This window comes from Virgibacillus oceani, assembly GCF_041521345.1.
In the GTDB taxonomy this organism is placed as follows: domain Bacteria; phylum Bacillota; class Bacilli; order Bacillales; family Amphibacillaceae; genus Virgibacillus_N; species Virgibacillus_N oceani_A.
In genome coordinates this window covers 1-43063 of sequence record NZ_JBGOHB010000038.1, presented here as the reverse complement: position 1 = coordinate 43063, position 43063 = coordinate 1, and the positions used below count along the sequence as shown (strand labels likewise).

40 protein-coding genes and 3 pseudogenes are annotated in these 43063 nt (G+C 41.8%); 10 read left to right on the top strand and 33 right to left on the bottom strand.

The genetic code is table 11. The features are described 5' to 3' along the window. Positions 1-115: 115 nt before the first annotated feature. From ACDX78_RS20450 to ACDX78_RS20435, 4 genes are all read left to right on the top strand, one after another. On the top strand, positions 116-340 hold the full coding sequence (locus ACDX78_RS20450; protein ID WP_486030311.1) for an N-acetylmuramoyl-L-alanine amidase family protein: 225 nt from the start codon (positions 116-118) through the stop codon (positions 338-340). Between the two features lie 320 nt (positions 341-660). Next, positions 661-831 (top strand): hypothetical protein, encoded by a 171-nt coding sequence (locus tag ACDX78_RS20445; protein ID WP_486030310.1) that lies wholly within the window; start codon positions 661-663, stop codon positions 829-831. A gap of 433 nt (positions 832-1264) precedes the next feature. Beyond that, on the top strand, positions 1265-1423 hold the full coding sequence (locus ACDX78_RS20440) for a hypothetical protein (protein WP_486030309.1): 159 nt from the start codon (positions 1265-1267) through the stop codon (positions 1421-1423). Then, positions 1410-2444: a dipeptidase gene (locus ACDX78_RS20435; protein ID WP_486030307.1), complete on the top strand. Its 1035-nt coding sequence runs from the start codon at positions 1410-1412 to the stop codon at positions 2442-2444. Before ACDX78_RS20440 ends, ACDX78_RS20435 begins: the two co-directional genes overlap by 14 nt. A 32-nt stretch (positions 2445-2476) precedes the next feature. On the opposite strand, the gene ACDX78_RS20430 is transcribed toward ACDX78_RS20435, so the two are convergent. The 4 genes from ACDX78_RS20430 to ACDX78_RS20415 all read right to left on the bottom strand — a co-directional run bounded on the left by ACDX78_RS20430 (position 2477) and on the right by ACDX78_RS20415 (position 9362). Then, positions 2477-2896: an RpnC/YadD family protein gene (locus tag ACDX78_RS20430; protein WP_486030305.1), complete on the bottom strand. Its 420-nt coding sequence runs from the start codon at positions 2894-2896 to the stop codon at positions 2477-2479. A 319-nt stretch (positions 2897-3215) separates the two neighbouring features. Then, a complete protein-coding gene (locus ACDX78_RS20425; protein WP_486030303.1) occupies positions 3216-3350 on the bottom strand; it encodes a hypothetical protein in 135 nt (44 codons plus the stop codon). 165 nt (positions 3351-3515) lie between these two features. After that, positions 3516-7430: a S8 family serine peptidase gene (locus tag ACDX78_RS20420; protein ID WP_486030302.1), complete on the bottom strand. Its 3915-nt coding sequence runs from the start codon at positions 7428-7430 to the stop codon at positions 3516-3518. Between the two features lie 846 nt (positions 7431-8276). Then, entirely contained in the window at positions 8277-9362 is a 1086-nt protein-coding gene (locus tag ACDX78_RS20415; RefSeq protein ID WP_486030300.1) for a glycosyltransferase family 4 protein, read from the bottom strand. Positions 9363-9663: 301 nt separating this feature from the next. Here ACDX78_RS20415 and ACDX78_RS20410 point away from each other — a divergent pair, with 301 nt between their 5' ends. The 3 genes from ACDX78_RS20410 to ACDX78_RS20400 all read left to right on the top strand — a co-directional run bounded on the left by ACDX78_RS20410 (position 9664) and on the right by ACDX78_RS20400 (position 11444). Further along, a complete protein-coding gene (locus ACDX78_RS20410) occupies positions 9664-10065 on the top strand; it encodes a hypothetical protein (RefSeq protein WP_486030298.1) in 402 nt (133 codons plus the stop codon). 132 nt (positions 10066-10197) lie between these two features. Beyond that, on the top strand, positions 10198-10941 hold the full coding sequence (locus tag ACDX78_RS20405; RefSeq protein ID WP_486030296.1) for a threonine/serine exporter family protein: 744 nt from the start codon (positions 10198-10200) through the stop codon (positions 10939-10941). Positions 10942-11003: 62 nt separating this feature from the next. Then, the gene (locus ACDX78_RS20400; RefSeq protein ID WP_486030294.1) at positions 11004-11444 is read left to right on the top strand and encodes a threonine/serine exporter family protein; all 441 of its coding nucleotides are present in this window, start codon (positions 11004-11006) and stop codon (positions 11442-11444) included. A 279-nt stretch (positions 11445-11723) separates the two neighbouring features. On the opposite strand, the pseudogene ACDX78_RS20395 reads toward ACDX78_RS20400, so the two are convergent. Continuing rightward, positions 11724-11894: pseudogene (locus ACDX78_RS20395) on the bottom strand (transposase); the annotation flags it as partial. A 53-nt stretch (positions 11895-11947) separates the two neighbouring features. On the opposite strand from ACDX78_RS20395, the gene ACDX78_RS20390 reads away from it, so the two are divergent. Further along, positions 11948-12331 (top strand): group-specific protein, encoded by a 384-nt coding sequence (locus tag ACDX78_RS20390; RefSeq protein WP_486030292.1) that lies wholly within the window; start codon positions 11948-11950, stop codon positions 12329-12331. Positions 12332-12529: 198 nt separating this feature from the next. On the opposite strand, the pseudogene tnpA reads toward ACDX78_RS20390, so the two are convergent. From tnpA to ACDX78_RS20360, 6 genes and pseudogenes are all read right to left on the bottom strand, one after another. After that, positions 12530-12778: pseudogene (gene tnpA, locus ACDX78_RS20385) on the bottom strand (IS200/IS605 family transposase); the annotation flags it as partial. A gap of 72 nt (positions 12779-12850) precedes the next feature. Further along, positions 12851-13276, bottom strand: a complete 426-nt coding sequence (locus ACDX78_RS20380; RefSeq protein WP_486030290.1) for a mechanosensitive ion channel family protein — start codon at positions 13274-13276, stop codon at positions 12851-12853. 600 nt (positions 13277-13876) lie between these two features. Beyond that, positions 13877-16933, bottom strand: coding sequence for an efflux RND transporter permease subunit (locus ACDX78_RS20375; RefSeq protein WP_486030288.1), 3057 nt, complete (start codon positions 16931-16933; stop codon positions 13877-13879). A 3-nt stretch (positions 16934-16936) separates the two neighbouring features. Further along, a complete protein-coding gene (locus ACDX78_RS20370; RefSeq protein WP_486030286.1) occupies positions 16937-17794 on the bottom strand; it encodes an efflux RND transporter periplasmic adaptor subunit in 858 nt (285 codons plus the stop codon). A 97-nt stretch (positions 17795-17891) separates the two neighbouring features. Continuing rightward, on the bottom strand, positions 17892-18746 hold the full coding sequence (locus ACDX78_RS20365) for a TetR/AcrR family transcriptional regulator (protein ID WP_486030284.1): 855 nt from the start codon (positions 18744-18746) through the stop codon (positions 17892-17894). Positions 18747-19031: 285 nt separating this feature from the next. Next, complete coding sequence (locus ACDX78_RS20360) at positions 19032-19541, bottom strand: competence protein ComK (RefSeq protein WP_486030282.1); 510 nt, start codon at positions 19539-19541, stop codon at positions 19032-19034. Positions 19542-19688: 147 nt separating this feature from the next. Here ACDX78_RS20360 and ACDX78_RS20355 point away from each other — a divergent pair, with 147 nt between their 5' ends. Further along, positions 19689-19919, top strand: a complete 231-nt coding sequence (locus tag ACDX78_RS20355) for a YjfB family protein (RefSeq protein WP_486030281.1) — start codon at positions 19689-19691, stop codon at positions 19917-19919. A gap of 68 nt (positions 19920-19987) precedes the next feature. Here ACDX78_RS20355 and ACDX78_RS20350 read toward each other — a convergent pair whose 3' ends face one another. Then, entirely contained in the window at positions 19988-20278 is a 291-nt protein-coding gene (locus ACDX78_RS20350; protein ID WP_486030279.1) for a hypothetical protein, read from the bottom strand. Positions 20279-20489: 211 nt separating this feature from the next. Further along, positions 20490-20909, bottom strand: coding sequence for a 3-hydroxyacyl-ACP dehydratase FabZ (gene fabZ, locus ACDX78_RS20345; protein ID WP_486030277.1), 420 nt, complete (start codon positions 20907-20909; stop codon positions 20490-20492). Positions 20910-21149: 240 nt separating this feature from the next. On the opposite strand from fabZ, the gene ACDX78_RS20340 reads away from it, so the two are divergent. Then, on the top strand, positions 21150-21293 hold the full coding sequence (locus ACDX78_RS20340) for a lmo0937 family membrane protein (RefSeq protein WP_486030275.1): 144 nt from the start codon (positions 21150-21152) through the stop codon (positions 21291-21293). 193 nt (positions 21294-21486) lie between these two features. Here the strand turns inward: ACDX78_RS20340 and ACDX78_RS20335 are convergent, their stop codons facing one another. The 20 genes and pseudogenes from ACDX78_RS20335 to ACDX78_RS20240 form a co-directional block, all read right to left on the bottom strand. Next, positions 21487-21840 carry a DNA-directed RNA polymerase subunit beta gene (locus tag ACDX78_RS20335; RefSeq protein ID WP_486030273.1) on the bottom strand — a complete coding sequence of 118 codons (354 nt, stop codon included), beginning with the start codon at positions 21838-21840 and terminating at the stop codon, positions 21487-21489. 170 nt (positions 21841-22010) lie between these two features. Continuing rightward, a complete protein-coding gene (locus ACDX78_RS20330; RefSeq protein ID WP_486030272.1) occupies positions 22011-22841 on the bottom strand; it encodes a flagellar hook-basal body protein in 831 nt (276 codons plus the stop codon). 15 nt (positions 22842-22856) lie between these two features. Then, positions 22857-23660 (bottom strand): flagellar hook-basal body protein, encoded by an 804-nt coding sequence (locus ACDX78_RS20325; RefSeq protein ID WP_486030271.1) that lies wholly within the window; start codon positions 23658-23660, stop codon positions 22857-22859. Positions 23661-23933: 273 nt separating this feature from the next. Then, the gene (gene mreB, locus ACDX78_RS20320; protein ID WP_486030269.1) at positions 23934-24935 is read right to left on the bottom strand and encodes a rod shape-determining protein MreB; all 1002 of its coding nucleotides are present in this window, start codon (positions 24933-24935) and stop codon (positions 23934-23936) included. Positions 24936-25179: 244 nt separating this feature from the next. Beyond that, a pseudogene (locus tag ACDX78_RS20315) lies at positions 25180-25398 on the bottom strand (RRXRR domain-containing protein); the annotation flags it as partial. Between the two features lie 1007 nt (positions 25399-26405). Beyond that, the gene (spoIIID, locus tag ACDX78_RS20310; RefSeq protein WP_486030268.1) at positions 26406-26687 is read right to left on the bottom strand and encodes a sporulation transcriptional regulator SpoIIID; all 282 of its coding nucleotides are present in this window, start codon (positions 26685-26687) and stop codon (positions 26406-26408) included. Between the two features lie 517 nt (positions 26688-27204). Continuing rightward, positions 27205-27363, bottom strand: coding sequence for a hypothetical protein (locus ACDX78_RS20305; protein WP_486030266.1), 159 nt, complete (start codon positions 27361-27363; stop codon positions 27205-27207). A 149-nt stretch (positions 27364-27512) separates the two neighbouring features. After that, positions 27513-28523 (bottom strand): AimR family lysis-lysogeny pheromone receptor, encoded by a 1011-nt coding sequence (locus ACDX78_RS20300; protein ID WP_486030264.1) that lies wholly within the window; start codon positions 28521-28523, stop codon positions 27513-27515. A 499-nt stretch (positions 28524-29022) separates the two neighbouring features. Next, positions 29023-29931 carry a stage II sporulation protein SpoIIQ gene (gene spoIIQ, locus ACDX78_RS20295; RefSeq protein ID WP_486030262.1) on the bottom strand — a complete coding sequence of 303 codons (909 nt, stop codon included), beginning with the start codon at positions 29929-29931 and terminating at the stop codon, positions 29023-29025. Positions 29932-30466: 535 nt separating this feature from the next. Continuing rightward, the gene (locus tag ACDX78_RS20290) at positions 30467-30892 is read right to left on the bottom strand and encodes an ester cyclase (protein ID WP_486030260.1); all 426 of its coding nucleotides are present in this window, start codon (positions 30890-30892) and stop codon (positions 30467-30469) included. Between the two features lie 457 nt (positions 30893-31349). Beyond that, positions 31350-32540, bottom strand: a complete 1191-nt coding sequence (gene spoIID, locus ACDX78_RS20285) for a stage II sporulation protein D (RefSeq protein WP_486030258.1) — start codon at positions 32538-32540, stop codon at positions 31350-31352. A 237-nt stretch (positions 32541-32777) separates the two neighbouring features. Next, entirely contained in the window at positions 32778-33794 is a 1017-nt protein-coding gene (locus tag ACDX78_RS20280) for an ABC transporter ATP-binding protein (protein WP_486030256.1), read from the bottom strand. Positions 33795-33811: 17 nt separating this feature from the next. Beyond that, complete coding sequence (locus tag ACDX78_RS20275) at positions 33812-34750, bottom strand: C40 family peptidase (RefSeq protein WP_486030254.1); 939 nt, start codon at positions 34748-34750, stop codon at positions 33812-33814. A gap of 75 nt (positions 34751-34825) precedes the next feature. Beyond that, positions 34826-35941 carry a dipeptide epimerase gene (locus tag ACDX78_RS20270; RefSeq protein ID WP_486030252.1) on the bottom strand — a complete coding sequence of 372 codons (1116 nt, stop codon included), beginning with the start codon at positions 35939-35941 and terminating at the stop codon, positions 34826-34828. Between the two features lie 328 nt (positions 35942-36269). Beyond that, positions 36270-37187 (bottom strand): S66 peptidase family protein, encoded by a 918-nt coding sequence (locus ACDX78_RS20265; protein WP_486030250.1) that lies wholly within the window; start codon positions 37185-37187, stop codon positions 36270-36272. A gap of 74 nt (positions 37188-37261) precedes the next feature. Continuing rightward, a complete protein-coding gene (locus tag ACDX78_RS20260; protein ID WP_486030248.1) occupies positions 37262-38941 on the bottom strand; it encodes a peptide ABC transporter substrate-binding protein in 1680 nt (559 codons plus the stop codon). An 18-nt stretch (positions 38942-38959) separates the two neighbouring features. Then, positions 38960-39964, bottom strand: a complete 1005-nt coding sequence (locus tag ACDX78_RS20255; protein ID WP_486030246.1) for an ABC transporter ATP-binding protein — start codon at positions 39962-39964, stop codon at positions 38960-38962. 10 nt (positions 39965-39974) lie between these two features. After that, a complete protein-coding gene (locus tag ACDX78_RS20250) occupies positions 39975-40931 on the bottom strand; it encodes an ABC transporter permease (protein WP_486030244.1) in 957 nt (318 codons plus the stop codon). A 1-nt stretch (position 40932) separates the two neighbouring features. After that, entirely contained in the window at positions 40933-41865 is a 933-nt protein-coding gene (locus tag ACDX78_RS20245; protein WP_486030243.1) for an ABC transporter permease, read from the bottom strand. Positions 41866-41922: 57 nt separating this feature from the next. Continuing rightward, complete coding sequence (locus ACDX78_RS20240; RefSeq protein WP_486030241.1) at positions 41923-42747, bottom strand: M55 family metallopeptidase; 825 nt, start codon at positions 42745-42747, stop codon at positions 41923-41925. Positions 42748-43063 lie beyond the last annotated feature (316 nt).

The window sequence follows — 43063 nt, the reverse complement described above, 5'->3', positions numbered from 1 at the left end:
ACCGTATAAAGTGGTGGGATTTCTTTTTCAAAATAAAAAATAGACTTCTGAACCAAAGAAAATACTTTTTTTATGGATTGGGATTGTAAATTAAAATAAAAACCTTAGTTTTTGGGTGCTAACCATACACAGACATGTTTCAGAAACGACAGGTTTTCGAAATCGTGGTGTGAAGAAAGAAAATTATTTTGTGTTAAAGGATACTACTATGCCGGCAGTTTTACTTGAAATCGGCTATATAACCAATCCAGAAGAAGAACAAACAATGCTAACAGACGATTTTCAACAATCTTTAGCAGAAGCTATTAAGAATGGAATTAAGGAATATTCAATAGATTAACAGAGAGTAATATAAAGTGAGACTTCAAACAGTGAGGATTTTGCGCCCAATAGGCTCGGTGTATGAAACTTTACAGGGTGTTAGCATTCGTTTTCACCCGATTAAATATTAATGGATCAGTAAATGTAATTAACTATTTCTCATAAAGGATTTGCTCGTTTCAGCTTTAACGGGTCGGTACCAATTCTATTATGCTAAATCCGACAGATTAACTACCTACAGTAAAAAAATGCTTAATTAGCTTAATCAAAAAAGTTTTATATTTAATTCTCCATCACCACGGACGAACTTGTTAGAACAATCGCAGAAGCATATTTTAAATGGTTCTGGTTTATTTCCAATACATATGGGGAGATGAAGGACTAAAGAAATATTTGTCATTTCTTTACGATGAGTTTGATAATTATGAACCGAATGATGATGTCATTTTATGGATTAAAAATATGCTGTTTTATATACAAAACAAGGTTACCCGTTCAAATAATTACTAAAAAGGAGAAGATGCCATTATGAGCATTAGCATGGCTACCAAAGACTCTCCATATCTATTAACAAGAGAACAAGCCTCAGACTTCTTAGGTATGGACCCAAAGTCTTTCGATAAATATATCCGACCACATGAAGAGCTTGAACGTTTCATGATTGGCAAGCACGAACGATACACAATAAAGTCTTTAGTACATTTTATCGAAAAGCACTCTGTTTAAAGTGTCGACAGTTGATAAGATGCTAGTTTAGAAATACAATATAATTGTATTCAACTAGCATCTATCAGCTATTTTCATGAGAGGAATGATAGTATGCTAGTATAGTAAAAAGAGGAAAGTCATATCGGGTACAGGTTTCTTTATACAAACACGGTCAACATAAAAGGATTTCGCAAACCTTTCCAACAAAAAAGAAGCAAATCTTTGGGCTCTAGAAATGGAATTAGCGAAAGGTGAAGGAAAGAACTTGCTCACAGAACAACAACATTTGCCAGTGATATTCAAAGGAAGATACGCTCCATCACAGAGCTTTAAAACACAACATTTAAAAAGTCACTTTATATTTTTGGGGGGAATGTTAAATGGCAAAAGATAATTTCAAAGAAAAAATTGACGAAATCCACGCTGAAGCAATCATCATTGACGCACATTTTGATCTGCTTTTTGATGTAGCAGCACAGCGTGCATTAGGACGGACAAAGGTGATTGAAACTGATCATCTTCCTGATTTTGAAGAAGGCGGCTGGAATATCATCGTATCCTCTATTTATCTGGAAGATGCTGACCTGCCTGAACTTGCATTGCGAAAAGCGCTGAATCAAGTAAGCTGCTTGTATGCCGAAATCGAGGAATCGCCGGATAAGCTGATGCTCTGTAAAAATACTTCTGATATTTTACAGGCAAAAGAACGTGGAAAAATCGGCATTATGCTCTCCTTTGAAGGAGTAGAGCCGCTTGGTACGGATATTTCCCTTTTACGTGTATTTTATGAACTGGGCGTTCGTTTTATCGGGTTAACCTGGAGCAGAAGAAATGCAGCTGGAGATGGATGTGCATTTAAATTTTCCGATCGGCAAATGACAGGCGGTCTAGCAGGTTTTGGATTGGATGTGATCAAGGAAGCTGAAAATCTGGGGATGATTATAGATGTGACGCATATTAATGATGAGGGCTTTGAAGATATCATGACAATATCCAATCAGCCAGTTATCGCATCCCACTCAAATGCTCGGGCAGTTTCCAATACACCAAGAAATCTAACTGATGCACAACTGAAGGCACTCGGGGATTCGAGTGGTGTGGCAGGGATTAATGCTGTCAGTATAATTGCTTCTGCTGAAGGGGAAAACCCTGATATTAATACACTTGTGCATCACATCGAGCATATGAAAAATTCGGTGGGAATTGACCACGTCGGACTTGGTCTGGATTTATGCAATTTGTTCACCAAATACAAACCTGACGGCGTGGTTCGACAGGCTTTTGATGTTGTCAACAAGCACGGTTCCTTGGGAGAATTGACTTCTGCTTTGTTGGAAAGCGGGTTCTCCAAAGAAGATATTGTAAAAATGTATGGCGGGAATTTTATAAGAGTGTATGAGCGGGTACTTGGCTAGTGAAAAGGGGCAGCTTCCACTGCCCTCCTGACTTATTCTTCAGCCATTTTTTCCAGTTTTTCCAAACTTAGCCCTGTTATTTTTGCTATTTCAGCTTTTGGCATATCATTTAACAGTATTCTTTTTATTACTTTTTCGATTCCTTTTTCCAAACCCTTTTCAAAATACGAGTTCGGCAGACGATACAATAATTCCGTTTCATCTTCTTCTAACTGCTTGATCTTTGCCTGCATTTCCTTTTCCTCTTCTTCGTCTAATTTTAGATAAGTCTCAAAAAAACCATGCAACAACGTCATTTTTGCCGGATTGCGTTTCATACGGCTTATTATTTTCAAAAATTCAAATTTCACTTGAACTCGTTCCTCAGCAGCGTAGCCCATTTTACTCAAAAGTGCAGCTGCAGCAGGGTTATCATTTTTTATAAATTTCTTCCAATCTTTATGCAACTGCAAATAACGAAATCTAATGGCATGCAGCCCAGGTACATTTATGTCAAATTGGGTTGGTACATCTCTCTTATATCTCTCTTATCATAATAAATGAATATCGCAATCGGGAGAATAGGTTTCCGGTGTTTTTCATAGAGGCGGCTATAATGAATGAACATTCTTTCATGAAATTCTTTTTCGTAGGATGCTTGGGGCACGATGTGGATGTGTATAACCTGATCTTTTCCTTTTCGTTTAATCTCGGCAAGTATGTCTATTCGGCGTTTTTCACCAATCGTGATGTCTGTGAATACAGAAATTTAACCGTGGAGAAGTTAATTTCTTAATAGATGGTCGGGAAAAATGCTTCGATAAATTCCTTAAAAAACGTTTGGATAAGCAGTTTAAATAATCTGTCGTGGTCAATATATTCGCCTCGTTTTTCTAATGACAAATAAGCTTTTTCTGTTACTATCAATAGCTCACAACCTTTCTAAATTTTGATTTAATTGAGCATTTAATCCCCTTAGTCAATAATTTATACTATTGAGTTTAAATCAAATGAACAGATAGATACAACACCTGGTTAATATTTGAAAACAGCCAGCGCTCTTACAGCACTGGCTGTTTTCCATTCATAATCCTACTCCCACTCCGCCATCAAATAATCTGCATGTTCCTTTAATGTGTTTGCTGCCTTTTCTGTGATCATGTTATTGTTTTCAAATACATCCAATAACAAGTGAAGGCTCGGCATGTGATTTAATGCTTTATCCATTTGATCACTGTCAGCATATTGTCCGACTGCTGTCAAATGCATGTTCAACGAGCGTGCGGTTGCTTCATTTGCAATTGCACCAGATGCTGCGAATTCTTCAACTAGCGTTTGCATATTAGCAATGCTTGTTTCCCGCTCAATCGTTACATTTTCCACTGTCTCAAAGCCAGCAAGGTCTACCACTTTAAATTCGAATTCATTCATGCCAAGATCCAAATTAAGTGATATATCTTCGACGGTCTCATCAAATTCGCCTTCTCCGTATGGCATCGAGAGATTATGGGAGAAAATGTGATTGCCATTCACAAAAAGATTAATATCGTCAAAGTTATCCTGAATCCAAGCTGATACTGTAATGGATGCTTCTTCTGTTTTTTCCGGTGCCATCACTTCCAGGGTTGCTGGCGTTGTATCTACAAAATATCTGCGTGCAAATGACGATTCATTTCCGGCAAGATCCACTGCCTTGACTTGCCGAACGTAATAGCCATCTTCTTCATGTGTCAATGTAAGCGAGAACTCATAGCGATCCTCGTCTTCATTATATTCAAGCTCTGCTTCTTCTCCGTCCACTGTAACCTCGCTTACGCCTGAATCATCTGTGACATAACCGGAAAACACTACATCTCTATCCGTTTCCACACCAAGAAATTCAGGTGTTGTGAGACGCAGATCCGGCGGCGTCGTATCAGCAGGACCTTCTACTTCTATTTCTTCTTCCGCACTATTTCCGGCGTAATCAACAGCAACGACAGTGATGGTTGCAGCTGCATCAAACTCAGACGTAAACTGGTGCTCAGTTTCGTCTGCTGCATACGGTTCTTCCAGTACTGGTTCACCATCTACAAATAACTCCCAATATGAAAGACCACTTCCATCGACATTATCGCTTGCATCGACTGTTACCACTTGAGTATCAGCATCATATTCCGCTTCAAGCTCCGGTGGCGTCAAATCCAGTTTTACCGGTAAAGTCAATGATTGCCACTCCGCATCTTCAAAATCAATTACTGCTTCTGCCTGCAAATAATATTGTCCTTCCGGTGCAATCTCTCCGTTAATTGTTCCATCCCATGCACGATCACTGGATAAAGAATATTCAGGAGCTGCTCCACCGCCAAAATAATTTTTTCTTATATTAGATTCCAATGTGATAGTACGAACGATTTCTCCGTCCTCATCCAATACATTAAAATTCGCGTCTTTGGCATTTCTCAGGAATGATAACATGAGCAAAGCATCATCCTTCTCCCCGTTATCATTTGGTGAGAAGGCAATATTTTCCGGGTCAATTGCTCCTGTTGCCAAGTCTTCACCAAGGAAGCCGTAGCTGTCTTCTCCAAGATCGGTTACGACACCAGTCATGCCATAATACGTGTCTGCATCCCACATTGGCTCATCAAAAATTGGTGCAGCGTCCCACTCCCCTTTGAAACCAACATATGGTACGGTAAGCTCCGGATGATTGTCTGCCGGGTCTGTTAGTGTGACGAAGCCTTCCAGCCAGTATCCATTTGTGTAAATATCTGAAAGTGATTCATCCACACTGCTTACATCAATCGTTACTTCAAATGACGTGTCTCCATTTGCCGGCACTTCAATCGTACTCACAGAAGCTCCATCCACCGTGGCCAAGTCGCCAAGATCATTGGCACCAAACATATTAGGTGCAGTAACGATGACACCGCCGCCATCGACAGGCGTATCTGTCTGCACATTTGCTTCTACGTCGTAAGTGACTGCTTCATCCGTGAAGTTTTCTGCTGTTAATTCAAATGTCACTTCATTTTCGGTTACTTCTTTTAATGCTACTTTTGCTTCATTTGTTTCAGACTCGGTTACCACAACCGGTGTGGATAATGCTGCATGCAGCTTCATTAGTCCAGAGCCTTGACGCCTTGGTGATACATAAGCCCCGTCAAAATCCACTTTTCCTGATGTATTCATCATAATATTTTTTGTCATATTTACTCGATCTGCATTTTCATAGCCAAATTCCTCATCAATACGTTCGAGTACAAGCGCGCCGCCGCCTGCTACATGTGGTGCAGCCATGGATGTACCGCTCATTAATCCATATTCATTATCATTTAATGTGGAGAGAATTTGGCCGCCAGGTGCAGTGATTTCTGGTTTGAAATCTAGATTCGGTGTTAACCCCCACGATGTAAATGCACTCATGTTTCCTGCATCCGGATTATCAATCATTGTAGTGTCGCCTGCAAATGTAATGGATACAGCTTGTCCATCCTGGATGGCGGATACAAGGTTGTCCCCGTCACTTTTCAGCATAAACAGTTGTGGAATCGTAACTTCCGGATCTGTTGCCATATTCACAATCCCATCTTCATTATTGTAAATAATGACACCTGCTGCACCTGCCTCCTGGGCATTAAGTGCTTTTGTAATAAAGTCCAATTCTCCGCGCTGGATCAGGACATATTTTCCTTCTGCGTCCTCAAAATCTTCCGGGAATCCCAGTCCTGCTTCGGTCACTTCAAATTGCGACCCGTCATCAGGCGGACTTGTATTTCCGGCAGATAGAAACGCTGCTTTTCCAGCATCTCCTTCATATGCATACTCAATCGCATCAACTTCCATGAAAGTATTTTCAAAGGAAGCTACTTGCAGGGAGTCATACGCTACACCCGGTGAACCACTGACACCATAGTCCGGATTTGATGCGTATGGATAAAAGAAACCATCTGCGAATAATGCGGAGTTGCCTCCTGAGATGGACATCAGAATTCCGTTATTAACTGCACGGGTTACCGCTTGCTGTTCCGGTGAATCATGGTCTACAAAGCCTGCTGTTGATCCTAAACTCATGTTCAGCACATCTGCCCCGAGTTTAATAGAATCATCAATGGCTTTAATATAAATATCTCCATAGGTTGATTGCATGTCTGGATCATTTCCAAACACTTTCAATGCCAAAAGCTGTGCTTCCGGTGCAACACCTAAAATGCCGTCGTTTTCTTCATCTCCATTGGCAGCAACAGTTCCTCCCACATGCATGCCATGGTAATTTGCATTTGCATGAATTTCACGAATCTCATCATTTTCATCCATGTAGTTGTAGCCATATGGCACTTTTTCCGTATAGTAGTTTCCTGGTAAATCTTCATTTGCAATCACTTCATTAACATATTCTTCTGTTAGTGCATCTGCATCGTAATCAGAGAGAACCATGTCCTGGTGACTTGGGTCAATCCCGGAATCAATGATCCCCACGACCATGCCTTCTCCTTTATAACCATAATCACGCCATGCTTTTTGCGCTTCTACCAGATCTTTACTGTATTTCATCTCCGGCTCGGCTTCTGGGCGCTCATATTCATTGACGATATGTACCGACTTTACATTCGGTATATCTTTTATATGATCAATATCCCCCTGCTTTACTTCGGCACTAAATCCGTTTACAACCGTCGTGAACTCCTGCAAGTAGTGAGCCTCTACTTGTTTACTCTCCATTTCACTTTTAATGGTGTTTTGCTGGGCCTTTGCTGCTCTTTCCAGCTGCTGTTTTTCACTGTCTGCAAGGCTATTAAATGTCACGCCTTTTTTTGTTGCAATTTCAATCGGTGCTTCGTCTTCTACTTCCACGATCACCCGCAATGTTTCATTTGGATCCTCTGTTTCTTTCATTACCTCTGAATTGAGGTTTGGTTTCTCTTTCACTTGCTGAGGCAGGACTTGACTGTTTGCGCTTACAAATGAAAAGTTACCTAGTACAAGCAATACTGCTAAAAATATATAGCCAACTCTCTTAAACATAAACTTCCCCCTTTTAATAGACTGCTAGATTTAGGCTAAACGATTCGATTCAAATTGACCCCCTTTCCCTGAATAAGTTGGGTCTTAATATTCAGATATTACAATCATACAAAAATTTCAGGGATTAAAACAGTGTCAAAGGTCATGGGAAATATGATATAAATATTCTTGTTTTTACAACAAATTGCGACATTTTTCGCAGAATAAATATAAGCAATAAGTCCTGATAATGTGGAATGGTTTGTGCGGGTTTATGGTACATTTGTCAAAAGCTGCAAAGTGAATCGGCTGCATCCGGGGGTTTCGGAGATTAATTCGGGGTGAAACCTGATTTATTCAACGTTCTTCGTTAAAATTCGATCCATATTAGATTGTCGGTTCGCTGGAATTGGGAATCGACATGCTGCTGTCTTTAGTGTAGAAAAAGAGGATGGAACAGAACGCTGAGTAGATGTGAAAATACGAACAATCCACTACAGTAGCTCCGGAAACATGCGCAGACTCCCGTGGGAGGTCGGCTAACTTCGGTCACGTCCTATGACCAACGCCGACACTCGCACATCCTGTGCTTGCGTCGGCATCGGTAAGACCCCGCAGTGCTTTAATAAGGAAGGCCGACTAAAACCGCCCTTTGCGGGCAACGTCGGCATACCCCTTGTCGGGGCATGGAGGGTCACCAGCCGCCCGCGGCAAAGAAGACACACTGAAAAACGACCAAAGGGAGTTTGAAGTGATGTCGCACTTGTGCCCGTGGTGAAAGCGAAGTATATTTCCGGAGCGGGTCATTATTTTAAGGTTGTTCGGATTTTCGCTTGCTAAAACGGTTCTGCCCCAGCCTCTTTCTTTCTAACTTTCCGTATCACGTTTACGTTTTCTGCCAAAAACCCTTCCCAGCATATCAAGTACTGGCCGTTTGCCACCTATAACGAGGCCAACGATTTCAGCAAAAATATGTAATAATACAAGCACCAAAAATGTAATAATTAATGATGTGGTGATGCTAGCATTGGAAAACAATATAGCCATGACCCCGAATAATGCACTGAATCCATAAATAATCAGCACTGTTTTCCGGTGACTGTACCCGAGCCTGATTAGCTGATAATGAATATGCTTATTGTCTGCAGCCATTATATTTTCTTTATTATAAGCTCGTCTGACAATAGCAAAGAAAGTGTCAAAGATTGGCACAGCCAGCACAATTACCGGGATAATGAAACTGAATAAGGCGATATTTTTAAATAGACCGAGCATGGAAACGACAGCGATCATATACCCGAGAAAATTGGAGCCGGTGTCGCCCATGTAAATTTTTGCCGGGTGAAAATTATGGTATAAAAAGCCAAGGTTCGCACCAATCAGAACAATGCTCAAATAGGCAACCATTACCTGGACATCAATCATGGCCATAATAAAAATACTGACTAACGCAATTGTTGTAACGCCAGTCGCCAATCCATCCAGGCCGTCGATCAGGTTAATCGCATTGGTAATTCCGACCACCCAAAGAATAGTAATGAGCACACTCAAAAACCCAAGCTCAATTGTACCAATAAATGGCAGTGTGAGCCTGTCAATGATTAGTCCGTCAGATATCAAAAAAGACGCAGCAATCAGTTGACCTGTCAGCTTGACTCCCGGTCTGAGACCATATCTGTCATCAAGTGCACCCGTTATGATAATGACGGTCGATCCCAGTATAATTTCCGGGAGGTTAGGGTGACTGGGAGACAAATAAAGTAAACCGATTAAAAAACCGGCAAAAATAGCCAGTCCTCCTAATCGGGGTGTTACCTTTGTATGTATTTTCCGGTAGTTTGGAAAGTCAACGGCACCAAGTTTAATGGCGAGTTTTTTTACCAGATAGGTGATTATAAAAGCGGATATAAGTGCAATCGCAAAAGCAATCGCCAGATCGGCATAATTAAACATATTTTTCTCCTGCAAGCATGTTGTATTTTCATCGCTGTTATTTATTTTACTTAATTGCCTTAAATTATAGCGAAATTTGGTGGGTTTTAGCAAGTGTTTATGATGGAACGAGGGACTACTGTGCCACAGTCCCATATGTTTATGGTGGAACGAGGAACTACTGTGCCACAGTCCCATATGTTTATGGTGGAACGAGGAACTACTGTACTGCAGTCCCAAATTTTCGGCGATTGAGACGGCGCTGGAAATGTGATAAAATTTATATGATTTTTAAAAATGTCTGAAGAAGGAGATCGTTCTCATGCCTTATATTTTTGTTGCGGCAGCAGTTTTGGCAGTTATCCCCATTATAATTCTTTTTAAAGTAAACGTGGAAAAATTAAAAGAAAATCCCGAGTCTCAAGGAAAAGTGCAAACAAATTTCATGATCGGTATTGCGGTAAGTGAAGTCATCCCTCTTATCCTTATCATATTTGGATTTGTTAATATGGAACAAGCAGCAAGCATAGAGGAACTCTTTATACCTGGATTGATCGTATTGTTTACGATAGCTTTTTCCATTTTCTTTATCTTTTTGCAAAAAAATGTTGGCGTCGATCCGGCGACAAAGAAAGTTATTAATTCTTTTTCCATGGTGAGCATTCCGCTATCCACCGCTATTCCCACTGTTTCGCTGATTGCATTATTTTTAATGGCACCATAGTACTTAAAGAAAGGCTGAAAATTCACTTAGTCTTTCTTTTTTAGCTCTAAATATAAATAGAAAATCTTTCTTTTCACTGGTATGGACATTATACTTGAACATAGGAATAAATCATTGGAAAGGTGGATTGCGATGTCAAAACAAGCATCCACTGCAAAAGTATGTATGCTTGCCGGCAAAATAATGCTTGAGTGTGGTGCGGAAACATACCGGGTGGAAGATACGATGAACCGGATTGCGGCCGCCTACGGGTTAAAAAATGCCCAAAGCTATGCTACACCTACCGGAATTAATTTTTCCCATGAACATCAGGATATGACTTATTTTCGCCGGGTTACATCACGTGCTACGGATTTACATAAAATTGCTGAAGTAAATGATATCTCAAGACAAATAACCGCTGGTGAATTAAGTGTACCCGAGGCTAATTTACTTTTAAATAATGTTTCCCAGGCAAAATTAGCTTTTCCTGCCTGGCTGCAAATTATAGCGGCTTGTTTTGTAAGCGGCAGTTTTGCTATTATGTTCGGCGGCAGTTGGTACGATTTCCTCCCTGCTTTTCTTGCAGGAGGACTGGGTTTTGCAAGTATGCTGTTTTTTGACAAGCTCGTGGAAATTCGTTTTATCGCCGAGTTTTTGGCATCTGTTGTTATTGGACTCACCTGTGTACTTTCTGTCCATTATGGTTTTGGACTAACACTTGATCGGATTATTATTGGCGCAGTGATGCCGCTTGTACCCGGATTACCTATTACCCACGCCGTCCGCGATTTAATGGCAGGACATTTGGTTGCTGGTGTGTCCAAAGGGGTTGAAGCAGTATTAACGGCCTTTGCAATAGGCGCAGGAGTCGCAGTAGTGTTTGGATTTATGTAGGGTTGGGACACGGGAACGAGGTACCTGCCCCTCAGTCCCTCCCATGAAAAGGGATGTTTTAAATGGTTGTTTTCACGCATATCATTACAAGCTTTATTGCTGCTGCCGGTTTTGGTGTTTTATTTAATGCCCCGAGGCAGGCGCTTATTCAATGTGGTCTTGTTGGCATGTTTGGCTGGGTTTTGTATTTTTTTCTTACAAATGAAGGCTTGGATGTGGTGCCATCCACCATTTTTGCTGCGATGCTTGTTGCAGTGCTGAGCCAAATTTGTGCGAAACTATTTAAAACGCCTGTCATCATATTTAATGTTTCCGGCATTATCCCACTTGTACCAGGCGGTATCGCTTATGATGCAATGCGCCATTTTGTAGAAAATGATTATACTACCGCTGTTCATCTTTCCACGCAGGTCGTGCTTTTAGCCGGTGGTATTGCCATTGGACTGATGTTTTCCGAAGTAGCCAATCAAATGATTAAAAAAACAGGCAAATGGCTGGGATAGGCGTCGTTGAGGTGCCCAGCACTGCCTCAGCTGAATATTTTTATTTTAATTCGACAAATTCCGAGAAATTGCGGGGAGTGACAACGCTTTACGGTGGGGCGAGCATTTAGCGCAGCCCCAGGCATCCCTCCCGCCATAAATACTCCGCTTGCCTGACAACTATTTCTATCTTTTCTCTTCAGTCACATACCACCCGTTCAACGGGTGGCTTGATTCGGCCCTATAAGGGCATGTTACTTGCAACGCCTTAAGGCGAGGTTTCACAAGCAGGTCGCAATTTTAATTGTTTATTTTATCCTCTATCATGTCTGCTTCAGTTTGATTTTTTATATACTTTTTTATTACCTCTTCATTTCTTCCAACAGTATCCACAAAGTACCCCCTTGCCCAAAAGTGTCTATTTCCTCTTTTCTTATATTCGGGGTGCCGATCAAATATCATTAACGCACTGGATGTTTATGATTTTGAAGAAATTTTAATTATATAGAGGGAGATATATAAATATGAAAAAGTTTTATGTTGCATCAAGTTTTAAAAATATAGAAACAGTTCGTTACGTTAGTAAGGAGTTAATAAGCAACGGTTATATTCTTACATATGATTGGACAAAAAATGCAAGAGTTTCAACGTTTGAAGAGTTAAAAGAAATTGGAAGGCAAGAAAGAAATGCTGTAATGGAAGCAGATTTTATTATCGTTTTATTACCAGCAGGAAAAGGAAGTCATATTGAATTTGGTATTGCACTTGCACAAGGAAAAAGAATTTATCTTTATTCACAAAATGAAGAAGTAAATAACCTCGAAACAACGAGTACATTTTACCATCTGATTCAAGTTGAGAAATGTATTGGAACGATTGATGAGTTGATTTTAGCAGTGACAAAATAAGTGAGTGTTATTAAGCTAAAGGATGCGATTATTCAAGAGAGCAGTCGCTTTTCCACTAATGCAACAGTTTAGTTTAATAGCTATGAATTTTTTTGCCTTTTTCGGCACTTAGTGAGATTTCAAAAAAGCTTGAGAAAGACAGATCGGATTTAGATGCGAAAATAGAAGTAGCACATAACTCTTTGGAGGAAACATCCTTTTTCCTTTTAAATATCCCATGAAAGTGGAGACACTTATCTTTGGAGGGATTTTCACACATAAATGAACATGATCAACTGACACACTTCCTTCTACAATTTCGATCCCTTTGTATTCACAAAGTTTCCTGATTATTTCTCGAACATCTTCTCTGAGTTTTCCATACATTGTTTTTCGTCTATATTTAGGGATGAACACAATATGATACATGCAATTCCACTTTGTATGTGATAAACTTGATTTATCCATTATGGATGTCCTCCTCTGCCTGACACTGGCTTGCGAAACCAATGTCATTATAGCAGAGGAGGACTTTTGTTATCATACGTAAAGGCACATCCGTTTCTGTTCTCCCACGCATAGCGTGGGGCTTAATCTGGAGTTAAAAGTAATTTGCCTTTTCCCCATCTTGCTCCAATTGGTAATTGGCTCATTGGATAGTGTTGCATTCGGCACCGTTACAAGTGCTTGAGCAAACGTTCTTACCTTCGTGCTCCGAAATGAGATATCTTCCACCGTCCCTTCCACACTTGGCGTCAGGACCCAATCCCCAATCGTAAAAGGCTTTTTCGTAATGATAATGATACCTCCAAACATATTTGCCAGCGCATCTTTCGCTGCCAGAGCAAAAGCAAGTCCACCTATACCGAGACCTGCGACAAAACCATTCACGTCATAGCCGAATTCCTGTGCAATAATGCTAAAACTGATGGCAATAATTACAATTCTTAGTGTCCGTGAAAACAAGGAATGAGTATTTCATCTATTTCATATGATATCCTGGAAAAAGGACGGATGAAGAAGAAAACAAATTGTACAATCCCCAGCCGATCATAAAAATAACACCGGATTTGAGCACGTGAATCAATAGATTGTTTGACTGCTCCAAAAAAGTAAAATAACCGACCGCAATGAATACACCGGCAATGAAGATGATTCCTTGTATTGGCAACGAAAAGGAAGCGTGCAGCTGATTAAAGAAACCATTTAGCTTCTTCCCGCCTATTTCTAACTAGCACATAAATATATATTTCGTAATATATTTTCGCAAAAAGAAAAAGAGTACCATTATAGTCAGCAATATAGCTAAATCCAGTAAATAGTCATAGGCAATAAACGCTTCCCAGGACATTTTGAAACCACTCCCCATGCATAGCCTGACATTATATGTATTCTTTGAATGCGTTTAATATGACTTGGGGAGCACTCCGTGTTTGGTCAGATTAATGGTTTATCAGTGAGTTATTTACTTTATCAGCGAGTTTTGATGTTTTATCAGCGACAGCGAACCATCTATCAGCGATTTCTTCACAAAAAGAGGGACAGCGCGTGCCGTCCCTCTGGATGTTAAGCTTTCTTATGCTTTCTTCTTGTTACCTTTGCAGTGAAGTCATCAAACAAGCTATAAACTACCGGGACCAACAGCAATGTGAATATGCTTGCTATGCCCAGTCCGAAAATAATCGTTACGGCCATAGGCTGCTGCATTTCGGCACCTTCTCCGAGCGCAAGGCCGAGCGGTACCATGGCCAGGATCGTTGTTAATGTTGTCATCAGAATCGGACGAAGCCGGCTTGCTCCCGCTTCAATGATTGCTTCGTATCGATCCATGCCTTTCCGCCTTAATATGTTGATGTAATCCACTAGCACGATGGAGTTATTTACTACAATTCCGGCAAGCATAATTACCCCAATGAAACCGGGAATGCTTAATGGAATGCCTACAACAAATAGTCCAAGGAGCACGCCGATTACAGTAGCCGGCAATGAAAACATGATGATAAACGGAAACAGGAAGTTCTCAAATTGTATAGCCATGACAGCATATACTAAAAATATAGAGAAAATCAGTGCGATAGCCAAATCTGCAAACGATTCATTCATGTCCTCAGCCTGACCGCCTATAGTAAGACTGTACCCTTCCGGCAAGCTCATATTTTCCAGTACCGTATCCACGTCCCTGACAATGCTGCCGAGATCTCTATCCACAATACCGCTTGTTATATTCATTTGCGGCTGCTGGTCCTGTCTCGATAGTGCTACTGGTCCTAGGGTTTCTTCAAAATCTGCCACCTCAGCCAACGGAATCGAAGCTCCGGTTGGTGTCTGGATTTTCATGTCCTGTAAATCATTTATGGTGCTTCTTTCATCTGCAGGAAACATTAAAGATACATCCATTTCCTGACCCTCTTCCCTATATTGGGTCGCCACTTGCTGCGTAAATTGCATCTGCACCTGATTCAATACCTGTTCCTGGCTTACCCCATACATCGAAGCTACTTCATGGTCAACATGGATATTCATTTGCGGTACGCCATTTGTTGCTGATGATTCCGGATTAAAAATCCCATCCACTTCCGAAATTTCATCGATGACTTCCTCAGTAAGCTCATTCAACACATCATGTTCCGGTCCGCTTAGCTGAATTTGAATCGGATCGCCAAGTCCCATACCGCCATCAAGTGCATTTGAGGTGATTTCAGCTCCAACGATGTGCTGAAAATCTTCATCCATTTCCTGCACAATGTCGGTGGTCGAGCGTTCCCGTTCACCGGCGGGTATCAATTGCATCGTATACGTTGCCTGATTACCGCCTCCACCAAATCCTGCCGAACCAATTGTTACATAATTTGTTTCAATATAGGATTCATAGTCTGTCAGTATGTCATTAACCTGTTCGACGATTCCCTCCGTGTAATCCAGTGTGCTGCCGAGCTCTGTTTCGACCTGAATTTCTATTTGACCCTGATCCGCTGCTGGAATAAACTCGGTTCCAATCATCGGGATTAGCGCAAGACTGGCCACGATAGCCAGAAACGTACCAGCAATGGTTGTTTTCCGGAATTTAAGCACACGTTTCAATAATCCCTGGTACTTCCTTGTTAACCAGCCAAGGAAACGGTCAAACCAATAACGCCTCCCTGACGCTCCTGATATTTTTCTCAGCAGTTTTGATGAAAGCATTGGCACAAGCGTAATGGCAACAACCAGAGATGCAATAAGCGAGAAGGCAACAGCTAAAGCCAACGGTGTAAATAAATCAGCTGAAATTCCTCCCACGAATACCATCGGCACGAATACGACGAGCGTTGTTGTCGTAGAAGCGACAATGGCTGGTGTAAGTTCAGTTGCCCCTTTGATCGCAGCATCTTTTAAATTATAGCCGCGCTGCCTGTACGTAAATATATGTTCCAAAATAACGATCGAGCTGTCGACCACCATGCCGATACCCAGTGCAAGACCTCCCAGGGTTAATACATTCAGCGTTTCCCCAGTAAAATAAAGCATTGCAAACGCGGATATGATGGCAATCGGAATCGATAACCCAATAACAAAAGTGGCGCGGACACTCTTTAAGAACAGCAAGAGCACAAAGAAAGAAATCGCTCCACCAATCAAAATATTTTGTATGACTGAATCAATAGACAGCTGAATAAACTCAGAGGTGTCAATAAGGACCTCCAAATTAACGTCTGCCGGCAGGTTCGCCCCGAGGTCTCCCATACTGTCCTGGATGATCGATGCCACTTCCACCGTATTGGCATCCGTCTGTTTTAAAATAGACAGTACGACAGCAGGCTCGCCGTTGACTAAGGACACATTGGATGGTTCCTTATAGCTGTCCTGCACTTCGGCAACATCATCTATATGTACCGTTCCTCCGGCTTCTGTTTGAACAATCGTTTGTTCAATATCATCCAGCGATTGAAATTCGCCTGTCACCCGGAGTTCGAGATCCTGATTTCCTCTATCCACTGTGCCGACAGAGCCGGATTGATTGCTGCTGTTCAGTGCCTGCATTATATTTTGTGTTGTAACCCCGTACTGCTCCAGACTGGATTGATCGAGGACTATTTGAACTTCCCTTTCTCGTCCGCCTTCAATCGAAACGGAACCGACCCCTTCCTGGCGTTCAAAATAAGGTACAATTTGGTCATCGGCAACTTCCGTTAAAGTCTCAGCACTGTCTCCGGTCAGGCCAACCCAGATTACTGGAAGCTGTTCCGGGTTAAAACGCATAATATTCGGGTCACCGGCCTGTTCCGGCAGCATCCCCGATACTTGGTCCACACTTTCCCTGACATTCAGTAAAGCCTGATCAAGGTCAGTCCCTGTATCAAACATCATGATGACCAATGAAGAACCCGACTGTGATTGGGATTGAACCGTATCAATCCCTTCTACTGTGCTGACTGCCGATTCAATCGGTCTGCTAATTAAATTTTCAACATCCTGCGGCGCTGCATCTTGATAAGATGTGGCAACGACTGCTATCGGCAGGTCAATATCCGGAAATAGATCAATAGTCAAGTTACGAAATGAGATAATGCCTAGGGCGATAATGGCGAGTACTATCATGATAACGCCAACAGGACGTTTTACGGATGTTTTTACTAAATTCAACGTTTATTCCCCTTTCGCAACATTTACCTGGGCGCCATCTGTGAGTGTCAGCTGGCCATTCGTTACAACTTGATCTCCCGCTTCAATGTCACCTTCAAGTGCTGTTTTTTCAGACTGTGTTCCCTGAACGGTTACCGCTGTGCGGATCGCTTCATTATCAATAACAAGATAAACGTAGGTTTCATCCGCATCTTCCATCACGGCTTCCGTTGGTACGAGAATCGTATTTTCAATAACCGTTTCGCTGGTGGATAATATCGCAATCATACCGGGTAAAAAGTCAGCCGCTTCATTTTCTAACGTGGCCTCCATTGGATATAGCCCGGTGTCATCCGGCATATTGCCCACGTGGGTGACTTCCCCTTCTTTTTCCTCTCCGTCGATTGTTACCATTACTGTATCTTCTTTTTCAAAAAGATCACGGACCTGCGCTGTTACTCCAGCAGTAATTTTCAATGTTTCCAGGTCAGCAATAATAGCCAATGGCTCTTCATTTGAGATTATATCTCCTTCTGAAGCGTCCAGATTGGTGATTTGCCCTTCCCGGTCAGCCCTTATATTTTGCAGACCTGCTGGCGTGTCAATGGTCGCAATGAGGTCATCCTCTTCCACCGTGTCCCCATTTTCCACTTCCAGCGTATCCATTTCTCCGGGGGTTTCTATCATAACCGGGATTGTACGGTTTGGTTCGGTTCTTCCATACACGCTATTTTCTGTGGTTAAGTCCCCCTCTGCTGCCTCTGCAACTTCCACGGAAATCTCTCTTTCTTCTGTTTCAGTAGTTTCTTCATCGTCCTCATTACAGGCAGCCAATAAGCCTATGAGCAAAATTGCTGCCACACTTAGTAGTATTTTTTTCATTTCCAGTTGTTCTCCTCTCATCTATGTAGATCATTTACAAATTACAGCATGAACCCATTGTACTTACGAATCATTAAGGATTATGTTTCACTTTTTTTCAAGTTGAAAGCAGTTTGACATTCCAGGCATCTGCAAGCTGTCTGCATTCCTCTTTTACTTCTTCTACCTGAGAAAAATGTGCCAGGAGCCCCTGAATAATAACAGGATTATGCTCTTTATTCCTCGTTTCTGCTTTCAGTGCGGCAACCACTTCCTGTAATTGCTTTCGATTGGATTCGCTCATGTTCAGTTGATCTAATTTATTGCACAATACGGTGAGCGGCGCTTCTTTCTCCGGCGCATTCCCACATGTATTCATTTTTGTTAAAGGTTTTTCTTCCTTTTCCTTCATTCCATGTACAACATCATCCAAGCGTGCCATGATAAATTCTCCTGCCCGCGTTTTATCCACTTCCATACTATTAACTACAATCCATTTAGCATATCCATTGAGCAGTCCGTCAAACAGAATAATCGTATCCATCAGCAGATCCTTTTGCGTATCACCATAAATGGAAAGAATCATCTCTTTCATCCAGTTAAAATTATATTCTTTCGCCTCATGAATAAGCTTATTAATATCTTCTCCAATAGTAATATTTTCTCTAACATGCATACTGAAAAAATCTTTATAACTGTTAACAAAGTCCATGAACACGGTGATTTGTTTTTCTAATACTTTTCGAGGAGGCAGTTTTTCACTTTTCACCTTATCCAGCTTTTCGGTAAGCTGCTTGTAAAAATACTGAAAAGCCTTCACGATAAACGCTTCCTTGGATTGGAAATAAATATAAAAACTTCCTTTGGAAACACCGGCTTCTGTGGCAATTTCCTGGATGGAAGTATGATAATATCCTTTATCTGCAAATAATTTTAATCCAGCCTGAATCAGCTGCATTTGTTTATCATTCATCGTATCACCCATTTTTTCCGCTATTTTATAAACCCGTGCTACTCCTGAAAAATTTTTTTATTTCAGAATCAGCATTTTTCCGTGTATTTGAGAAAATATGCTGCGTTTTTGTCCGTTCATCTGGGAAAGGCATTTTTCTCTCCAGTAATAGCCATTTATTTTACCTGGTATGTATAATTATAGTGACTTACCGGTCAGTCACCTCTCTTTACTATTCATTCACTTTTCCATCTTACACTTTTCCGGATAACGACACAACAATTTTGTCACCCATTTTTTCCTTTATTAAAGTCTGTCGTCGGGCGCTCTCCATTTGTAGTTTGCTCTGCCAAAAATGACTCCCCAGTTTAAATGAACGATCACCTGGCTCGTACGTTTATATTGGATGTCAAATATACTTTCCGATATGTTGACATAAATACCCGTGCCATCATGAAAAGCAATATATGTTTTGTCATCCCGCTGTTCATAAAAGTTTATATGATGGTAAGCTATGTAGACACAATCCCTGTTCTTCATGGATGCAGTAGGAAGCATCAAGAGCCAGCCTTCCGGTACAATGGATATCGGCAATTTGCTTGAGGAATTTAAAATATCTTTAACCGCTTGTTTTCCCCCATCCAAATTCGTGCCATAGATCAGACAGCTATTTTTAATGATGTGTTCTGGTTTGTGTATGGAATATCGTTCTTTATTTCCCTCCAGTATAAGCGAACGGTAATATGCCGATTCTTTGTGCATAATTGCCTTTGTTCGCTGTGTAATTGTATATACTGAGGAAGCTCCTTCTCCCATTCATTTTACCTCCTGTTTTTTGAAACGCTTTTTCTGTTCAAAGTTCTTTTTACTGGCATGTACAAAAGCGTTTTACTAAAAATATTCTACTATAAAGTTATTGAATTGGGAATTATTTTTCAACTGATATTATGATTTTATGGACGCGTGTGTTATACTGCGGTGGCAGAAGTTTTTTCAGTGGAGGTTTATATGGATATCGCGGCATTATCAGTAGTCATGGCCAATCAGCAAGTACGGTCGCAGGCAGGGATGGCTGTCATGGACAACGCAAAGAAAGTCATGGAACAAGACGGAGCTCAGCTTATCGAAATGCTGAACCAGTCACCTCCTGTGCAGCACCCGTCCAAAGGCATGCAGATTGATGTAAAAGCGTAGCACTTGAATTTTTTAATAAAAAAGCAGAACATTCCTATGTAAAGGTAGTGTTCTGCTTTTTCATTTTTTTATTGATTGCCCATTCCACCGTTGCCGTCCTGGTTATCAAACTCTTCCTCAAGGTCATTGTCTGCAGGATCATCAGACATTTCCCCGCCATCTTGTTCATCGCCGCGGTCGCCGTTCATGTCGCCATTATCCTCATCCGGATTTAACGGGGCACCATCATCATCTTCAATTAATGGTGCTTCATCATCGGCAGGATCCATTTCATCGTCTGTCCCATCTGTACCACACGCTGCAATGATGGTCAGTGCTAGAAAAGGTATCCCCAGTTTAAGCAAAAGTTTCTTATTCATTGCGTTTTCCTCCTTTAAAATGTTCGCTATCGCCATTAGCTTATCCATTTATAAAGAAGTGATACTTTTATTTTCGTATTTTATTGGAAAATCTGTTATTCGCGATTAGGCCGAAAATCACGCTGTTAGAAATTTAGCTGCCACTGGTTTATGAAGCATTTAAATAAAGGGACTGTTCTTCCGTCAGCAACAAAAGAACCGTCCCTGTGTTTCATTTTATTGCAAAGGTGATTTCTGCTTCACAGGCGAGTTTGCCGTCTACGGTCGCGATGCCTTTGCCTTTGCCGATCGGTCCTTTGACCCTTATAATTTCTACTTCCAGTTTAAGCTGATCGCCGGGTTTTACTTGCTGTTTGAATCTGCATTTATCAAGCCCTGCCAAAAAACCGATTTTCCCTTTATTGTCTTCCATTCCCAAGACGGCTATTGCACCTGCTTGTGCCAATGCCTCGACAATTAAAACCCCCGGCATGACTGGGTATTCAGGGAAATGCCCCTGAAAAAATGGCTCATTGGCTGTTACATTTTTTATGCCTGTGATCCGTTTTCCCTCTTCCATTTCCGTTACCTTGTCCACTAAAAGAAATGGGTAACGATGCGGAATCGTTTCTTTAATTTGTTCAATATCCATAATAACCTCTCCTCTTTCCCTACATTATTATTACAAAGTTTATTTATTACCAAGCCTTTTTCGAACGAAGATGTTTTTAATTTTGCTGAAAATTTTCTGTTCTAAATTAAATATACAATAGCTTTTTTCATTATACCAAAGATGGGTTTTATTTACCGTAGAGAAAGGAATATATATAGCAGAACGTGCAAACGTTTTGATATAGATAGGTTTAAAAAAGTTGTCTAGGGAGGGCTAAATATGCTTTGGACCATATTAATCGTACTTTTGGTATTATGGTTATTAGGGTTCAGCTTTGAAATTGCAGGAAGTCTGGTGCACATTTTACTTGTCATTGCGCTTGTTGTGTTAATTATCCGTTTAGTTAGCGGCAGAAGAGCATGACTTGTAAGGTGAGAGGAAATGATGCCAGGGTTCATGCTCGATGATGCATGGAAAATTTAGCCTGCAGCAGCATTATAGCTGTAATGAGTCAGGTGTAAATCCGTCATGGCAGCGTGGGTAAAAGCTGAGCAGCGAAAACTCGTTGCTCAGCTTTTTTACGAGTGCACAAATTCAGGTACTACCAGTTTAAGGCTTAGTCTGTATCAACGACAATATCCATGATATGCTGCCATGTTTCTACTTTGAGGACATCTGTTGGCGTGCCGTCTCCGATCACACCAAAGCCAATCATTAAACCAGCTGCAAGTGCGCCGACTGCCAAAATGAGGATAACAATAATGCGCAGCCATAGCGGAAAAATGCGACGTCTCGGCTTTCTTTCGTTACGTTTTTCTTTTCGCTGTTTCCGCGTTTGACTTTTGGTGGCTTCCTCTTCTGCTGCAAGGCTTTTCTGCCGTCTATTCTTTTTTTCTTTTTTTCTGGCTTCCTTGTGAGCCTGCCGCGATGGCTTTGCCTCCGCTGATTTTCCTGTATGTTTCGTTGACATGTTTGTTTCCCCTTAATTGCTTGATTAGAAAACTTGGCTTCCTCTAAATGATACTATATAAGCTTACTTTGCTTTAAAGTGCAAGCCTGGTAGTGTGCCCTCGTTTAACATTTCCGCTCGGAATATCACTTCAGCAGCATCCTTACGCACGCTGTATAATACCGGTGACACTAACGAAGCTGATTTATTAGCCCCTTCATCTCATCTCCCATGGAGATCGTTCTGGAGTTAAACTGATACGCCCGCTGCGTCATCAGCAAATCTGACATCTGTTTAGCCATATCTACATTGCTATTTTCCAATGCACCGCTTTTTACCAATTCCTGGTTTCCAATAGGCGCCTGCAAAATTTCATCTGCTGCAAAACCGAGTTCCGCCAGGTTGGGCAAGCGAAAGTGATTATCCCCTGCAGCCTCCAAAAGCCGTGGTCGGACAACTTCTGTTATGGCAATATTGCCCGCATTTTCTGTTATATCTCCGCGCTGTACGGTAATTTGACCATCCGGCTGAATTGTAATGGTATCAAAACCTGCCGCAATGAGAACAGGCCCGTCTTCTCCGATTACCGGATTCCCTTCACCGTCTGTCAGCAGTACATCCTGATTATCGTTTACCGGATTCAAATAAAAAGACCCGTCCCTTGTGTAGCGGGTTTCCGTTTCCCCGTTTTCTGTAACTTCAATTTGGAAAAAATGATTTGGCTGAAGCAAGGCTCCATCCAGCTCACGGCCTGTTTCTGTCACGGATCCCAAAGCCGTGTTAATGTTCGTTGAACCCAGCCTGGCACCGGAACCGATTCTGACGCCACCCGGGGTTAATCGCCCTTCTGCATTTTGTGGACTGGTTACATTGTTAATCTGCTGCGTTAAAAGGGAGGAAAAATCCGTTTCCCGGCTTTTGTATCCGTTCGTTTGGCTATTTGCCATGTTATTTCCGATTAAATCCAATTTATTTTGCAGCTGGTCCATCGTAACGGCTGCCTGAATCATTGATCTGGACATAACTATCTATCCTTTCTATCCTAATCGGCCGATTTCGCTTACGGCTTTCCCTAAACTTTCATCATATGCCCGCAGTACACGCTGGTTTGTTTCAAACATGCGGTAAGATTCCATCATTTGTGTCATCGATTGCATGGAATCCACATTGGACTGCTCCAAGAAACCTTGCTGGATTGTATATGTAGCACCCGCTGGTACTGCAGCCGCTTCTCCACTGAACAGGTCATCACCTTCTTTGATGAGTTGATTGGCATTTTCAGTGTAGGCAATACCTAATGGAACATTTCCGCCTTCGAGCTGCAAGTCTCCATCTCGGGTCACTTGAAATTCCATGCCATTTGTCTGGATTGGATCCCCTGCTTCATCTAGTACATAATACCCTTGATTGGTTACTAAAAAACCAGCTCCATCTACGGTGAAATTCCCATTTCGTGTATAGCGGGGCTCTCCTGCTTCATTTTGCACCGTAAAAAATAAACTCCCCGCTTCATCCGGCATCTCGCCGTTTATAAGTGCCAGGTCTGTTGATATTCCGGTTTCCCTCATATCTCCCTGCATAAAATTCGGAATGGTTTCCTGTACGTAAACACCGGTATTTAATGCACCAACAGGATTATGCATTGGCATATTCAACCCACGGCTCGTTGGCACATTTCTTGTCCCTATTTCATGCAAAAGCATTTCCGGAAAAGCCCGCAATGTCGCTTGGTCTGCTTTATATCCGGGTGTGTTGGCATTTGCGATATTATTGGACAATGCTTCCTGCTGCCGCTGCGTAGCTATCATGCCGCTCGCTGCTGTATAAAATCCCCGTAGCAAGGCAATCCCCCCTTTTTAAATTGGCTCTGTTCTTAGATAATTTGTTGCTATTCCTGCCGAGCCCGAATTCACTTCGCTTTCACAACTTCGGGTATAAGTACGACATCTCTGAAAATTCCTGTTGGTCGTTTTCAGACAACCTTATATTTTCATAGATTATGTATTTTCCGGATCCTATAGACCAACAGGGTGGAAATCGGCGAAGCAGCCGATTTCATTATCTGGTATTTCCTGAAATCCCGTGCATTCATTCAGAAAACTTTCCGCCTGCGCTTAAACCACTTTTTTACGCTCAATTTTATCAATATTTTCCAGCATGATTCCTGTCCCTGTTGCAACACAGTTCATCGGTTCTTCTGCAATAAATACGGGAACCTTCAGCTCTTCGGCGAGTAGCTGATCCATGCCATGTATTAATGCTCCGCCGCCTGTTAAGATGACACCGCGGTCAATAATATCTGCGGACAGCTCTGGCGGAGTACGTTCCAATACTGTTTTGGCGGCCTGTACGATTAAACTAACGGATTCTTGCAATGCCTCTTCAATTTCCTCGGAATAGACGGTAATTGTCCGAGGCAAACCGTTCACCATGTCGCGGCCGCGAATTTCCATCTCTTCTTTACGCGAGCCTTTAAACACCGTGGCAACATTAATTTTTATGTCTTCCGCCGTGCGTTCACCAATAAGCAGCTTATATTTCTTCTTTATGTATTGAAGAATTTCCACATCAAAATTGTCCCCAGCCATCTTTATCGATTCAGACGTTACTATATCGCCCATGGATAGCACGGCTACGTCTGTTGTTCCTCCACCAATATCGACAACCATGTTCCCGCTCGGCTGGAAAATCTCCATGCCAGAACCGATCGCCGCAACTTTTGGCTCCTCTTCCAAATACACTCGCTTGCCGCCGGATTTCTCGGCAGCTTCCTTAATTGCCTTTTGCTCCACTTTTGTAATATTTGTCGGGCAGCAAATAAGCATTTTTGGTTTTGACAAAAATCCTTTTACATTAATTTTATTTATAAAATGCTTTAACATTGCTTCTGTTACATCAAAGTCTGCAATTACGCCATCTTTGAGCGGACGAATTGCTGCAATATTTCCTGGTGTACGTCCAACCATACGGCGTGCTGCTTCTCCAACTTCCAGTACTTTACCCGTATTTCGATCCATGGCAACAACCGCTGGTTCATTTAAAACGATTCCTTTTCCTTTTACATGAATCAACACATTGGCAGTTCCAAGGTCGATTCCAATATCCCTAGAAAACATGGCGCGGATCCTGGTTATCTAAAAAGTGTAACATATCATAACAAATCACCTTAAAATAACCAGGTTTCACCTCCTCCATAAAAGTTTTATTCAACAAATCTTATTAAATCTCCATAATAATTTAGCTGTCTTACATTGATGTTCATCTTTAAAAATAACTGCTTTGCGGATGTTTTCATCTAAGCGATTGCTTCTTTGGTATTGCTATCCGTACGGTTTATATCCTGATTCTATAGCCCGAATATCAATTGCTGCTTCTTCTAAATGGATCGAATGAATGGTGAATGGTAATCCACTTATTTAGTTTCTTGGCTACACGTAAGATAGATTCTTTCTTTTGCAAAATACTTGGTCGTACCTGCTCAGCTCTTTTGGACGATAAACGATTATTAAAACGTTTTGGCCGATATCGTTTATGGGCTCTTTTATAACGTCTGGATCCTCGTCTTACATCCATTTTCCCTTTAACATCCTTGTCTTAATTCAATGGTACCTTAAAAACCGGTTTGTTTTTTGTTTTGCATTCCTGAACAAATGCGACACCCGCATATTTTGCTCCATCATTAATGTTAAAATACATCTGGGACTGATCTATATCCTCTTCCAAAATTTTTTCTTAAGTTGAATTACCATTGGATACTTATTCAGCAGCTTAGCACGTTTTTTCTGATCAAAAGCCAAGCCTTAGTAACTTTTGTCGCGGATAGTTTTCTCCCCTTTAAATTCTCTACAAAACAAAATGCAGTCATTTCTGACCAACCGCCATTAGGGAATTTTACACCTTGCCCATCTCAATGGACTGGATATGTACTTTTGGGGTTAGGGTTGCCCAACCTAGGTGAACTTTCTTCCTCAGCACTTACAGAGCATGCGGACTGGCAGAACATCCACAGGTGTATCTTAACCGCTCCCCACTAACGTAGTTCATCATGTTTCAGGAAACTACACTCACTTTGGCTTGAAAGCACTGAGCAGTACATCTTAAAACGAATTGGTTGCGATTTAAGACGCTTTTTGGTGTGAATTATTATGAAATAAGGCCAACTGTTCAGAGCTCCTGGTTAAATTACTATCTCACATTTTGACACAATGCTACTGATAATATATTTTACCACAAAATCCTACAATTAACTGCACTTTCTCCAAATTTTATCGAAAAAATATGGAGAAGGAAACGCTGCATAAAAATCGCTTTATTTTGTAATCAGCCTTAGTAAAGCCAAAAGCTCAAGCCGGGTCGACTTGAGCTTTTGAAACAAATTTCTGACATGTATGGCTTCCACCACGAACATCTTTACGCCGGCGTATACGCGGACCTCAGAAAGCAAAGAACGCTTTCAAAAGAATTCCTTTTACGTTAATCCCAGTTTCCTAACGTCTGCAACTATATGTTTTTTATCCCCTTTAGGCCTCACCTCCTCAAAATTCGGTTAAGCCTGTTATTGCATACGTGTTTCCCAGATGTGAAAATCATCCTACCGGTTTTGCTTCGTTCTCCTTTGAAGGCTCTATCCGGTATTTCTTTCTCGTTGCTTCACCCCCTCGTAAATGACGGATGGATTTGTGGTATTCCAGAACCTCCTTCACCCGATTAGCCAGCTCCGGATTTACTTCCGGCAGCCGTTCGGTTAAATCTTTGTGGACAGTGCTTTTAGAAACACCAAATTCTTTCGCTATCACTCGGACGGTTTTTTTTGTCTCAACGACATATTTTCCTATCCTGATAGTTCTTTCTTTGATGTAATCGTGCACACCGTTCGCCTCCCTAAGTTGGATATTTCCGAGGTGCGGTTGAGACAAGGTGTATTTTTATAGTCACTGCTTCCATGCTGCTAAAGTGGATTTGTTTATATATGAAGTTATTATGTATTTGTAAAAATAGGTTTCCTTCATTTTTATGGGAATCTTCTGTTTTCTATTTTTACATATATACATTCCATTAAAGGATGATTGAATATGTCACACAAGCTCTCACCTCAGACAATTTGAATGCTTGGTTTGTAACATTTTATTAATGATCACCCTTGTTTATGATTAAATTTGCATCTTTAACCAAAAAGGACAAGGAGTATTTTAAAATGGGGGACTGGACAATCCAGTAACTTTGAAAATGAGCATACAAATACTTGGGTAAAAAAAGGCAAAATAAAAAGGCATCAAATGAACAATGCCGTGAAGTTTTTATAAAAATGGTTCAATTTTTCCTTCAGGTACTTGAATAATTCTCACTTTCAACTCTTACCGGGATTGCTTCTCTATCTGATTTGGATTATTCCAGTACGCCAAGCCAAGGATCACCCAGGATTTTGCTCATTTCCGGGTCGAATCCTTCGAGCACGCCTAGCCATGGGTCAGCACCGACTACACCAGGGGCAAAAGAAACTCCAATTACGATAGCTGCGATTAGCAATAACTTCTTTCTTTTCATTATTATTCCTCCTAAGTTTTTATATTTCACTTATTAGGAAAAATTGAACCATAGTCAGCAAACTTTTATTCTTTCTTCGTCCGATGTTGAAGTGTTGCTGTACATTCCGTGATACATTCACGAGATATACCTGGTGAAGATCTGCAGTTTTATTTTGTATTCCTTAAAATATTTAGCGGCAACCTGCTGAAGAAGTAGTCACTTCTTTTTTCTATGAAGTAGCTGTATGACTGGAGGAGAAGATCTTTGTCCCGCTTTGCCTTTCCCAAGTAGTAAATCGTGAATGGACTGTTAAGTGGCAATTCATTCAGGATTTCTATTGCTTTATCATTATTTCCTTTGGCAATTTCGAGATGGGCCTGTTCACTTTTATCGTTCGTCGTAATACCATCTGTCTGATTAAAATGAGCGGATAGAAATGGAATGTTATGCTGTTCAATGAACTTGACAACATTTAATAAATTATGGTTCTTGGCAATCTTCAGTGCCTGCTGTAAATGATGCATTCCTTGAAAATACGTGTCAAATGTGTAAGAAAGCCCTAATTTCACATGGGTACTTACCTTTGATATCACACTGTAAGATTGATTTAAAACGCGAAAACCATATTTTCTGGCCATGATGATTTCATTTCTCATTAAGTAATAGGTCATCAGAATCTGGTTTAACCTGATTTTAAAATAGGATAATAATAATTTATCCTGTACGGCGCCGAACATCTCATGCTGAATATCCAAAAAGTTGCCTATTTTATTGAATTGATTTAAGTCATAATAAATACTGACTCTTGTAAATTCAACGATACAGCGCAATTCCGGTTCTTTGGTCTGAATTTGTTTGATCTGCTGAAGCGATTCATGAGGTGTAAATGATCCGAATCTGCGGTCTATATTTATTTGATAAACTTCGGCCCATAATCTGTTCGAAGCATGATCGGATGCTTTATTTTTAGTAATAAGCTGCTTCAGTTCTTTGTAATATCCGTGAATGTACAGGAATTCCATGCCTTTCTTCTGTATATCCAAGGAGGTAGATTGCATGCAATATTGTCTGACCATTTCCGTTAATGTTACATTTTCGTGTTCCTGAGCTAACACTTCCATCAGTTCTTCTAATGTTAAATCCTCCTTGTTCGACAGGAAAATTGTCGGCAAGTGCATAAGGTGGACTCCTTTCTTAAGAATACATGTACACAAGCAGTCATAAGACATTTACGAGGTTTATAATCTAGTTTGTTGTAGCAAATTTTGCTGCTAATCTAACCGCGACTTCTTTACTCTGCCCCAAAACAACAAAATGCTTCCGGTGGGAAGCGCATTAAACACCATCCCAAATCTCTTCGGTGGGACGAGAATATCTCGCAGTCCCAATCTTTGAGAAAACGGTAACGATCTATGTGAGGAAAATTTCGTCATAATTCAGCAATAACTTTTACTTATTTACAATATTAACATATTTTTTTCAAAATTCCAGAAGAATCTTTCGACAAATTTTGCGCTTGATTTTCCGTTGAATAACTCGGAAAATCTCCTCGGCATGGTGTTTTTGAGGAATGAAAAAAGTAAATAGTGGCATTGTCCTTGTCGCATTTGACATGGATAAATGATAAAATCTGCATAAAAATAGCCCTCACCGTAGGATGAGGGCTTGTATTCCAGCTTATTCATTATCTGTTTCTGCAGATGGGTCTGTTACTTCATCTTCTTCCGGATCATTAACAGGATCCGTTACTTCATTTTCAGTTTCACCATCTTCATCTTCGCTGGGAGAAGTTTCCGTTCCGTTTTGTTCTTCTAGCGCATCATCTTCAGATACACTGGACTCTTCACTTTCGTCTGTTGATTCCGTATCTTCAGATGCTTCTTCTGTCAAACTCGCTAAGCTGCTGACAGGCTGTCCAAAATGTTCTTCCGGATTTACTTCCTGCCCGTCTTTTCTAAGTTCGAAATACACATGTGTTCCATTGTCCTGGCCAAATCGATTGTTCCCGGCTGAAGCAATCTTTTCACCTTGGTTAACGGAGTCACCTGCTGACACTTGCACATCTTCCAATGCCGCATAATACGTCATTACCTCATCATCATGTGACATGACGACTACATTCCCTAACAGCGGGTCTTCCTTCACTTCGGTAACTGTTCCACTCAGTGCGGAAATGACATCAAATGCTTCTCCTTCAGGGCCAGCAATTCCAACACCTGTACTTTGATAGTAGCGGTTGTTATAAAGAACCAGTGCGCTTTCCTGATCCTCCTGTTCTGCGTTGTAATCATAAAATTTAGTTACGATTTCTGCTTGCTCTTGATCTGGTACAGGCATTTGTATAATCTCCTGCTGGTCAACTACAGGCTGAGCTTCCTCATCATTTGGCGTCGGCGTATAATCATCCGTTTCCACTTGCTGCTCATCCTCTGAAACCTCAGGGATTTGATTATCCAGGTTTTGATACCAGATTACTGTTGTTAATAGAACAGCTGCAATAGTTAAATAAAGTGCCGGGAAAAACCATTTCTTTCGGAAAATGCGTCTCCACTTATTTTTTGAAGCGCCATTGTTTTCCTCTTTCATATGTTATCACCTCAACAACCATTCTGATCAGAAAAAGGAAAAACTATACATCATTGCATGAAAAATTCTTGTTTTTATGTATTTTTTGGGGGCAACAGGGTAAATTAAGCGGTTATGTTGGTGGTGTTTGGCAAGGTGAGAACTTTTGTGGGGATATTTTGCAGAATGCTATTATTCGCATTTTTTAGATGTTATTACAATAAAATAGAAAGGAGCTGAAATATGATACTTAAACCCCGTAAGAAATCTACTGAATTACGCACCTTACAATCTCTCAATACTCGAATGAACCTGACAAGCAGTATTATTTATTCCTGAAAAAAGGCTTTACAGGAGAAATGAAATTTGATCTATGGACTCAACAGCTTCACTTCAATGTGACTGCATCATATGAAATAATCGATTGCTGCAAATAAATAACACTACTTTCCAAATTGTTCGTTAATTTTCGCCGCAGACAACACCAATCTTTATGAAGTGAAGCATTTTGAAGAAGACTACATTTATGATGCTGGCAAAAATAAATTTTACTAGATCAAAACATTCCCAGTTGCTTTAGTAAGTACACTCCGTCTGACGTTGCCCAATAGTCTATTATCTTACCATCTTTTACAAGAAAAATATCCGTCCCGTTAAAATTCATCTTTTTTCCAACTTCCGCTTTGGCACCGGGCATACCCCCTTTATAGGTCCCAGAGAACCGCCAATGGGCTGAAACGTACGGGGCATCAACGATTGGCCCTACTTCAACCATCATCTTAACATCATTAAAAAAGGAACAACCATCCGTTATAATTCCTTTTAAGGCTTCTACTCCCTTTAATTCGTCCGAAGTTTTTCCATCAGTTCTTGCTTGATGAACCTTGCAATCAGGATCCGTTATATTATCGAGTACAGCAACATCTTCATTCCAAGCCTTCACCCATAATTCATAAATTTCCCTTCCATCATGAATATCCATATCCCTATCCCTCCTCTAAGTTTTTCTCTATTTAGTTTAACATTTTTCCACACGATAATCCGAATACCCAATTAATTCTTTATCATGCCAAAGCAAGAAATACTTAATGCATTACATTAAATGGAAAAAGATGTGAATCCCTGTTCAATCAATTGCTGCTCAAACACGGAATAAATATCCCCGTATAAGGAGCTATGGTTTTTATCAATGAAGTATTCACACTATTCCAGGCTCCTCCAGACAAATCCATGATTTATTTAAGTCACATAACGGAAACGCTTTTTCGGACAACTCATGGAGATGGAGTTGCGCGATGAAGTACTCGAAAATCTCTATCGAAAACCTCATCGGGAATGTTTTGCGCGATGAGGTACCCGAGACGCTTTTTAGTTAACAGGATAATCTGACCGAACCGCGTTACCCCGCCCCACCACCCACAACAACAAAAAACCCTCGCTTATCTGCTCACGAGGGCTGGTGCGGCATCTGTTACCGTACTTATTTCCACATTCTTATAATAATATGTGACAATATCCTGGTAGCTGTTCCCTTCTTCTGCCATACCATTTGCTCCGTACTGGCTCATGCCAATGCCATGGCCATAGCCCTTTGTCGTAAAAATTAAATGATTGTCCCGCTGTTTAATAGTGAAATCACTTGATTGCAGATCCAGCTTTTCTCGTACTTCCCTGCCGGAAATCTCATTTCCGTTTAAAGCAAGATGATCCACCCGCTCACTTTCAGTTCGGGAAACCTCAATATGAAATGCTTCATTATATGGAAGCTCAATCGCTAAGGCTTCTTCTAACTGTTCGATGGAAAATGTCTTCTGGTCCTTGAATTTTGGTGAATCCTCATCCCAATGACTTTCCACACTTCGCAAATACGGCAGTTCATCCTCCCAGTAATCCTCTGAGTTTTCCGTGTAGCCATTACTTGTGGAGAAGAAAGCCGGTGTAATTGGTGCATCATTATGAGTCAATATTTCCCCCTGTGTAGCATTTACCGCTTCTGTAATTTTATTTATTTTCCATTCATAGTCACTGCCCCACTCTTTCTGGAGCTCATAGTCATCCTTATACACCTGGTGCATGACCGTATCTGTCACATCATATTCATCTGAATCATCTGTATACAGTTTATGATTTACGATATATGTTCTTGCGGCAAGTGCCTGGGCTTTTAATGCTTCCTTTTCAAATTCTGCAGGCATTTCCGAGGCTACGACACGAACGACATATTCTTCCAAACCTACATTTTCCACTTCATCGTAGGCATCACGCATCACCGCTACAGAAACAGGGGTGGATGCTAATTCTGCGGCCGGTTCTGCTTTTGTTTCCATTGATGCCGCTTCATGCTGATCTTCATTACCAAAAGGGATCACGATTAACGTTGGGATCACAAGAATAATCATAATTAATGTAGATACAAAAAATACCGACGGAATTTTCCAGGTCATTCTTCTTTTGTTTAAAATATTACGGGGTTTAAATTTCTGGATCGGCTTCACTTTTGGGATATCTGCATTTTTTTCAGCAGAAGTTTGTACTTTTGCTGCTGCTTGCTGCTTTGCTTTAATTTTTTTCAAAACAGCGGCTTGCTTTTTCTTTGCTGGATTGTTTAAATAGGTTCGTTTACGCATCATGTCCCCCTTTTTAAAAAAGTTGGAACGCAAAATAATCTAGCATTCCTACTAATAAATATATACAGGGAATGAAAGTAATAGAACAGGAAATTTTCTTGAAACACAAAACACGGGGACGGCTGCAACAAAATCTTTACGGTGGGACGAGGAACTACTGTACCGCAGTCCCAAATTTTTACGGTGGGACGAGGAACTACTGTACCGCAGTCCCAAAAGAACCGTTCCCGTGTTGCATGTTTATACAAGCACTTCGGGGTTTTGCTGTGTTTTCGCTTTTTCTTTGTCTTCAAGCGTGCGATCGTATAGGTGGCAGGCTACGTAATGATCCCGTTCCACTTCCTGCCATATCGGTTTTTTAATGGAGCAGACTTCCATGGCGAATGGGCAGCGTGTTCGAAATACGCATCCGCTTGGCGGGTTAATCGGGCTTGGTAATTCTCCTTCCAAGATGATCCGTTCCCTGCTTTCTTCAATGTCAGGGTCAGGGATGGGAATGGCAGACAACAGTGCCTGTGTATATGGATGCAGCGGGTTATCGTATAGCTGGCCGCTCGTCGTCAGTTCCACCATATTGCCTAAATACATAACACCAATCCGGTCGGAAATTTGTTTTACCATCGACAAATCATGGGCAATAAACAAGAAAGTCAGGCCTTTATCCTCTTGCAGTTCTTTCAGCAAATTAACCACCTGCGCCTGCACAGAAACGTCCAGTGCGGAAATGGGCTCATCGGCGATGATGAAGTCCGGATTGAGTGCCAGGGAACGGGCAATACCAATACGCTGGCGCTGCCCGCCGCTGAATTCGTGCGGATAGCGGTTGGCATGATCCCTGTTCAGCCCTACCTCTTCCAGTAATTGATAGACTCTGTCCAGCTGTTCTTTTTTACTGTGATATAAACCATGGACTTCCATTGGTTCGGAAATTACTTCTTTTACCGTGGAACGCGGGTTTAACGAAGCATATGGGTCCTGAAAAATCATTTGCATTCTCCGGTAATAATCAAATCTTTCCTTTTCATTCAGTGCGTGAATATCCTTTCCATCATAGCGTACTTCTCCATCTGTTTTTTCATAAAGCCCGAGAATGGTACGGCCGATCGTTGATTTTCCGCAGCCTGATTCGCCAACCAGTCCGAATGTCTCTCCCTTGTTTACATGAAAAGTGACATCATTTACTGCCTGGAGGATCTGACCTTTTCCCATAACAAAATGTTTTTTCAAGTTTTTCACTTGTAATATTTTATCCTGCATGAATTTTCTCCCCTTTATTACTCCCAGTACCGCCTGGCAGCGCAAAGTTCTTTTTCATATTTCGTACCTTCCAAGCTGACGACTTCGATGCCTTTGCCGGTTTGCGGGGAATGGAGCATTTTTCCATCACCATAATAGATACCTACATGATGCAGTGTTCCTTTTCCTTCTTCATAGGCAAAGAAAAGCAAGTCTCCCGGCTCTAGTTTGTCAAAGGCTACTTTTTTTCCGGCTGACGCCTGGTCTCCTGCGTCTCTAGCGATCTGATAACCATTTGCTTTATGAACGGCATAGGAGAGGCCGGAACAGTCATAGCCGAATGAACTCATGCCCCCCCAAAAATAATCAAGGGACAGATAAGCCTCTCCGGCTTTTGCAATGTTACTTCCCGAGCCTTTTTTTAAACCTGCGTCCGATCGGAAAATTTCTAATGACTCCTTTGGTAAATAGTGATTGCCGACAGGCGTTATGACTTCAACACGTTCATTATCATTGGTTTTGACCGGCAAAAATGTCATATAACTGAGTTTCATTACCTTTTCTTTCTTCTCATTTTCAAGCCATGCGTTATCAGTGATCACTGCTGCAGTCTGTTCTTGCTGCCAGTCTGATTTTTTTACTTGCTTCAGCTGGTTTAATGGCACCCAGCCCGGATAGCCCCGCTCATCTTTAATGGAAGGCTGGGAAGGAATGACCACATGCGCCCAATCATCTTTTGTTTTTGTTACCAGTACCGGTTCGCCAAATAACAGTTGGGATTGCACCCGGTTTTCTGTACATAATGCGAGATTCATTTCATACGATAGACTATCAATCCATGCCTCTATACTTGTTGGATTAGCTGTACCTAAGGCGTCGATCTCCCTTGCCGATGCCGGCTCCGTCCAAACGGTCGCAACCTGCACCGCGGTAACCCACATGTCTTCCGGTAATAAATCAAACGTTTGTTTAGTCATTTGTGATGCTCCTTTCACTACTTAAATCCATGTTTAAACCATTTATATGAAAATACTTTGCTGCAATAGCAACATTCAGCTTAGCTTCATCAGATCTGACCCTATGATAAAATCCTTATTCAATTTTTTTACACCTAAACCTGTGCTGTTTCCAAGGCGTATTTGGTTTTTCTGGTAACTGATGCCACCTTCAATCGAATCACCTGTCAGCATTAAAGGCGCATCAAAATCATATCTTGTGACATTTGGCTGACTTGCAGCAAAATGAGCGGCTGCCGTAATACCAAGCTTGGATTCAATCATACTGCCAACCATGCATTCTACGCCATACACTGCTGCCAGTTTCGCAATCTTCATTGCCTGATGAATGCCGCCAGTTTTCATCAACTTAATATTAATGAAATCTGCTGCTTCGTTTTCCAAAATAAGCCTCGCATCCAGCGGGGAAAAGACACTCTCATCAGCCATGATCGGTGTATCCGTGTTGTCTGTTACATATTTCAACCCTGCGAGATCATATCGTTTCACCGGCTGTTCAATGAGTTCAATATTTAACCCGAGGTCTTCCATTTTCCGGATGGCTTTTACTGCTTCTTTTCTTTCCCAACCTTGATTCGCATCAAGACGAATGATTACTTCATTTCCTGCACGCTTTCTAATAGCTTGAATCCGTGCTATATCCTTATTTATATCATCTTTTCCTACCTTGATTTTCAACACGTCAAAACCGTTATTTTTATAAGTGAAGGCGTCCGCTGCCATCTGCTCAGGGCTGTTAACACTTACCGTATAGTCTGTTTCGATTGCTTCGGTGTAGCCGCCAAGGAAATGGGTAAGCGGCATGCCGGCCTTTTGGGCATTGTAGTCATACACTGCCATATCCAGCGCAGCTTTCGCACTTGTATTTCCTACTAAACATGTATGTATCTTTTCAAAGATTTGCTCGTAATGATCCAAAGATTCGCCCAGCAATACCGGTTTTAAAATTTTCGCAATGGCATAATCGATGCTAGCCAGACTATCTCCTGTTATGACATGGGTCGGTGGTGCTTCTCCCCAGCCGGTAATACCATTATCACTCGTTATTTTAACGATAATGGTATCTGCCACGGTAACAGTTCGTAATGCTGTCTTAAATGGCGTGTGCAAAGGAATTTGCATATGATATGTTTCGATATTTTCAACCTTCATGACGATAGTCCCCCAGTTTATTAGTAAAACTTGTATAATTAATAAACGTAACTTTTATGTCGCGCGATTGGGAGGCATGCTTGCGCGTTTTCCCCGGATAATTGCGCGATTCCAAGCCGTGCTCGCACGTTTTTTGTTGCCCTCGCGCGATTTGATAATGCTCTTGCGCGACTTTCCCGCATGTTCGCGCGATTCCGAGACGAGCTCGCGCGCTTTTTCTTGCCCCTCGCGCTATTTGATACTGCTCACGCGCGACTCTCCCGCATGCTCGCGCTATTTCATCCCATTCCCGCTCTATCAAAATGTTTTCGATTATACTGCCTACCATCTATTTTACGCCGGGAAAAACTTTCAGCAATTTGTCCTTTGTTAACAGCTTGGCTTTCACACCAAGCGGTACAGAAAAGTGCGGGAAGCAATGACCGATTTTAAAGCCGGACATTACAGGACATGCCAGGCCGGACAAGTAATCCGTAAACACTTCCTGAACCGAAAGTGTTGTCTTTAAAGTGGATGCTGTTTCGGCAAAGTCCCCAACGATAATGCCTGCAGCTGCTTCCAGTTTTCCGGCCAATTTTAATTGATTCAGCATACCGTCTATTCTATAAGGCTCCTCGCCAATGTCTTCCAACAATAATAGCTTATCCTCCGTGTTTATCTCAAAAGGGGTGCCTAGCGTACTAGCAAGCAGAGACAGGTTTCCGCCAACGAGTTCCCCTGTCCCTTCGCCAGCAACAAGCACATCAAGCGGGGAGATGTTTTCCGTGTAGATGAGTTCAGTTGGTTGAAAAAGCTGTTGGAAAAGCTTTGCGGTAAGTTTATCAAAGTCATCCTTTGCCATGTCGGACACTGCCATCGGCCCGTGAAATGTGACAAGACCTGCCTCTTGCCGGATAGCTGTATGTAAATATGTAATATCACTATATCCCCAAATGATTTTTGGATTTTGTCTCACTAACTGATAATCAATAAATGGCACAATGCGGCCAACGCCATAACCGCCCCTGGCAAAAATGATTGCTTTTACATCCTTATCCGCGATCATCGCATGGAAGTCACCAAGCCGTTCTGTATCTGTACCTGCAAGATAACCGTTTACTTGATCCAGATGCGCACCCAGTTTTACATGGAGACCTTTATTTTCAAAAAAAGAAATGGCTGTTTCCAGTTTATCTGCATTAATAGGGCCTGATGGAGCGGTAATGCCAATGGTATCCCCTTTTTGCAACCGTTCAGGTAATATCATGGTGTTTCCTCCTCATTTGAAAAGAGAGTGGCCCATGCAAATAGATGGGCCATTCTCCTCTTTTCCCTTAAAATTTATTCCACATCTGCATATTTCAGATCGAAATAACCAACCGGGTGGCGCAAGATGCCAGATACTTCTTCTGATTCCAGGACAACCGTATTATAGTAACGGATTGGCATGGCGATCATTTCATCTGCAAGCATTCTTTCTGCCTCATATAAATACTCCCAGCGCTGTTCTTCATCTGTTTCTGCTTTCCCATTTTCAATCAGCTCGTCATATTCCTCACTGGAGAAACCGGTACGGTTCATGTAAGAATCCGTAATAAAGCTTTCCAGGAAGTTTACAGGATCGTTGTAGTCATTAATAAATGAACTCCGGGAGTACTGAAGCTCCAGGTTTTGCTGTGATTCAGCAAAAACGTTCCATTCTGTATTTTCGAGTGTTGCTTCCACACCAAGTGTTTCAGAGAGCATGTTCTGCATTGCCTCTGCCACTTCCTGGTTTAAATCACTTGTATTATAGGATAAAACAATTTCAGGTAATTCATCATAGCCCTCTTCCTCCATACCTTCTTCAAGCAACTGCTGTGCCAGTTCCGGATCAAATGATACGAGCGGTCCATTTTCATCACGGAAATCAGAACCGTCCGGCGCCGTAAATCCTGGAGAAACAAAGCCGTAAGCAGGTTCTACGCCATTTTTAACAACATATTCAGCAATGTCATCTCTGTTTATTGCATGTGCAAACGCTTGTCTGATTTTCTTATTTTGGAAAGGCTCTTCTGTTATATTAAAACGGTAAAATTCAAGCCCGCCATAATCACCAATAAATACATTGTCATCATCAATCAGCTCATCAGAAAGCTCCGGCGGAATACTTGCCGTATGAAGATCTCCGCTTTCAAACATTTGATACTGTGTATTCGAATCATTAACCATGGCAAAATGTACCCCATCCAGTTTCACAGCATCTGCATCCCAGTATGCTTCATTTTTGACCAATACCATTTCACTGTCATGTTCCCATGATTCAAGATCAAATGGCCCGTTTGCCACAAATGTATCTGCTTCTGCATGCCAGTCAGGATTTTCTTCCGCTACTTGATGATTAATCGGGAAGAATGCCGGATTCGTTAATAAATCCAGGAAAAACCCTGTTGGTGAATGCAATACAACTTCCAATGTTTTTTCGTCTACTGCAGTTAGTTGAACATCATCAGCTGAACCTTCTCCTGTATTGTATTCCTCTGCCCCTTCAATAAAATATGCAAGGAATGCTGCTGGAGAAGCTGTTTCTGGATCAAGCATATACTTCCAGGCAAATTCGAAATCTGCAGCTGTTACTGGATCGCCATTTGACCAGTTTGCTTCTTCGCGAATATGGAAAGTATACGTCAGTCCGTCATCCGAAATATCCCAGCTTTCTGCTACGCCTTCCTGCGCTGTATGATCATCAGCAAGACGTGTCAAACCTTCCATCAGGTTGTTCAGTGGATCCCAGGAAACCGCGTCAAACCCAATGGATGGATTCAGTGAGGAAGGTTCTGTTGAATTGTTCAAACGCAATATCTTCTCCCCCGATGCCTCTGTATCCGCATCCCCATCATCGCCATCATCTGTATCTTCTTCTTCTGCAGCATCGACACTGTCGTCTTCCTCAGGCTCCTGCCCGGCATCTTCATTTGCAGTACATGCAGCAAGTACTAGTACAACAAATACTGCAAACAAAACAAGTAAAAACTTCTTCATGCTTAAAGCCCCCTTTGATTATTTTGCTGCTGTGGCAGCTAATAGTTGTTTCGCCCGCGCATCTTGCAGCCAGCAATCCACATTGTGTGAATCACTGATTGCAGTACTTGCGGGATAAACTTTATCACACACCTCCATGGCAAAAGGACATCTGGCTGTAAATGGACATCCCTTGGGAGGTGAGAATAAATCCGGTGGTGTTCCATCAATTGGGATCAATTTCTCCCCCTGTACGTCAAGTCGTGGAACAGATTGCAATAAACCTTGGGTATACGGGTGTTCTCCTTCATAAAAAATCTCCCGTTTTGTCCCTGTTTCAATGATCTTCCCGGCATACATCACAGCAATTCGATCCGCAATTTTCGCAACGACTCCTAAATCATGCGTGATTAATATAATGGCAACCCCAGTCGCTTCTTGAATCTTTGCAAATAGCTCAAGGATTTGTGCCTGTATCGTTACATCGAGCGCTGTCGTTGGCTCATCGGCAATGAGCAGCTCCGGCTCGCAAATGAGCGCAATAGCAATTACAATCCGCTGCCGCATCCCGCCGCTGAATTGGTGCGGGTATTGCTTCAGACGTTCTTCCGGGTTGGGAATGCCCACTAGATCCATCATTTCAAGCGCCTTTTTCTTGGCCGCATCCCCGCTGATTTTCTGGTGTTGACGCAATCCTTCCATCAGCTGTGTACCTATGGTCAATGTCGGATTTAAAGCAGTCATTGGATCTTGGAAAATCATCGATATGTCTACACCGCGAATGGCACGCATCTCTTTTTCCGATTTTTTCGTTACGTCCTGTCCTTTAAATAAAATAGTACCTCCTGCAATTTTTCCGGGCGGATTCGGGATAAGCCGCATTACCGCGTTAACGGTTACACTTTTTCCGCATCCGGATTCCCCTACAATGGCCAGGGTTTCCCCTTTATTTAAGGAGAAGTCAACACCCCGAACGGCTTGAACTGTACCGCCATAGGTTGTAAATGTTACATGCAGATCTTTTACTTCCAGTAATTTTTCCAAGTCTTTTCACCTACTTCCTTAACTTTGGATCCAGGGCATCCTGCAGCCCATCACCTAATACGTTAAAAGCAAACATCGTAAAAGATATGAAGAAGGCCGGGAAGAATAATGTCCACCAGTTACCTGACAGGATAGCTCCGAGCGAGTCATTCGCCATCACACCCCAACTGGCATGCGGTGCCTGAATACCCAGCCCGATAAAGCTTAAAAATGCTTCTGCGAAAATGGCTGTCGGCACGGTCAGTGTCATCTGGACGATAATTGGACCCATCGTATTCGGCAGCAGATTTTTTCGGATAACCCTTGATGTTTTTGCACCAAATGATTGAGAAGCGAGGACAAATTCATAGTTCTTTATTTGCAACACCTGTCCCCGCACAATTCGTGCCATTCCGACCCAACCCGTGACCGTCAATGCAATGATAATCGTCATCAGGCTAGGTCCAAGTACAACAAGCAGTAAAATAACTACGAGCAAATACGGCAGACCGTAAAGAATTTCAATAATACGCATCATGGTTCCGTCCGTTCGGCCGCCTTTATAACCGGCGACACCTCCGTAAATAATCCCGATGGATACATCAATCAAGGCTGCCATAAAGCCGACAAAGAGCGAAATTCTTGCCCCGTACCAGGTCCGGGTGAAAACGTCTCTCCCCAGATTATCCGTTCCAAACCAGTGTTCCGCTGATGGCGCCTGATACTGATTGGATAACACCTGATGATTTACATCATGGGCAGAAAACATGGGGCCAAAGATCGCCATAAAAATTAGTAATACTAAAAATATCAGTCCAAGCATAGCCATCTTGTTCTTCACAAGGCGTTTCCAAGCATCCTGCCAGTAGGAAAGGGATGGTCTGGAAACGGCCTCAGCTGCTTCTGTATCTTTTTCCTTCCAATTAAACCAATCATCAGGAATGTTTGATGGTGATGTAGGAAAGCCTCTGTTGTTATTCGTTTCCATGTTACGATCCCCCTTTCCTGCTTGCTTTAATGCGTGGATCCAGAATGCCATAAGCCACATCCACTAAAAACAGCATGATGATCAGGAAGGCACTGTAAAATACGGTCGTTCCCATAATGACCGGATAATCCCGCTGATTGATGCTCTCCACGAAATATTTACCCATACCTGGGATAGCGAAAATCTCCTCAATTACAAATGTTCCGGTTAAGATTCCTGCGAGCAATGTGCCCATAATGGTTACAACAGGCATCAATGCATTTCTGAGCGCGTGTTTTACAATGATTTTCCAAGGTGATAGCCCTTTTGCCTTGGCCATTTTAATATAATCCTGGGTTAACACTTCAAGCATGGTGGAACGTGTGAGTCTGGCAATAATAGCCATAGGTCCCGTGGCCAGCGCAAGGGTCGGCAGCACCATGTGGGCCGGACTTGACCAAGTTGCGACTGGAAAAATTGACACATTAACGGCAAGCTGCTGAATGAGTAATGTTGCCAGAATAAAGTTCGGTATCGATATCCCTAGCACGGCAAAGCCCATCGCCATATAGTCGATAATTCCGTTATGCCTCAGTGCGGCAAAGACACCGAGGATGACACCTGATAGTACTGCTACCACGATCGTGATGATCCCAAGCTCAGCCGAAATCGGGAAGCCCCTTCCCAGCAGGTCGTTTACCGACTGATCCGGTTTTTTGATGGATGGACCAAAATCAAAGGTAACGATCGATTGAATGTAAAGCAAATACTGAATGTAATACGGCTCATCCAGATTATAATGTGCTTCCAGGTTCGCTTGTACGGTTTCATTGGATGCCCGCTCACTGTTAAATGGCGACCCGGGTATGCTGACCATCAAGATAAACGTAAGTGTGACAATAATCCATAATGTCGCTATCATGATAAGCATTCGTTTTAATATATACCGCAGCATAATGTGCCCCCCTATCATCTACAAATATATCTATCTATAAAACCTTTGCTCTAGTTTCTATGTAAATTTCGTTTGCAGTGCCAGCTCTATCATGACGAGCATTGCCCGGTAAGCCTCCAATATATCCTTTGCTTGATAACGGACGGTTGTTGTGCCGGGTATGATTTCCGTACCAGGCATTAAATGTGCCCATTCCGCCTGTCCGTAATTATTGAATTCTATTTTTAATTCAGGGTTTTCAGGTGGCTTCAAAGGCCTGATATATTTTCGGTTTTCAAGTGCTTCTTTAACCTTATCTGTTAATAATTCTCCCGCCTTTTTTGGTGTGAGACTTTTGACAGCAGATCTTGAAATGGACGCTTTTACAGTAACCGTTGTCATACCCGGAATTAATTCATTTGCCTCTTTAGCTGCCTGATCATCACCGCTTACAAGAATCAGCGGGACATCAAAGTAGCCGGCAACATAGGCATTAAAGCCCATCTCTCCAATAGCATGATCATTTATGTAAAAGTTGCGGATTGCATGTGTCATGGAATGGGACATCACGCCGGGTTTACCTGCGCTGGAATGGTAACCAATAAACATGGCGGCATCATACGTCTCATTCAGTCCCTGCACCATGGAAAGCGGTTTCACATCACCGGTAATTAAAGTGGCTTCATCGTGAAGATGGTCTATTAAGAGATTATTCATTTTCGAGTGACTGTCATTCACAAGTATTTCTTTGCAGCCAAATTGGTGGGCTGCATGAATGACATAGTTCGTTTCTTCGGTCATAATTTTTCTTGCTCGTTCATAATTATGTTCATTCGCAAGTACATATGTATAGTCGGGGATGCCAGTAATCCCTTCCATATCAACTGAAATATACAGCTTCATGATGATAGTCCCCTTTTCTGATATTAGAAATTCAAGCATGTTTAAGTACATAAAGTGAAACTTCATTCAGTGGGGGTTTTAGGCCTACAGGACGTAGGTCATGCAGACGTTGCCACAAGGTATTTCGGTGGGACGAGGAACCACTGTACCGTAGTCCCAGGACGTGGCGATTTTAGTCTGCGTTCCCCCTCCCCCCACTGAAACAACCATGGCTATGCTACGCATCGCCACCAACTACCATGAAAATGAATTTCTAAACGAAATAGAAGTATTCATTTAGAAAAATATGGAGATATAGTTAATAACAATACGACCA

Coding starts and splice junctions, on each gene's coding strand:
- ACDX78_RS20260 (WP_486030248.1), bottom strand. CDS start 38,941: ATGAAGAAGTTTTTACTTGTTTTGTTTGCAGTATTTGTTGTACTAGTA.
- ACDX78_RS20390 (WP_486030292.1), top strand. CDS start 11,948: ATGAAAAAGTTTTATGTTGCATCAAGTTTTAAAAATATAGAAACAGTT.
- fabZ (WP_486030277.1), bottom strand. CDS start 20,909: ATGGATATTGAACAAATTAAAGAAACGATTCCGCATCGTTACCCATTT.
- ACDX78_RS20400 (WP_486030294.1), top strand. CDS start 11,004: ATGGTTGTTTTCACGCATATCATTACAAGCTTTATTGCTGCTGCCGGT.
- ACDX78_RS20445 (WP_486030310.1), top strand. CDS start 661: ATGGTTCTGGTTTATTTCCAATACATATGGGGAGATGAAGGACTAAAG.
- ACDX78_RS20240 (WP_486030241.1), bottom strand. CDS start 42,747: ATGAAGCTGTATATTTCAGTTGATATGGAAGGGATTACTGGCATCCCC.
- ACDX78_RS20360 (WP_486030282.1), bottom strand. CDS start 19,541: ATGGGAGAAGGAGCTTCCTCAGTATATACAATTACACAGCGAACAAAG.
- ACDX78_RS20245 (WP_486030243.1), bottom strand. CDS start 41,865: ATGCTGCGGTATATATTAAAACGAATGCTTATCATGATAGCGACATTA.
- ACDX78_RS20420 (WP_486030302.1), bottom strand. CDS start 7,430: ATGTTTAAGAGAGTTGGCTATATATTTTTAGCAGTATTGCTTGTACTA.
- mreB (WP_486030269.1), bottom strand. CDS start 24,935: ATGTTTTCTAGGGATATTGGAATCGACCTTGGAACTGCCAATGTGTTG.
- ACDX78_RS20335 (WP_486030273.1), bottom strand. CDS start 21,840: ATGTCAACGAAACATACAGGAAAATCAGCGGAGGCAAAGCCATCGCGG.
- ACDX78_RS20275 (WP_486030254.1), bottom strand. CDS start 34,750: ATGACTAAACAAACGTTTGATTTATTACCGGAAGACATGTGGGTTACC.
- ACDX78_RS20410 (WP_486030298.1), top strand. CDS start 9,664: ATGCCTTATATTTTTGTTGCGGCAGCAGTTTTGGCAGTTATCCCCATT.
- ACDX78_RS20270 (WP_486030252.1), bottom strand. CDS start 35,941: ATGAAGGTTGAAAATATCGAAACATATCATATGCAAATTCCTTTGCAC.
- ACDX78_RS20435 (WP_486030307.1), top strand. CDS start 1,410: ATGGCAAAAGATAATTTCAAAGAAAAAATTGACGAAATCCACGCTGAA.
- spoIIQ (WP_486030262.1), bottom strand. CDS start 29,931: ATGAAAGAGGAAAACAATGGCGCTTCAAAAAATAAGTGGAGACGCATT.
- ACDX78_RS20330 (WP_486030272.1), bottom strand. CDS start 22,841: ATGTCCAGATCAATGATTCAGGCAGCCGTTACGATGGACCAGCTGCAA.
- ACDX78_RS20305 (WP_486030266.1), bottom strand. CDS start 27,363: ATGAAAAGAAAGAAGTTATTGCTAATCGCAGCTATCGTAATTGGAGTT.
- ACDX78_RS20265 (WP_486030250.1), bottom strand. CDS start 37,187: ATGATATTACCTGAACGGTTGCAAAAAGGGGATACCATTGGCATTACC.
- ACDX78_RS20280 (WP_486030256.1), bottom strand. CDS start 33,794: ATGCAGGATAAAATATTACAAGTGAAAAACTTGAAAAAACATTTTGTT.
- ACDX78_RS20250 (WP_486030244.1), bottom strand. CDS start 40,931: ATGGAAACGAATAACAACAGAGGCTTTCCTACATCACCATCAAACATT.
- spoIID (WP_486030258.1), bottom strand. CDS start 32,540: ATGATGCGTAAACGAACCTATTTAAACAATCCAGCAAAGAAAAAGCAA.
- ACDX78_RS20300 (WP_486030264.1), bottom strand. CDS start 28,523: ATGCACTTGCCGACAATTTTCCTGTCGAACAAGGAGGATTTAACATTA.
- ACDX78_RS20340 (WP_486030275.1), top strand. CDS start 21,150: ATGCTTTGGACCATATTAATCGTACTTTTGGTATTATGGTTATTAGGG.
- ACDX78_RS20365 (WP_486030284.1), bottom strand. CDS start 18,746: ATGAATGATAAACAAATGCAGCTGATTCAGGCTGGATTAAAATTATTT.
- ACDX78_RS20370 (WP_486030286.1), bottom strand. CDS start 17,794: ATGAAAAAAATACTACTAAGTGTGGCAGCAATTTTGCTCATAGGCTTA.
- ACDX78_RS20290 (WP_486030260.1), bottom strand. CDS start 30,892: ATGGATATTCATGATGGAAGGGAAATTTATGAATTATGGGTGAAGGCT.
- ACDX78_RS20405 (WP_486030296.1), top strand. CDS start 10,198: ATGTCAAAACAAGCATCCACTGCAAAAGTATGTATGCTTGCCGGCAAA.
- ACDX78_RS20415 (WP_486030300.1), bottom strand. CDS start 9,362: ATGTTTAATTATGCCGATCTGGCGATTGCTTTTGCGATTGCACTTATA.
- ACDX78_RS20350 (WP_486030279.1), bottom strand. CDS start 20,278: ATGAATAAGAAACTTTTGCTTAAACTGGGGATACCTTTTCTAGCACTG.
- ACDX78_RS20440 (WP_486030309.1), top strand. CDS start 1,265: ATGGAATTAGCGAAAGGTGAAGGAAAGAACTTGCTCACAGAACAACAA.